This window comes from Roseovarius marisflavi (assembly GCF_900142625.1).
In the GTDB taxonomy this organism is placed as follows: Bacteria; Pseudomonadota; Alphaproteobacteria; order Rhodobacterales; family Rhodobacteraceae; genus Roseovarius; species Roseovarius marisflavi.
The window spans coordinates 1-56,819 of record NZ_FRBN01000021.1; the positions used below are offsets into that span (position 1 = coordinate 1).

Below are 56,819 nucleotides of genomic sequence, written 5' to 3' on the forward strand. Positions count from 1 at the left end.
GTCCCGATTGTCAGCCGAGCGGTGGTGCCGATCACGGGGTGGCTCTTTCCTGAAAAAGCCTGATGCGACTCCGTCTACACAAATGGACTCTGCGTTCCTCTGCTGCGTAGTTTGTTGCATAATCACTTTAATGACCTGAGACCCGGCTATCTGAGGGCTGCGCAGGTGGTCAAGCGCACCTTTGCGGATCAGAACCGGGCAGAGATCAGGGCTTTCGGCAAGGTCCTGCGCCTCAAGGCAGCGGCGCCCGGACCAGATCACCGGTTGAAAGCCGCGATCGCGCGTAAGGACGCGCATTCCGGGGCGCAGCGTCTCAACAGGACGTTTGCCTTTCAGGGTGGTGATGGCCGTGCCGGGGGTAAAGCAGGTAACCGCCGAGATTTGGTTTTGGGGGCGACTGAGATCGGACATGGACAATCCTGATAAATTTATAGGCACTGCTCACTTGTTAAGGCGCGTCTCATGCTGTCAAGTAGGTGATCTGGGCGTTGCCGCACCGTCATTAAGCGCGCCGTTTGTGGCGTGAATGTGGGCGTTGAAAGGTCAGGTTTTGACATGAGGCCCATGGTGAATGGTCTTGATTGCGGGTATTGATCTATCAATCGCGTGACGGTTGATTTTGGGGACAGGGCCGCTTTGGCGGGTAGGACAAGAAGAGGATAAGCCATGGAAATGACGTTGGGAATGCGCCCGGATATGCGGGCGCTGCTGGACCGGGTTGCGGCAATGGTGCGCGACGAGATCATGCCACTGGAGGCCGAGTATCACGCCGAGATCGGCAAAGGCGATCGCTGGGGCTACACCGCGCGTCAGGCCGAAATCCTTGAAGGCCTCAAGGCGCAGGCCAAGGCCGAAGGGCTGTGGAATTTCTGGCTTACGGATAGTGCGCGCGGCTTTGGCCTTAGCACCGTGGAATACGCGTTTTTCGCTGAGGAAATGGGCAAGACCCCGATGGGGGCCGAGGTGTTCAATTGTAACGCGCCCGATACCGGTAATATGGAGGTGTTCGAGCGGTACGGCACCGAGGCGATGAAAACCCGCTGGTTGGCACCGCTTCTCGAAGGCGAGATCAGAAGCGCCTATCTTATGACAGAGCCGGGGGTGGCGAGTTCGGATGCGACAAATATCGCGATGTCCTGTGTGCGCGATGGTGATGACTATGTGCTGAACGGCGAGAAATGGTGGGCGACGGGGGCGGGCGATCCGCGCTGCAAGGTTTATATCGTCATGGTCAAGACCGGCGGCGATGACATGCCCAAGCATCAGCGCCATTCGATGATAGTGGTGTCCGCCGATACGCCGGGCATTGAAAAGCTGCGCCCGATGGAGGTGTACGGCCACGACGACGCGCCGCATGGGCACATGCATTTCCGCTTTACCGATGTGCGGGTGCCAGCCGAGGCCATGTTGCTTGGCGAAGGGCGCGGGTTCGAGATTGCGCAGGGGCGGCTTGGGCCGGGACGGATTCACCACTGTATGCGGGCGATCGGTCAGGCCGAGGCCGCGCTTGAGATGATGTGTCGACGGTCCCTGGCGCGTGAGGCCTTTGGCAAGAAGATCGCGCAGCTTGGGGCGAATTACGACATCATCGCCGAATGCCGGATGGAGATCGAACAGGCGCGTCTGCTGTGTCTCAAGGCGGCCTGGATGATGGATCAGGGCGATCCGCGTGCGGCTGCGCCCTGGATCAGCCAGATCAAGGTGGTGGCACCGCGTGTGGCCCTCAAGGTGATCGACGAGGCGGTGCAGCTTTTCGGCGCTCAGGGGATTTCGCAGGACGTGCCGCTTGGCGCGATGTGGACCCATGTGCGCACGCTGCGGCTGGCGGATGGGCCGGATGCGGTGCATCGCCGACAGGTGGCACGGGCCGAGTTGCGCAAATACACCCAGGAAAAGATATGAACCGCCCCTCATCGGGCGGATAGAGCCGCCGCGCCACCCAAGACACTCAGATTAACAGAGGCGACGAGGACGCAGAAGAGGAGGCAGCGGCGGCTTCGGATAACGATGTATGACCTGCCAAGAGACCGCCAGAAGGCGGCGGACCCTTACTGCCGGACCATCAGCGCCAGGCTGGTCATGTGGCTAGCCCCCTTGGTTGGCCATGGCAAGGCCCCGAGCGGGATTACTTCAAGGCTCACGCCCTCTGCCAGAAGCCGTTCTATTGCGATGCAGGGGCCTGGAATGATCTTTTTGTTGTCCCACAAAAATGTCAGCCCAGCATAAAAGTCATGCAACAGAATGACACCGCCCCCGGCAAGCGCGTCAATCGCTTTGGGGACTTCCTGATAGACGACATCAGCATCGTGACTGCCATCAAGAAAAATGAAATCGAACTTGTCCTTGCAGTCAGTCAGATAGTCCAGTGAGTTCTGTGCAACAAAGGTAACCATGTCGCCATATCCACCGGCCGCAAGCATGTCGCGCGGCGCATAGGGCTGGGCGCAGCCCTTCCATGGTTGATCGGTGGGGTCGTTGACGTCCGTAATGTCGACCGTCGTGATCCGGCCATCTGCTCCATTTGCATCTAGCGCAGCGGCGATGTGCAGGGTCGAAAAACCCACATTCGTGCCCACTTCCAGAACGCTTTTGGGTTTCAGGGCACGGATCAGATGATAGATTGCCCTCTGATCCCCCGGATTAACCCCGCGATTGCCATCGCTTTGCGCTGTCGAGGGGGCCATGTTCATCAGATCTGCCAGTTTAGGCTCAAGGCTTTCCCATTCGGATATTTTTTCGGCATTGTGCAGGATGTCGTGCAGATCAATTGCGCTTGATGGCAGAAGTGGTTCTGACCTGCATGGCTGCCGCTCGATCTGACCGAGCGCCTTGCGGGCCGCGCTTATCTTGCGGTTACGCCTGAGGCCTGCGGGTACAACCTGCTTGATCGCGCGTTTTACGTTTGTTTTAAGATTGTTCATTGAGTTCACAAATTTGCGTCGTCCTGGGCGGTGCCAGAATGTCTTGTATGCGCTGAAGTTTCAATAGCCATTCCGTCATTCCGGTCCGGATGCCGAGACCCTCGAATTGTCTCAACGTCTGCCTGGCTCAGGCCGATTCCGCGCTTTTACTGCCGGATTTATCAAGTGCGGGTCGAAGCTGCCTTTGCTCAACAGGTTCGAGCCTGCGGCCTAGACCTTGCCGTCGGCGTTTGAGCAAAACAGGTCATTAACCACTTCCAGGGTTTTACGGGGGCGCTTGTCAGGCGTCCCCGCCTGTCGCGCGACATCCCGCGAGGCCGCCTTCAAGGGCGGATGAGCGCGGCCGCACAGAGATCCCTGCACAGGCGAACCGCCTTCACGTCGGTGTGATCGCCCGAACGGTTACATTACCGGATCTTTCCGCTTAGCTGGAATGAGAACGCAAACCGAAGGGAGAGTTCCATGACTGCTGAATTCCGAGTTGAGATCAAACCTGTGAGTGATGATGTGGCCGAAGGTCAGGCCAAGGATCTGTTGGAAGGCGCGCGCGCCAAGCTTGGCTTTGTGCCCAATATGTATCGTGGCATGGCCAATGATCCGGGACTTTTGTCGACCTATTTGCATGGCTATGATCAGTTTCGCCAATCGGGGCATTTCACCGCGCCCGAGCAAGAGGTCGTGTTCCTGACCGTGTCAGAGGCCAATGGTTGTGACTACTGTACGGCGGCGCATTCGATGCTTGCGATAAACGTCTCAAAGCTTGCGCCCGAGCACACCCAGGCCCTGCGCGATGGCAAGCCGCTGGCCGATGAAAAGCTTGAAGCCCTGCGCCAGTTTACCCACCACATGTGGGAGACACGCGGCCTTCCGAGCAAGGCAAATGCCGAGGCGTTCAAAGCCGCAGGCTATGGCGATGTGCATGTGCTTGAGATTATTCTGGCTCTCGCGGTCAAGACGATCTCGAATTATGCCAATCACGTCAACCACACGGAGGTTGATGATGTGTTTGCGCCCTTCGCGGTGGGCAAAGAGGTCGAGCCTGCCTGATGTTGGCAGGCCAATCCCGTTGACCTAAGGTTTTGCGCCCTCCTCGGCGGGGGCGCAAAACAGGTCATAGACCACTTCCAGGATTTTACGGGGGCGGTCGTCTGCGAGGCTATAGAAGATCGCCTTGCCGTCGCGCCGGGTCGTGACCAGCCCTTCAGTGCGCAGCCGCGACAGTTGTTGTGACACGGCCGCCTGACGCGCCGACAGCAGGGTTTCCAGCTCGGTCACCGATTTTTCGCCTGACACCAGATGGCACAGAATCAGCAACCGGCCTTCGTGGCTGATCGCCTTGAGAAAATTCGCCGCTGCGGTCGCATTTTCGAGCATGCGGTCCATTTCGACCGGATCAAGCGTATCATCAAGGACGGGCAGGGGCATTTCGGGGCTTTCGTGTTCATTGTTGCAAAGATTGTTAGAGTGTTTTGCGTACTTGTGCAAAACATGGCAACGCGATTGCGCGAAATTGTGATGATGTGTGGCGCGCAAACCGCCGGGTCAGGCATTGGCCTGCTACAAAATCGTGCGGAACCCTTGCAGCCCCTTGGGCGCAACACTAAGACTCCCTTAGGAACTGGCCGATATAGATCGGGTAAATTGACAAGGTCCGATCGCGGTTGATCGGACAATAGAGCAGGCGGGCGACGATGAAAGACCCAATGGATACCTACATGAACACCCTCGTACCGATGGTCGTTGAACAGACTAGCCGGGGCGAGCGGGCTTATGACATTTTCTCACGTCTTCTTAAGGAGCGGATCATCTTTTTGTCCGGTCCCGTTCATGACGGCATGTCAAGCCTGATCGTGGCGCAGCTGCTTCACCTTGAGGCGGAAAACCCGAGCAAAGAGATCAGCATGTACATCAACAGCCCCGGTGGCGTGGTCACCAGCGGTCTGTCGATCTATGACACGATGCAATATATCCGCCCCAAGATCAGCACGCTTGTCGTGGGCCAGGCCGCCAGCATGGGCAGCCTTTTGTTGACGGCGGGCGAGCCGGGCATGCGCTTTTCGTTGCCCAATAGCCGGATCATGGTGCATCAGCCTTCTGGCGGTTATCAGGGCCAGGCGACCGATATCATGATCCACGCGGAAGAGACCCTGAAGCTCAAGAAGCGGCTGAACGAGATCTATGTACGCCACACCGGCAAGACCCTGAAAAAGGTCGAAGAGGCGCTTGAGCGTGACAATTTCATGTCGCCGGAAGATGCCAAGGCCTGGGGTCTTATTGACGAGATCGTCGAGAATCGCGCCAAGAGCGACGAGGACGCGAAGTAACGCATAAACCCGCCCCCTTGGTGGGGCGGGCGTTTTTGCGATTGTGGAGCTTTTGCGCCTGACTTAAGCTGGCAGGCGAAACACACGAACACCCGGTCAGATATGGCCAAAAGGCAGACGGCGGCGCAGCGCCCGAAAGGTACGTTATGGCGAATAATTCAGGCGGCGACAGCAAGAATACCCTCTATTGCAGCTTTTGCGGCAAGAGCCAGCACGAGGTTCGCAAGCTCATTGCGGGGCCGACCGTGTTCATCTGTGATGAATGCGTTGAACTGTGCATGGATATCATCCGCGAAGAAACCAAGAGTGCGGGCCTGAAATCAAGCGAGGGCGTTCCGGCGCCGCGCGACATCTGCAAGGTGCTGGATGATTATGTCATCGGGCAGGCCACGGCCAAGCGCGTGTTGTCGGTTGCGGTGCACAACCACTACAAACGCCTGAACAATTCCGGCAAGAGCGATATTGAACTGTCAAAGTCCAACATCCTTCTGATCGGCCCGACGGGGTGTGGTAAAACGCTTTTGGCTCAGACACTTGCGCGCATTCTGGATGTGCCGTTTACGATGGCCGATGCGACGACGCTGACCGAAGCGGGCTATGTCGGCGAGGATGTGGAAAACATCATTCTCAAGCTGCTGCAGTCGAGCGAGTACAACGTCGAGCGCGCACAGCGCGGGATCGTCTATATCGACGAAGTCGATAAAATCACCCGCAAGTCCGAGAATCCTTCGATCACCCGTGACGTGTCGGGCGAAGGGGTTCAGCAGGCGCTCTTGAAACTGATGGAAGGGACCGTGGCCGCAGTGCCGCCGCAGGGCGGGCGCAAGCATCCGCAGCAGGAATTCCTGCAAGTGGATACCACCAACATCCTGTTCATCTGTGGCGGGGCCTTTGCCGGTCTTGAAAAGATCATCGCACAGCGCGGCAAAGGGTCGGCCATGGGCTTTGGCGCCGATGTGCGCGACAATGATCTGCGCGGCGTGGGCGAGGTTTTCACCGATCTGGAGCCGGAGGACCTTTTGAAGTTCGGTCTGATCCCGGAATTTGTCGGTCGTTTGCCGGTCATTGCGACGCTTGAAGATCTTGACGAGGATGCGCTTATCACCATTCTGACGCAGCCCAAGAACGCATTGGTGAAACAATATCAGCGGTTGTTCGAGCTGGAAGGCGCCAAGCTGACGTTTACAGATGACGCGCTGAGTGCAATCGCGAAGCGCGCAATTCTGCGCAAGACCGGCGCGCGCGGGTTGCGCTCGATCCTTGAAGATATCCTGCTGGATACGATGTTCGAATTGCCGAGCATGGAGAATGTCGAAGAGGTTGTGGTGAACGAAGAAGCCGTCAATTCCGATGCGGCGCCTTTGATCATCTATGCGGAGAGCAAAGGTAAAAAAGAAGGCGCCAGCGCAGGGTAAGCCCTTCGCGGCCCCTGCCGGGACAGACCAAGGCCTGTGGGAAACCGCAGGCCTTGTGTCTGGGCGCGGGTTAGAATTTTCGGCGGAAATTCTCGGCGCTCTGGTCACAACGGTTTCCATGGCCAAAGAAGGCAATGCAGCACTGGACCTTTGCCGCCAAATCCGCCATATCAGGACCAGCATTTGTCGGAGGTTTGGATGGGCATTTTGACGACGCTGTTGCGTACGGTCACATGGTGGAACGGGCAGACGCTCAACACTCAGCTTTACACATGGCGCAAAGGCGTCAGGGTTGGCGAGGATGCGCAGGGTAACATCTTTTACCGCACCCGGGATGACAAGCGCCGTTGGGTGATTTTCAATGGCGAGTCCGAGGCCACGCGGGTTGATCCCGATTGGCACGGATGGCTGCACCACACCTATAAAGAGCCGCCGACCGAAAAGCCGCTGGCGCACAAAGCCTGGGAAAAGCCGCATGAGGAAAACCTCACCGGCACGCCGCTGGCCTATGCGCCTGCCGGGTCGATCCGTCACGCGGCCCCGGTTGAGCGACGCGATTACGAGGCTTGGTCCCCGGAATAAGGTTGGGTAAATGTCTGAGAATAAAACCGAAGTATTGGTCGGAGGTGTCGTTCTGGCCGTGGCTCTTGGCTTTCTTGCCTATGCCGGCAAGACCACCGGCATGACACGCGGCGGCAGCGAATATCAGTTGAGTGCCAGTTTTCGCAGCGCCGATGGCGTGAGTGTTGGCACCGATGTGCGCCTTGCCGGCGTCAAGGTGGGCCGTGTCACCAGCGTCGATCTTGACCCTGCCACCTATCGCGCCAGCGCGAAATTTACCGTGCTCGATGGCATCAACGTGCCCGATGACAGCGCGGTCGCGATTTCCTCGGAAGGTTTGCTTGGCGGCAATTACGTCGAGATCATGCCCGGCGGCTCGCCGTTTTACTTTGCGGCAGGGGATGAAATCGAATTCACACAAGGCTCGGTCAGCCTGGTATCATTGTTGATGAAGTTCGTTTCCGGCTCCGAGGATGGGGCCGCGAAATGAAACGTGCCTGGCTCGGGCTGGTGTTGTTACTTTGCGCCGGAGCAGGGGCCGCCCAAGAGGTGGCCTCGGTTGGCGCAGGCGCTGTATTGCGCGGGCTTGACAAGATCAACGGACAGGCCAGAGATCTTGATATGAGCAACGGGGAGGTCACCGAATATGGCCGTCTCACCATTGATCTGGCCCAATGCCGCTATCCCGAGGGGAACCCGGCGGGTGATGCCTACGCCTTTTTGACGATTCGCGAGACTGCCAGCGGGCGCGAATTGTTTTCCGGCTGGATGCTGGCCTCTTCCCCTGCGCTCAATCCGCTTGAGCATCCGCGCTATGACATTTGGGTGTTGCGCTGTAAAATCTGACGCGGGTCGGTTTCAAGTGGCACGTCGGTGATCTTTACATCACGTTCAAGGGCTTCCTTTAGCAGAGCATGATAGGTTGCGCGGGGGATTTCCCGTGCGCCCAATCGCGCGAGGTGCGGCGTGATGAATTGCGTGTCAAACAGGGTAAACCCACAGCGTGACAGGTGGTCGGTCAAATGCGCGAGCGCCAGTTTTGACGCATCGGTGCGACGCGAAAACATGCTTTCGCCAAAGAATGCCCCGCCGAGTGTGACGCCGTAAACCCCGCCAATCAGCGCGTCATCCTGCCAGATTTCAAGGGAATGGGCGTGTTGCATGTGATGCAGGGCCATATAGGCGCGGTGGATCGGTGCGTTGATCCACGTATCTGGCCGGTCGGCACAGGCACGCAATACACCCTCGAAATCACGGTTAAGAGTGACGCGATAATCGCCGCGTCGCATCAGCCGCGCCAAAGAGCGTGAAATGTGAAATCCATCCAGCGGCAAAACCCCGCGATGCTGCGGATCAACCCAAAAGACCTCCGGGTCATCGCGGTGCTCGGACATCGGAAAAACGCCCGTCGCATAGGCCCTGAGCAAGATCGCGGGGGACAGGGCAAAGTCGCTCATGGGGATGTCTCGGGCGGGTTTGGGCGGCGATTAATCATTCGGTATCTTTTCGCATGTAAAAACGGGAAAGGCGATACAAGGATGAGGCGCTTCAATGGCAGTCATGGAAAATGGTGTGGCGGGGTTCATGGGGGATGGGCTTACGATGATGGCCAATCGCACACAGGCGCGGCATGCCCTTTTGGTTGATGCGTTCCGACACGCGATCGCAGATTCGACGGTAATGCTCGTTGGCGCCGAGGATGGTGCGTGGTGTTATGCGCTTGCGGCAGCTGGTGGATTGCAAGTGGTTGGTATTGAAAAGAATGCCGATCAGGTCGATCGGTTCATGCGGCTTCCCGATGTAGGGCTGCGCGAACGCATAGACATGCGCTGTGCTGATCCGATTGAAGAATTACGTTCCGAGGCGGAAGCTGGTCGCCAATATGATGTCATCATCCTTTTCGATGTCCTTGATGGAATCACGGACCTTTACCAATTTTTTAACTTGCTGATTCAGCTCAAGCCAAGGCTTGTGATTGCAGATGGCCTGTTTGGCAGTTCTGAAGACGCCGTTTTCATGATTGAGCGGCCACGCGAGGCGCTCGCCGGGAATGGCTATCCCTACCTTTTGCCCAGCCGTGGAGCGGTGGCGATGGTGGCCTATGACATGGGATTCGATCTGGATTGGATCGATTGGAACGTGCTTGACGAAGATGTACGTCTCGGCCTGTCAGACTACTACGCCGATGGGACCAAGTTACGGGCCAGCTTCACCCTTATTCCTGAAGACATCGATTGACAGAGGCGCGCCATTCCCTAGCTCGCCAATGGCGCGCAAAGGCTTTCGTCCGACTGGTCCAGAGAGCTGATGCAATTGGAAATATCTGCACTGTGTTGCTCTGACCGGCTGCCTCCTTCACCATTGATTTTAGGGGGCATTGCCCCTGCATCATGTCGGAACGTGTGTCAGCCGCGCGCCCAAAAACCTGAAAAAGGTTCTCAACGGGATTTGGCGCAATCCGAATCCCGCTCAATGTTCCAGTGATTTTTTAACTTTGCCCGCTAAGTCAGCCGAAGAAAAAGGCTTCTTTGCGAGGCTCGCGTCTGTCTGGCCTGTGGATAACTCGGGAATGAATCACACGGACGTGAATGGGTTGTGTGCTCTGGCGCATAGTCAAATGTTTTTTGTGTAAAAATGAGAAAATTATTCGTTGACCAACTATGGGCTCATACGTCAAGTTGTGGTCACGGGTTGCAAGGCCACAAGATATAGTGGCTAACCCTGGCAGGGAGTAAAATCCAACACATAACCGGACCGAGACACCGGGCACTTTCATCGCGGCGTGTGAGGCGCAGGCGACTGGGAAACCGTTATGCCTTTGGCGTCGTCTGGGCGGAAAAAAACTGGCTTTGGCCGAACTTAAAAATGCTGAACATGGGGCAGTCGATATGAAGATCGAAAGAAAATTCACCACCTCCGGGACCGACGCATATGCGGCGTTGAACTTTGTGACCACCAGCTCAGAGATCCGCAATCCCGATGGCACCACGGTGTTCCGCCTCGACAATGTCGAAGTGCCCGACGGCTGGAGCCAGGTGGCAAGCGACGTCATCGCCCAGAAGTATTTCCGCAAGGCGGGCGTGCCCGCACGTCTCAAGAAGGTCAAGGAAAAGGGTGTTCCCGAATTCCTGTGGCGCTCGGTGCCCGCAGAGGCCGGCGTTGAAACCGGCGGCGAGACCAGCGCCAAGCAAGTGTTTGACCGTCTTGCCGGGGCCTGGGCCTATTGGGGCTGGAAGGGTGGCTATTTCACCACCGAGGCCGACGCGAGCGCCTATTACGACGAGATGCGTTTCATGCTGGCCAATCAGATGGCCGCGCCGAACAGCCCGCAGTGGTTCAACACCGGCCTGCATTGGGCCTATGGCATCGACGGCCCCGGCCAGGGCCACTATTACGTCGATTTCGAAACCGCCAAGCTGACCAAATCCAAAAGTGCTTATGAGCACCCGCAGCCGCACGCCTGCTTTATCCAATCCGTGGCCGACGATCTTGTGGGCGATGGCGGCATCATGGATCTCTGGGTGCGCGAGGCGCGTCTGTTCAAATACGGCTCGGGCACCGGCACCAACTTTTCAAGCCTGCGCGCTGCGGGTGAAAAGCTGTCGGGTGGTGGCAAATCCTCTGGCCTGATGGGCTTTCTCAAAATCGGTGACCGCGCGGCCGGCGCGATCAAATCGGGCGGCACCACGCGTCGCGCGGCGAAAATGGTGATCTGCGATGCCGACCACCCCGATATCCAGGAATTCATCAACTGGAAGGTCAAGGAAGAGCAAAAGGTCGCCAGCATCGTTGCCGGCTCCAAGATGCACGAAGAAAAGCTCAACGAAATCTTCGCCGCGATCCGCGCCTGGGATGGCAGCAGCGAAGATTCGGTCGATCCCAAGAAGAACGAGCAGCTCAAGACCGCGATCCGCGGCGCCAAAAAGGTTGCGATCCCCGAGACTTACGTCAAGCGCGTGCTGGATTACGCCAAGCAGGGCTATGAGAGCATCGAATTCCCGACCTATGACACCGATTGGGACAGCGAAGCCTATGCAAGCGTTTCGGGCCAGAACTCGAACAACTCGATCCGGGTGACCGATGCCTTCCTCAAGGCGGTCAAGGATGATGCCGACTGGGCGCTTCTTAACCGGACCGACGGCAGCGTCGCCAAGACCATCAAGGCGCGCGACCTCTGGGAAGATGTCGGCCACGCGGCATGGGCCTGTGCCGATCCGGGCATTCAGTATCACGACACCGTCAACGCCTGGCACACCTGCCCCGAAGACGGCGAGATTCGCGGCTCGAATCCCTGCTCGGAATATATGTTCCTTGACGATACCGCCTGTAACCTGGCCTCGATGAACCTCTTGAAGTTCTTCAAGGATGCCAAGTTTGACGCCGACGCCTATGTCCACGCCTCGCGTCTCTGGACCGTGACGCTGGAAATCTCGGTGACGATGGCGCAATTCCCCTCCAAGGAAATCGCGCAGCGCTCTTATGACTTCCGCACGCTTGGTCTTGGCTATGCCAATATCGGTGGCCTGCTGATGAACATGGGCCTTGGTTACGACAGCGACGAGGGCCGCGCGCTCTGCGGTGCCCTGACCGCCGTCATGACCGGTGTCGCCTATGCCACAAGCGCCGAAATGGCCGGCGAGCTGGGCGCGTTTCCGGGCTACAAGCGCAACGAAAAGCACATGCTGCGCGTGATCCGCAACCACCGCAACGCCGCTTACGGCGCGACCGAAGGCTATGAGGGCCTTGCCGTCAAACCCGTGCCGCTCGACCTCGGCAATTGCCCCGACAACCGCCTTGTCGATCTGGCGATGGCAAGCTGGGACGAGGCGCTCAAGCTTGGTGAAAAGCACGGCTATCGCAATGCGCAGACCTCGGTGATCGCGCCGACCGGCACCATCGGCCTTGTGATGGATTGCGACACCACCGGGATCGAGCCGGACTTTGCCCTGGTGAAGTTCAAGAAGCTCGCCGGTGGCGGTTACTTCAAGATCATCAACCAATCGGTGCCCGCCGCGCTTGAAAAGCTTGGCTATGGCTCGGCGCATATCGAAGAGATCGTCAGCTATGCCGTCGGTCACGGCACCATCGGCAACGCTCCGGGGATCAACCACACCTCGCTTGTGGGACACGGCTTTGGCGTGAACGAACTGGCCAAGGTTGATGCGGCTCTTGGCTCTGCCTTTGATATCCGCTTCGTGTTCAACCAGTGGACGCTTGGGCTTGAGTTCTGCACCAATGTTCTTGGCATCCCGGCCGAACAGCTCAACAGCCCGACCTTTGATCTTCTGGCGCACCTTGGCTATTCGAAAAAGGATATCGATGCCGCCAATGATCACGTCTGTGGTTCGATGACGCTTGAGGGCGCGCCGCATCTTGACCCGGCGCATTACCACGTCTTTGATTGCGCCAATGCCTGCGGTAAGAAAGGCAAGCGTTATCTGTCGGTTAACAGCCATATCACGATGATGGCCGCGGCCCAGTCGTTCATCTCGGGCGCGATTTCCAAGACCATCAACATGGCCAATGACGCCACCATCGAGGATTGTCAGAAAGCTTACGAGCTGAGCTGGTCGCTTGGCGTCAAGGCCAACGCGCTCTATCGCGACGGCTCGAAACTGAGCCAGCCTCTGGCCGCAAGCCTTGTCGAGGATGACGAAGAGGCCGCAGAGGTTCTTGAAAGCGGATCGGCCCAGGAAAAAGCCAGCGTTCTGGCGGAAAAGATCGTCGAAAAGATCATCGTCAAGGAAATCCAGAAATCGCACCGCGAAAAACTGCCTGGCCGACGCAAGGGTTATACGCAAAAGGCGATTGTCGGCGGTCACAAGGTCTATCTGCGCACCGGCGAATATGAAGACGGCAACCTTGGTGAAATCTTCATCGACATGCACAAAGAGGGTGCGGGCTTTCGCGCTATGATGAACAATTTCGCCATTGCGGTGTCGGTTGGTCTTCAGTACGGCGTGCCGCTTGAGGAATTCGTCGATGCCTTTACCTTCACCAAGTTCGAACCGGCCGGCATGGTGCAGGGCAATGACAGTATCAAGAACGCCACCTCGATCCTCGACTATATCTTCCGCGAACTGGCTGTAAGCTATCTTGATCGCACCGATCTGGCGCATGTCAAACCCGAAGGCGCAAGCTTTGACGACCTCGGGCGCGGCGAAGAAGAGGGTGTCTCGAACGTCTCGGAAATGAGCAGCGATGCCGCCAGCCGGTCGCTTGAAGTGCTCAAGCAGATCAGCTCGACCGGCTATCTGCGCAAGCGCCTGCCGCAGGAACTTATCGTTCTGAACGGTGGCCAGCACATGGCCCGCGCCGTGAGCAATGCGATGGATCCGGTCAACGCGCTGGAAACCCTCGTGCCGGCCACCTCGTCGGGAACGATGACGGCGACCGTGGCGACGACCACCACGGCGATGGCATCGGGCACCGTGGGCATGGATGCGCGCACCAAGGCCAAACTTCAGGGCTATGAGGGCGAGGCCTGCGGCGAATGCGGCAACTACACGCTGGTGCGCAACGGCACCTGCATGAAATGCAACACCTGCGGTTCGACAAGCGGGTGCAGCTAAGAGGAGGTCAAGATGAAGCGTAGGCCAATTCTTACCACTTTACGGGCGACTGAAATTTGGACGGAAATGCTTTGGTTTCGGCGTGAGCTTTATAGCGACGACAAGTTCTTCAAGATGACCGACGTTTGGGAAACCCTTTGCAACGACTTTGAAAAATGGACGATGAGAACCTATCGATCTAATCAATTGGAAGATTTTAAACGTAAAGCTGGGGTTGTGGCGCTCGATGATCGCGTTACTCTGACAGCAGATGAAAAGCTTATAGCAAACGCAAAGCATGGCTGTAAGTTATCTAACTTCATTCTTGCTCACGAGTTGGGGCACCTCGCTCTCGATCACCATGCTAGAGGCGCAGTTGTTAAGAACTTTCAGTTGTTCTCTGGAGCCAACGGCATGTGCAACGTGCCCCCGACACTGGAAGAATTGGAAACGAACTACGCGGCAGTTTTCTTTCAGTGCGGCGCTGCGTTGGAGGATACTTGCTGGAGCCCAATCCAACTAGCGCATCGGGCGTTTTCAGATGTCGAGTATGTGAAAAAGGCGCAGGCGGTCGTTCGACTCGATGTATTTCAGCGTGAGTTGAGGCGGCCAAAGCCAAAACGAGAGAGGGTTATCTTATGATGTCTAACTCGTCAGAATGCGGCAACTACATGCTGGTGCGCAACGGCACCTGCATGAAGTGCAACACCTGCGGTTCGACAAGCGGCTGCAGCTAAGCCTTCGGGCAAACGCAACAAGTTCTGGGGCGGGTGCGCTCGCCCTGAACGCGGATCAGGATACAGGCGAAAAACAATCGGGCGGTAAATAAATCCACCTGATCCGTGACACTGGGGGGCCTCGTGCCCCCCTTTTTCTTGGGTGCACAGGGTGGCCTGTCTCAAAGAATATTTGAAAACAGCGACTTGCGGCGCAAACTTAAGGTGAATGGTAGGCCCGGAGGGACTCGAACCCCCAACCAAAGCGTTATGAGCGCTCTGCTCTAACCAATTGAGCTACAGGCCCGACCTGAGTGCCGTGGTAAAAGCTGGCGCGCGGGGCGTCAAGGCTTTCACATTGCGAAGCCGTGGCCGATGGTCTAACCGGGGCAAAGCGAAAGACGGAGCACAGTCATGACCGATAAGAAGACGGGTATAACCTACGCCGATGCCGGTGTTGATATTGATGCGGGCAACGCGCTTGTCGAGCGGATCAAACCCGCCGCCAAACGCACGGTGCGCCCGGGCGTGATGTCGGGCCTTGGCGGGTTCGGCGGTTTGTTCGACCTCAAGGCGGCCGGGTACGATGACCCGATCCTCGTGGCGGCCACCGATGGTGTCGGCACCAAGCTTCGGATTGCGATTGATACCGGACACGTGGACGGTGTCGGCGTCGATCTTGTGGCGATGTGCGTCAATGACCTGATCTGTCAGGGGGCCGAGCCGCTGTTCTTTCTCGACTATTTTGCCACCGGCAAGCTTGAGCTTGATCAGGCCGCGCGCATCATCGAAGGGATCGCGCGGGGCTGCGAAGGCTCGGGCTGTGCCCTGATCGGCGGCGAGACGGCGGAAATGCCGGGCATGTACGCATCGGGCGATTTCGATCTTGCCGGTTTTGCCGTCGGCGCGATGGAGCGTGGTCAGGACCTGCCGCGCGATATTGCCGAGGGCGACGTTCTTTTGGGGCTGGCCAGCGACGGCGTGCATTCCAACGGCTATAGCCTTGTGCGCCGCATCGTCGAGATGTCTGGCCTTGGCTGGGGCGATGACTGCCCCTGGGGTGAGGGCAGCCTTGGCGCGGCCCTGCTGACGCCGACACGGCTTTATGTGCGCTCGGTTCTGGGCGCGATGAAGCAGGGAGGGGTCAAGGGCATGGCCCATATCACCGGCGGTGGCGTGACCGAGAACCTGCCGCGCGTTCTGCCCGAAGGGCTTGCGGCGACGGTTGATCTTGGATCGTGGGATTTGCCGCCTGTGTTTCGCTGGCTCGCCGAGACCGGCGGCATGGCCGAGGGCGAATTGCTCAAGACTTTCAACTCGGGCCTTGGCATGATCGTGGTCGCCGACCCGGCGCGCGCGTCCGAGGTCAAGGCGGCGCTTGAAGCCGCGGGCGAAACCGTGTCCGAGATCGGCACTGTCACGCGCGGCGATGGAACGGTGAGCTATACAGGCGCCCTGCTGTGAGCAAACGCGTCGCGATTTTTCTATCCGGTGGCGGCTCGAACATGCGCAGCCTTGTCGCCGACATGGTGGGCGATCACCCGGCGCGCCCGGCGCTTGTGCTGTCGAATCGCGCCGATGCAGGCGGGATTGACTGGGCCAAGGGGCAGGGGATCGCGACCGAAGTGGTCGATCACCGCCCGTTTAAAGGGGATCGCGCCGCATTCGAGGCCGAGATCGCCGCGCGGCTTGTGCCCTACGCGATCGACCTGATTTGCCTTGCGGGGTTCATGCGGGTTCTGACGGCGGGATTTGTCGGGCCATGGCAGGGCCGAATGCTGAATATCCACCCCTCGCTTTTGCCGAAATATCGTGGCCTTCATACCCATGCCCGCGCGCTTGACGCAGGCGAGACCGAGGCCGGTTGTACCGTGCATGAGGTCACCGCAGAGCTGGACGAGGGCCCCATCCTTGGACAGGCGCGCGTGCCGGTGCGCGTCGATGACACGCCCGAAACCCTTGCCGCACGGGTTCTGGAGCAGGAGCATATTCTTTATCCGGCCGTGTTACGGCGGTTTGCGGCGGGGGATCGCACGCCGCTTTTCCTGCCCTGATTGTAGCGCTGCGGTGCGGGGCATTCCATTTCGCCACGATCTGACCTATACCGCGCCCGGACCACAGCAGGGCACATATAAAAGAGCAAGAGCACCCGGTATGAAAACCATCACCACGACCGAAGAGCTGGCCACCTATTGCGCCATGGCCGCCGAGCACGATTATGTCACCGTCGACACAGAGTTTTTACGCGAGCGCACTTATTATTCCAAGCTTTGCCTTGTGCAGCTTGCGGTGCAGAGCAACGAGGCGGACAGCGCCGTTCTGGTTGATCCGCTGGTCGAGGGCCTGTCGCTTGAGCCGCTTTATGACCTGTTTCGCGATACCTCGGTGGTCAAGGTGTTTCACGCCGCGCGTCAGGACCTTGAGATTTTCTTTGTCGATGCCGGGGTGATTCCCGATCCGCTGTTTGACAGTCAGGTCGCGGCGATGGTCTGTGGCTTTGGCGAACAGGCGGGATACGAGACGCTGGTGCGCAAAATCTGCAAGCTGCCGGTCGATAAGACCTCGCGCTTTACCGATTGGTCGCGCCGTCCGCTGAGCGACGCGCAAAAAACTTATGCCTTGGCCGATGTGACCCATCTGCGCGATGTTTACGAATATCTGGCCAAAAAGCTTCAGACCTCGGGGCGTGACAAATGGGTTGCAGAAGAGCTGCGGGTGCTGACCAATCCGGGCACCTATCGGGTTGATCCCGAAGAGGCTTGGAAGCGGATCAAGACGCGCAATTCTTCGGGCAAATTTCTGTCGGTGGTGCGCGAGTTGGCGCGATTCCGCGAAGAGTATGCCCAATCGCGCGATGTGCCGCGCAGCCGGGTTTATAAGGATGATGCCCTGGTCGAGCTGGCCTCGACCAAACCCGCAACGCTTCAGGATCTTGGCCGCTCGCGTCTTTTGATGCGCGAGGGTCGCAAGGGTGAGATTGCCGATGGTATTCTGGCCGCGGTCAAGGCCGGGTTGGAGTGCCCGCCCGAAAAGGCCCCGGAAGTGGATACCAGCAACGACAAGTTGCAGGTGAATCCGGCGCTGGCCGATCTGTTGCGGGTGTTGCTCAAGGCCAAGACCGAAGATTACGGGGTGGCTTCAAAGCTGATTGCTTCGGCCTCTGATCTTGACCTGATGGCGGCGGGCAAGCGCGATGTGGCGGCCTTGCAGGGCTGGCGGCTTGATGTGTTTGGCCGCGATGCCATGCGCCTCTGCGATGGTGAAATCGCGCTGGCCGTCAAAGGGCAGGCGATCGAGGTTGTCGATCTTTAAGCCGCTCAGGTAGACGAGGTTCAGCCCGCTTTAGCGGGTGCTGCGGCGTTCGTTGCGCCCACCGGTCACGATGATGGTGCGCGCCTCTGCCAGGGTCTGCGTCGAGATGAATTCGGCGGCATGGACCGTGCGCGCCACTGCCGAGCCTTGGGGCGTATTGTCGGGTTGCAGCGCCAGAAGCTTATAGCTCAGCACGCCATTCACCGGGCGGCTATCCTTGTTGTTAGGCACAAGGCGCACATCGAACGCGCCCTCACGGGTGCTGAGGCCGGTCACGCGGACAATGGCGCCATCGCTTGTGCGCTCGATCCGCATGTCGGTGATCTGATCGACCGGCGTGCCCTCATAAACCTCTGCCTTGTTGCGACGGAAGATGCTGTCTTCCCGCTCAGGGATCAGCGGGTTCACGGTTTCGGACGAGGCTGTAGCCACCGGGCGGGATTTGCTTTTGCCGAACCAGTTGGCCGGGTTGGCCCGCGAGTCGCGCATACCGCCACAGCCCGCAAGAACCAACGTAGAAACCAGTGTGAGTGCTAGAAGGATGCGCATCAGTACCGCCTTTGACATCTTTTCCCTCGGTTACCCTATCCGGGCAGGCTTGAAAAGGTGCAAGCTGGGGCTGGACGTTGATCAATGTGGCACTTAGGTCATGGGGCAAGCAAGAAGGAGCATGCGATGGCCACGGAAACCTTTGAAGAGATTGTCGCCGATTTCGAGTTTCTCGAAGATTGGGAAGACCGCTATCGCTATGTCATCGACTATGGCAAGGCGATGCCGGGGCTTGACGATGCGCTAAAGGTGCCCGCCACCAAGGTCGATGGCTGCGCCAGTCAGGTCTGGCTTCATCCGCGCATCGAGGCGGGGGAGTTCAGCTTTGAGGGCGATAGTGACGCGATGATCGTGCGTGGCCTGATCGCGGTGCTGCGCGCGCTTTATAATGGGGTGCCGGTGGCTGAGGTCATGAAGGTGGATGCCCCGGCCGAGCTTGGGCGGCTTGGGTTGAATGACCACCTGTCTGCGCAGCGTTCCAACGGGCTTCGTGCGATGATCGAGCGCATTCGTCTAGTGGCGAGCGAGGCGGCCTGACGGGGCGTGATCCAACGGAGCGCCGCTGGCGCACAGGGTTGGTGGAATGAGGGGTTTTCACCCCTCAAGCTCCCCGGAGTATTTATGGAAAGGTGAATTATATCAGTATTTTACTGCTTGTTCTTCAAGTGATTTCTCAAGGTCGCCATAGCCGGTAAAGCGGTATTCAAACGTGAGGCCAAGGCGATCTGCGCAGGCTCGTGCCTTGCGGACAAGGGCCGGATTCTCGGTTTGCGCCTGATAGATCAGCGTCGTGTAGTTGCCGAAAATCATGTCACGCAATTCGGGGTGGCGATCAAGGCCCATGGGTTTCCAGACGAAGGCGTCGAATTGACGGACCAGAAAATCGGTCAGAAAAAACGCCCGCATGTCATCATCGCCGCGGGCCGCGAAGGCATCATTGCCCTCGAAGAAAGAGTAGCAGTGCGGCCCCTCGATCATCTCGACGCCGAGGGCGTCACATTTGGCCTGAAGTTGGCCCCCGGTGCCACAGTCGGCATAGACCACGAATATATGATCGTAGGCGGCGCGACTTTTTTCGACCGCTTCTGCAACCGCCTCGGTGATTTTATCGGGGTAGAGGTGCAATTTGGCGGGCAGGCAGGTCAGATCCATATGATTCCAGCCATTGAGCCGTTTCAGCGTCAGGATTTCATGAGCCAGGGCCCCGCAGGCAATCAGCAGGACACGCCCGCCATCGCGCGCCTCAAGGCCGCTATGGGTCAGGGTATCATCGTTTGGCAGATCGGTCATCGGCTCTCCGTTACGAAAAACGGCCCGCGAGGGACGCGGGCCGTGAAGCTTGAAATCAGACGTTCAGCTTAGCCTGCGGCCAGTTTGTTGTGCTTGCGCGCCATGAAATCCTTGGCGGTTTCGACGGCCACGGCGGCATCGCGGCAATAGGCATCGGCGCCAATGGCCTTGCCGAATTCTTCGTTCAGCGGCGCGCCGCCGACCAGAACCACGTAATCGTCGCGCTTGCCTTGTTCAATCATCGTGTCGATAACGACTTTCATGTAGGGCATCGTGGTGGTCAGAAGCGCCGACATGCCCAGGATATCGGGGGCTTCGGTTTCCAGCGCCTCGAGGTATTTTTCAACCGGGTTGTTGATTCCCAGATCGACGACCTCGAATCCGGCGCCTTCCATCATCATCGACACCAGGTTCTTGCCGATGTCGTGAATGTCGCCCTTGACGGTGCCGATGACCATCGTGCCGACGCGCGGCGCGCCGGTTTCGGCCAGAAGCGGCTTGAGGATGGCCATGCCACCCTTCATTGCATTTGCGGCCAAAAGTACCTCGGGGACGAACAGGATGCCGTCGCGGAAGTCTTTGCCGACGATGGTCATGCCGCCGACAAGTGCCTCGGTCAGCACCTGGTAGGGCTGCCAGCCACGTTCAAGAAGGATGTTCACGCCTTCCTCGATCTCTTCTTTGAGACCATCATAAAGGTCGTCAAACATCTGCTGAACAAGCTCTTCGTTGTCCAGTTCCGACAGGATGATGTCGTCTTCTTGATCAGACATTTCGGGAATCCTTGATTGCTGTGCGCGAAGGGCACGGAGTGTTTGTATCTTATGCAGCTTTCGACAATTTGTCGCGGGACCACTTTCCGGAATGCGACACTGGCCGCACTGCAACCGACTTATAACGACGAATTGCGGCTCAACCCACTGCAAAATTGTCATGATCTATATAAGTCTGTTGCATGTGTTCCCTTTATGTTCCATTAATTTCCTTATGGCAGGGTATGACTCGATATCGCCTGACCTGCGGGTCACGGCACGCGGCGCGCGCAGCAATGCCGCCGGACGTTATGAGGCGACCGAAATCCGGTATGAAGCGGATGGTTGGGCGCAAGAGGCGGACGAGAAGCCGCTGCGCACCCATGTCACAGATGAGGTTGCGCGCCGGATCATAAGCTACAATCGCTCGCCTGATCTTCCGTTTGACCGGTCGATCAATCCCTACCGCGGGTGCGAGCATGGCTGTATCTATTGCTTTGCCCGTCCCACGCATGCCTGGCTTGGGATGTCGCCGGGGCTGGATTTCGAGACCCGGCTTATTGCGCGGCCCAACGCGGCCGCCCTGCTGGATGCAGAGTTGCGCAATCCGCGCTATGTGCCGCAGCCCATCGCGATCGGCACCAATACCGATCCCTATCAGCCGATTGAGCGAAGCCATGAAATCACCCGCGCCTGTCTTGAGGTATTGCGCCGGTTCCGGCATCCGGTGGCGATTATAACCAAGGGCACGCTCATCGAGCGTGATCTTGATATTTTGTCGGATATGGCGGCGCAGGGGCTGGTGAGGGTTGGTATTTCGGTGACCTCGCTTGATGCGGGTCTGGCGCGCAAGCTTGAGCCGCGCGCGCCGTCGCCTGCGCGCCGATTGGCCACGATCCGGGCGCTGAGTGGTGCGGGGGTGCCGGTGCGCATCATGGCATCGCCGGTTATTCCGGGGTTGACGGATCACGAGATCGAGGCATTGCTTGCCGCCGCTCGCGAGGCGGGGGCAGACGCGGCGAGCTGGATCATGCTAAGGCTGCCGCTTGAGGTGGCGCCGCTTTTTCAGGACTGGTTGCAGGAGCATTACCCCGACCGCGTGAACCGGGTGATGAACCGGGTGCGCGAAATGCATGGCGGCAAGGAATACGCCGCCGATTGGGGCAGGCGGATGCGTGGCAGCGGTGTTTACGCGCGCCTCATTGCACGCCGGTTCGAGGCGGCGGCGGCGCGGCTTGGGCTGGAGAAGGGGCAGACGAGGCTTCGCTTGGACCTGTTTGACCGCCCGTTTGAGAAGGGCGATCAATTGGCGCTTTTCGGGTAAGGCTCGCCAGGCCTGACAGCCAGCCTCGCGAGACGCGCACGCAAGGGCGCGAAGAGCCTGATATCTAGGCGCGGCGGCGGCGATTGCGGCGCGGTTCTGGCGTGTCGTCGCCGGTGCCATCGGCCGCCGAGGAAAACGCCCCAAGCGCACCGGTGATCTGATCCAGCGTCGGGCGTTCGCCACGCGGGCGGGTTTCCAGCGCCTCGCGCATTTTCGACAGATGCTCGGGCATGGTACCACAGCAGCCGCCAATGATCGTCGCTCCTGCGTCACGCGCAAGAATCGCATATTCGGCCATCAGGTCGGGCGTGCCGTCATAATGGATATGCCCGTCGTGGTATTTCGGGATGCCGGCGTTGCCTTTCGCAATGATCGGGCGCTCGCTGCCCTGGGCGACAAAGCCAAGCACGGTGCGCAGCAGGTCCGACGCGCCAACCCCGCAATTTGCACCATAGGCCAGCGGCGGATTGCCAAGCTTGTCGACCATCGTGGCCATATCGGCCGAGGTCAGGCCCATCATCGTGCGCCCGGCGGTGTCAAAGCTCATGGTGCCACACCAGGGCATATCGGCCAGTTTGAATGCCTCTGCGGCGGCCTTGTATTCCTCGGGGGCGGAAATGGTTTCCAGCCAGAGCACATCGGCGCCGCCTTCTTTCAGGCCCTCGGCCTGCTCGTGAAAGATTTCCACCGCCAGTTCATGGGTCAGAGCGCCCATCGGAGCCATGATTTCACCGGTGGGGCCAACAGAGCCGGCCACAACCACCGGGCGGTCATAGCGATCGGCAACCTCGCGGCCAATCTCGGCGGAAATGCGCGACAACTCGCGCGCGCGCTTCTCTGCACCGTGCAATTTCAGGCGCGCAGCGTTGCCCCCAAATGAATTGGTCAGGAAAAGATCGCTCCCGGCATCGACCGCCTGTTTGTACAAAAGCTCAATCCGGTCGGGATGCTGGTCGTTCCACATCTCGGGCGCATCGCCGGATTCCAGCCCCATATTGAAAAGATTGGTCCCGGTGGCACCATCGGCGAGGATCCAGTCGCGCGCGGCCAGCATCTTGGAGAAGGCATTTGTCATGGAATTATCCTGAATAGAGTCTAGCGCGTTTCCTTTCATAAATGCCCACTTGAAGCAAACTCATTTTCTTCATGACTATTGTGAGGTTGGTTCCGATTGGGGCGGGTGATCCTGCGGCTGAGATCCGCAAGCCCAAGCGCCAGGGCGGGCCAACTTGTGGCATGGGCGTAAAGCGGTTGATATTGCGGGGCGAAGCTGGCCTTGAACTGGGCAAGGCCGGTGGCGCCCGAGTGCTGCGCGATCCTGCGCGCGATCAAGCGAGACAGGGCGGAGCGCGCCGTCGTCAGACACGGCTGAGCCGCCAAAGACAACCGCGAAAGCCCATCGGTGCGGGCCTCGGACAGGGCCGTGGCAACCAGCAAATGCATGGTCCCCGAGGGGGCCCGTGCCCCGGATCGCATCAGGTCAAGACAGCGTTCCCTGTCCGCGGTGTGAAAACTTGCAAAGCCCACAAGGGTGCCGTTTTGCCACGCAAGATAAACATGGTGTCGACGCAGGTAGTCAGGACAGAACCGCCCCATCGACAGGCCGCGCGCGTCACCTTGACGCCTGCCTCGCTCGCCTGGCGTAGTTTGCGGCGCACCTGGCGAAACCTGCGGCCTTCAAGATGAAACTGTTGCGGATCAATCACGGCCTCATCGGCGATGTGAAGCGTGGTCAGGCCTGCCCGGCGCAGGGCCGCCGCCACGCGCGGCGTGGTCTTGTAGATCAGCGCCACCTTGTTGCGCCGATGCGCAAGATCAAGCAGGCTGGGAAGGCCCGCCAAAGCCGCCCCGCGAATGGGGTCGAACATCGCGGTTTCGGTTTGCGCCGTCGAGACGATGGCAAACTGGCTCTGCCCGACGCTCAACAGGCGCGCGCCGTTTTGCAGGCAAACCCCAAGCTCGGCGCGGCTGATGTCCTGCGGCAGGTCGCGAATTGGCTCTAGCCCGGATAAAACCGGCGGTGTGGTATTCGCCTCCCTCCAATAGAGAAACCATGCGGCGACCAGGGCCGGCAGGGCATAATAGATCAGCCGAAAGGCGAGAATGCCTGCCATAAACTCTGGCGCGGCCCCCTGAGGCAAAAGCCCCAGTGCCGTAAGCTCGAACGGCCCGACGCCGCCGGGCGTTCCGGTGACAAGCGCCCCCGTCAGCGCGGCCAGATAGACCGGAAAGAGCGTGGTGAAGCACCACGTCATAGCGCACGAGCGCCCAGAAACTAAGCGCGGTGGCCAGCATCGCCATAATCCATTGCGCGGAGTCCAGGCCAAGCAGGGCATGGACGATCTGAGGCAGGCTTGCGGCGTCAAACCGTTGTGCGGTTGCCCAAAAACATGCGCCGCCAATCAACAGCGGCATCAATTGCCGCGATGCGGGCCAGACCCGCTGCCTGATCACCGAAAGGCCCTTGTGCACAATACATCCCCTTGAACCACCAATCGTCAGGTTAGGCGGCGGGGCTTAGCGGCGGCTTAACGTTTAAATCTGTAATGAAAAAAGGCGCACCCGTTAAGGCGCGCCTTGCAAATCCCCAAGAGGAAAACCCTCTTAGATTTCTTTCATCAGCTGATCTTTGGCGATCTTGAGCAATTCGTTCATCTTGCTCCGGATCGTGTCGGCATCGGCGATATCGCCCAGATCACCGGCGACCTTGCGCACCACGTCTTCGTGGCCGGCCTCTTCAAAGTCGGCCTTGACGACCTCTTTGGCATAGGCATCGGCGTCATCGCCGGTTTTGCCCAGAAGCTCAGCCGCCCAAAGGCCCAAAAGTTTGTTGCGGCGGGCCTCGGCGCGGAATTTCATTTCCTCGTCATGGGCAAATTTGTTTTCAAACGCGTTTTCGCGATCATCGAATGTGGTCATAGGTCCATTCCCCATCAGCCAAGGATTAATGTCTACCAAGATATGCAATTCTGTGCGTCAAAGGGCAAGGGGCCAACGTGATCTTGCGACAATGCTGCCCATGCACTATGAGGACGCAACGGTACGGGGGACTCGGCCCCTGACCCAACCGGCGGAGTTGGCATGGCGCGGCGCAAGAAAATTTACGAAGGCAAGGCAAAGACCCTCTATGAAGGGCCCGAACCCGGCACGATCATTCAGTATTTCAAGGATGACGCCACCGCTTTCAACGCGGAGAAAAAGGCGGTTATCGAAGGCAAGGGCGTGCTCAACAACATGCTCTCGGAATATTTCATGACCGGTCTGAACACGATCGGCGTGCCGACGCATTTCATCAAGCGCATCAACATGCGCGAACAGTTGGTGCGTGCCTGCGAAATCGTGCCGCTTGAAATCATCGTGCGCAACTATGCCGCAGGCTCGATGGCCAAACGCCTTGGCATCGAAGAGGGCACGCAATTGCCGCGCCCGATTGTTGAATATTGCCTAAAGGATGACGCGCTTGGCGATCCTCTGGTGACCGAAGAACATATCGCCGCCTTTGGCTGGGCAAGCCAGCAGGACATGGATGATATCCTGAGCCTTGCGCTACGGGTCAATGATTTCATGGCCGGTGTGATGTTCGGTATCGGCATCAAGCTGGTGGATTTCAAGATCGAGGTCGGCCGCGTCTATGACGGTGATTTCCAGCGTCTGATCGTCGCCGACGAGATCAGCCCCGACAGCTGTCGTTTGTGGGATATCGAAACCGGCCGCAAGCTTGACAAGGACGTGTTCCGCCGTGATCTCGGCAGCCTTACGGATGCCTATACCGAGGTGGCGAACCGCCTGGGCATCATGCCCAAAGGCGCCACGCCGATGGCACGGCCGACGCTGATCAACTGAGTGCGCGCCTGCGCCCAATGACCACCCGGCGCGCTGCGCGCCGCCAGACTACATAGGAAAGACGCCATGAAAGCACGCGTGCATGTCATGTTGAAAAACGGGGTTCTCGATCCGCAGGGCGAGGCCGTGCGCCACGCACTTGGGTCGATGGGCTTTGACGGGGTGAACGGCGTTCGTCAGGGCAAGGTGATCGAGCTTGACCTTGCCGAAACCGACGAGGCCGAGGCCCGCAAGACCGTCACCGATATGTGTGAAAAGCTTCTGGCCAATACCGTGATCGAAAGCTACTCGGTGGAGCTGGGCTGATGCGGGCTGCCCGGCTGACGGCCTGGCGGGAACCGCTTGAAATCGTTGACTTACCTGATCCTGAGGCGCCCAAGGGTGGTGTCGTTCTAAAGGTTCTGGCCTGTGGCGTTTGCCGTTCGGACTGGCATGCCTGGGTCGGGGCCGATCCTGATGTGTCCTTGCCGCATACGCCTGGCCATGAATTTTGCGGCGAGGTGATTGGCGTCGGTCAGGGCACTTCCCGCTGGCAAATCGGAGACCGGGTCATTGCGCCCTTTATTCTGGCCTGCGGGGCCTGCTGTGATTGCCGCGCCGGGAATCAGACGATCTGTCTTGATCAGGCGGTGCCGGGGTTCACCATTCCGGGCGCCTTTGCCGAACAGATTGCCGTGCCCTTTGCCGATGCCAACCTGACTGCGTTGCCGACAGGGATCAGCCCCGAGCTGGCCGCCGGGCTGGGGTGTCGGGTGACAACCGCCTGGCACGCACTGACCGGGCGCGCGGCGCTGCGCCCCGGCGAATGGCTGGCGGTTTTTGGCGGGGGCGGTGTCGGGATTTCGGCGCTGTTGCTGGGGCGTGCGCTTGGCGCGCGCGTCGTGGTGGTTGATATCGTTCCCGAAAAACTCGCCTTTGCCACGGCTCTTGGGGCCGATGCGGTGGTCAATGCGGCGCAGGTCGATGCCGCGACTGTTGTGAAAGAGATCACCGGCGGCGGGGCCGATCTTGCGATCGAGGCCCTGGGCATTGCGGCCACAACCATCGGCGCGCTCAAATCCCTGCGCAAGCTTGGGCGGCTGGTTCAGGTGGGCATGCCTGCGGGCGATCACGCGACCATGCCGATTCCGATGGATGTGGTCTATTCCGGGCAGCTGGCGATTTACGGCACGCGCGGCATGCCGAGCTGGCGCTATCCCAGTCTGCTCAGCCTGATTGAGGGCGGTCATGTCGATCTTAACCCGCTGGTGACCCGCCGTATCGCGCTCAGCGGCGTGACGTCAGAGCTTGCGGCGTTTGACAAGGCGGCCCCGCCCGGCGTAGCAGTCATCACAGATTTCTCAAGCTAAGGAGCGCGCTATGAAAGCGGCTGTCATCGTCTTCCCTGGATCCAACTGCGACCGCGATCTGGCCGTTGCTCTGGAAAGAGCCGGGGCCGATGTGACCATGGTCTGGCACAAGGATACAGAACTGCCTGGCGGTATGGACCTGATTGGCGTTCCCGGCGGGTTTTCGTTCGGCGATTACCTGCGTTGCGGGGCAATTGCGGCCAATTCGCCGATTTGTCGGTCGGTGATCAGCCACGCCGAAAAGGGCGGATACGTGCTTGGTGTCTGCAACGGCTTTCAGGTGCTGACCGAAACCGGCCTTCTGCCGGGCGTTCTGCTGCGCAATTCCGGGCTCAAGTATATCTGCAAGCCGGTCTCGCTTACGGTCAAAACCGCCGATAGCGCCTTTACCCAAGGGTATGCTGCGGGCAGCCATATCACCATTCCGATTGCCCACCACGATGGCAATTACTTTGCCGATGAGGCGACGCTTGACAGGCTGGAAGGCGAGGATCGGGTTGCCTTTACCTATGACGACAATCCCAACGGTTCGGCCCGCGACATTGCCGGCATCCTGTCGGAAAACCGTCGGGTTCTTGGCATGATGCCGCATCCCGAGCGGATGGCAGAGCCAACTCATGGCGGCACCGACGGGGCGGCGATGTTCACCTCGCTTGTGGGCCAGCTTGCCGACGCCTGATACCAGTGATGCGCGCGCCTTGAGATGGGCGCCCTCGCGGCCTAAGGTCTAGGCCATGAGCGGCTCATTTATCAAATCCCCGGTTCCGCGCATGCGCACCATAAGCTGGCGGGCACGCCTTGTGCTCGTAGTGCTTGTGGTGCTGGCGGTTTCGGTGGTGGTGGTGACCAACCGCCTTTTGACCGACCGGTTTACCGAAAACACCCGCAACCGCGCTGAACTGCGGCTTGTGCTCTATAGCGGCAACCTGCTGAGCGAGCTGCGCCAGAACGCGATCGTGCCACAGCTTCTGGCGCGCGACCCCGCGCTTATCCGCGCGCTCAGCACCGATGATTATGCCCAGTCGACGCAACGCCTCATTTCCTTCCTGAGCGAGATTGGCGCCGCCTCTTTGACGCTGCTGGACAAGGACGGGCGCACGGTGGCCGCGACCGAGCGAAGCTCGCTTGGCAAATCGCTCAAGCAAGAGCCGTATTTCGTCGATGCCCTGCGCTCAAGAGATACTGTTTTCAAGGTGTTGCGCCAGGAAACCGGGCAGTACAACTTTTACTATTCGCGCCGGATTGATACCCAGAACGAAGTGCTTGGCGTGATCCTTGTCGAGGTCGATTTGCGCAAATACGAGCGGGCCTGGGCGGGCATTTCCGACGCGGTGATGGTCACCGACAGCGAGGGCCAGATCATCCTTGCGACCGAACCGCGATGGCGCGGTGTGAGTGAGGCCGACGCCCTGCGCCGCGAGCCTGCCAACAGCGCCATTCAGCGCGCGATTCAGGCCACCGCCGACTGGACCGCGCTGCCGCCCGACGCCTATGTGCGCGGCGAGGCGGTGATGCGGGTCGAGGGGCGGGTGGCGTTCCGTGGCTGGCGGATCGCCAGTTTCACCACCTACGCCACCGTGCGCGACAAGGTGAACGGCTATCTCGCGCTCGAGATCATGGCCTTTGCGATTCTCCTGGCGCTTGCATTCTATTTCCTGAACCGGCGCACTGTGGTGCGGATGGCCCTGTTTCAGCGGGAATCGGCAGAGCTTCGCGCATTGAATGCCCGCCTCCAGCGGGAAATCGCCGAGCGTCAGAGAGTGCAGGAGAACCTTGCCGTGGCCGAACAGACACTTCAGCAAAGCTCGAAACTGGCCGTTCTGGGCGAGATGTCGGCGGCGGTCAGCCACGAGTTGAATCAACCGCTGGCGGCGATGAAAACCTACCTGGCCGGGGCGCGGCTTTTGCTGACCCGCAACCGCCCCGACGAGGCGCTGTCCTCGTTCCAGAGGATCGACGATCTGATCGAGCGGATGGGCGCGATTACCAAGCAGCTCAAGTCCTATGCGCGCCAGAATGGTGACACGTTCGAGCCTGTAAACATGGGCGATGCGCTTGCTTCGGCGCTTGCGATGATGGAACCGCAGCTGCGCCTGCGCAAGGTCAAGATCGACCGCACCCTGCCTAGTGAACCGGTGATGATCATGGGTGATCGGGTGCGGGTGGAACAGGTCATGATCAACCTTCTGCGCAACGCCATGGATGCCACCGAAAACGTCGAGGATGCCACCATCGACATCCTGCTGGCGGCAGGCGAAACCGCGATCCTGACGGTGCGCGACAATGGCAGCGGCATCATCAACTTCGAGAACCTGTTCGAGCCGTTCTACACCACCAAGCTGCCCGGCGACGGGGTTGGCTTGGGGCTTGCCATTTCATCGGGTATCGTGAACGACCTGGGCGGACGCCTCACCGCGCGCAACGCGAGCGGTGGGGGGGCTGTATTTGAGATGCAACTGCCTATCTTGCAACAAGAGCCGGAAGAGACCCGTGCAGCGGAGTGATGCAAAATGCCAAGTGCGATGAAGATTGCGATTGTTGACGACGAAAAAGACATGCGACAGTCGATCAGCCAGTGGCTGGCCCTTTCGGGCTATGACACAGAGGCCTTTCCAAGCGCCGAAGAGGCGCTGAAATCGCTTGGGGCCGATTACCCCGGTATTGTGGTGACCGATATCAAGATGCCAGGCATGGATGGCATGCAGTTTCTCAAAAAGCTGATGGGCGCGGATTCAAGCCTGCCGGTGATCATGATCACCGGGCATGGCGATGTGCCAATGGCGGTCGAGGCGATGCGCATCGGTGCCTTTGATTTTCTGGAAAAGCCGTTCAATCCCGACCGCATGACCGAGTTGGCCAAAAAGGCCACCAATGCGCGCCGTATGACCCTTGATAGCCGCGCCTTGCGCAAGGAACTGTCGGATGGCGGTCAGCTCATGAAAAAGCTGATCGGCACCAGCCAGGCGATGGAGCGTCTCAAGGAGGATATCCTTGATCTGGGGCAGGCCGATGGCCACGTTCTGATCGAGGGCGAAACCGGCACCGGCAAGACGCTTGTGGCGCATGCCCTGCATGCGGTTGGCGCACGGGCGGGCAAAAAGTTTGTTTCCGTGTCCTGCGCCGCGTTTGAGGATGAGGCGCTTATCAAGCGGCTGTTCGGCCCGATGCACCCCGAAGACACCCAGTTACCGGCTGTTGAAGAGGCGCGCGGCGGCACGCTTGTGCTTGAGGATATCGAATCTCTGTCCGAGGCCGCGCAGGCCCGGCTTTTGACCCATATCAACGAGGACGGCACGCCGCCCGAGATCCGCATTGTCGCGATCTCCAACATGCAGGACGAGGGGCGCACCTGCGAAGACGCGCTGCGCTCGGATCTGTTTTACCGTCTGGCGTCGCTGCGCATCACCCTGCCGCCGCTGCGCCAGCGGGGCGAGGATATCCTGACGCTGTTTACCCGGTTCAGCGATCAGTTTGCCGATGATTACGGCTGCGAGGCGCCGCAGGTCTCGGCCCAGGAGGCAACCCAGTTGTTGCAGGCACCCTGGCCGGGCAATGTGCGCCAATTGTTCAACGTCGCCGAGCGCGCGGTGCTTCAATCGCGCCGGGGCAGTGGCACCATCGCCTCGCTGCTGATCTCGGATCATCAGGACATGCAGCCGGTGATGACCACCGAAGGCAAGCCGCTCAAGGAGTATGTCGAGGCGTTCGAGAGGATGCTGATCGACAACACCATGCGCCGCCATAAGGGCTCAATCGCGGCGGTGATGGATGAATTATGCCTGCCGCGCCGCACGCTGAACGAGAAAATGGCGAAATACGGTTTGCAGCGCTCGGATTATCTCTGAGCGCTCAATCGGCCGCAATCGCATTTTCTCCATTGTAATTCCTCCATGTGACGCTTTAGTGTAATTGGATGGAGACATGCATTGCGATGCAACCTCCGAGAGAGTTTCGCTATTGGGTGCAGGCTTGGGTTTATATCCCGCAGTTCCCGATAGGCCGATTGGGCCCCTTAACAGGGGCCAAATACACGCCTGATCCCTGATAGCAGGGTGGTCAGGCCCTGAATTGGCGCCTTGACGGGTGCCGGAGTAAAAGAACCGCGATGAAGCGCGCGACACATCAAAACGTCATAGCCGGGGCCGCCACAGGCGCCCTGTGCTGCGCGCGCGCTATCGCCCTTATCAGACATCTCCCGCGACACGCCGCCCCACCGGGGCAGGTGTGTGCGCCGCGATGCAAACGGAAAACATGGCTAAGAAAATGCTCATTGATGCCACCCACGCGGAAGAAACCCGCGTTGTGGTGGTCGACGGAAACAAGGTCGAGGAATTTGATTTTGAGTCCGAAAACAAACGCCAACTTGCAGGCAATATCTATCTAGCAAAGGTTACCCGGGTCGAACCGTCGCTTCAGGCGGCGTTCATTGACTATGGCGGCAATCGCCACGGGTTCCTTGCCTTCTCGGAAATTCATCCCGACTACTATCAGATCCCGGTCGCTGACCGCGAAGCCCTGATGGAAGAAGAGCGCGCCTATGCCGAGGCGCAAAAGGAAGAAGACGAAAAGCCCAAGCGGCGCACCCGGTCGCGGTCGCGCTCAAAGGCCAAGGCAGAAACCACCAAATCCGATGATGCGGTCGTCAATGCCGAGATTTCGGGCATGGAAACCATCGACCTTGAGGGCGAGAGCGAAGAAGGCTCTTCGCCGATGGAGCGGGTGGCCGAAACCCCCGTGGAAGAGCCCGAATCCGAGCTCAACGAGGCCGCAACCGACACCGCCGATGCCGAAGGTCTTGGCCAGGACGCGGCTGACGATCATGGCGACGACGAGGGTGACGACAGCGACACCAAGCGCGACCATGCCTCGCGTGATGATGACATCGAATCTGTCGCCGATGAAGATGACAGCGAAGATATCCGCCCGGTGCGCAAACCGCGCCCGCGTCGCTATAAAATCCAGGAAGTGGTCAAGGTTCGCCAGATCCTTCTTGTACAGGTCGTCAAGGAAGAGCGCGGCAACAAAGGCGCGGCGCTGACCACATACCTGAGCCTTGCAGGCCGCTATTGCGTCCTCATGCCCAACACCGCGCGTGGCGGCGGCATCAGCCGCAAGATCACCAACGCGGTCGATCGCAAGAAGCTCAAGGAAATCGCCAATGAGATCGACGTGCCGTCCGGCGCGGGTCTTATCGTGCGCACCGCCGGGGCCAAGCGCACCAAGGCCGAGATCAAGCGCGATTACGAATATCTTCAGCGCCTCTGGGAGCAAATCCGCGAGCTGACGCTGAAATCCATTGCGCCTGCGAAGATTTATGAAGAAGGCGACCTGATCAAACGCTCGATCCGCGACCTGTACAATCGTGACATCGACGAGGTTCTGGTCGAGGGCGAGCGCGGCTATCGCATCGCCAAGGACTTCATGAAGATGATCATGCCGTCCCACGCCAAGAACGTGAAACATTACGTCGATCAACAGCCGCTTTTCGCGCGCCATCAGGTCGAATCCTACCTGTCGGGCATGTTCAATCCCACGGTTCAGCTCAAATCCGGCGGCTATATCGTGATCGGTGTGACCGAGGCGCTTGTCGCCATCGACGTCAACTCTGGTCGCGCGACCAAGGAAGGCTCGATTGAGGAAACCGCGACCAAGACCAACCTTGAGGCCGCCGATGAGGTGGCCCGCCAATTGCGCCTGCGCGATCTGGCCGGTCTTATTGTCATCGACTTTATCGACATGGACGAGCGTCGCAACAACTCGGCCGTCGAAAAGCGCATGAAGGACAAGCTCAAGACCGACCGCGCGCGCATTCAGGTTGGCCGGATTTCCGGCTTTGGCCTGATGGAAATGTCGCGCCAGCGTCTGCGCCCCGGCATGATTGAGGCCACGACACAACCGTGCCCGACCTGTCATGGCACCGGTCTTATCCGCTCGGACGACAGTCTTGCGCTGTCGATCCTGCGTCAGATCGAAGAAGAGGGCGTGCGCCGCCGCTCGCGCGAGGTTTTGGTGAAATGTCCGGTGGAGATTGCCAATTACCTGATGAACCAAAAGCGCGAGCATGTGGCCGGGATCGAAACCCGCTATGGCCTTTCGGTGCGTATCGAGGGCGACCCGAGGCTTGTCAGCCCCGATTTCACGCTTGAAAAGTTCAAGACAGCGACTCGCGCCGTGCCCGAAATGGTCATTCCGCAGTTCGTGTCGGCCCACAGCTCTTTGATGGACGACCTCGAGGATGAGATCGAAGAGGATGTCGCCGAAGACGCGGCGGAGGCCGAAACCGAAGTCGCGACCCCGAAAACCAATGGCGAGGCCGATGCCGAGGATGGCGACAAGCCGAAAAAGCGACGTCGGCGTCGGCGTCGGCGGTCGAAATCCAATGGCAATGGTCAGGATGACAACGGCGAGAATGGTGAAAACGGCGACAATGGCGCTGTAAGCGAAGAGGCCGCGCCCGCGACCGACGCGCAGCCCGCAGAGCAAGCAGCCGAGACCGCAGCCGAGCCTGAGGCCGAAGAAAAGCCCAAGCCCAAGCGCACACGCCGCCCCCGCAAAAAGCCCGAGCCCAAGGCGGTTGAGGCTGAGGCCGAGACCGGCGCCGGTGCCGCAGAGGCCGACGCGCCTGCCGCTGAGGCAGAGCCCAAGCCGAAGCCAAAGCGCACCCGTGCGCCGCGCAAGAAGAAAGAGCCGGAAGTAGCCGCAGAGGCGACCCCCGAGACCCCAGCCGAAGCGCCTGTCGCAGACGCGCCGGTTGAGGTGGCCCCCGAACCGACTCCGGAACCGATTGCCGAGGTGGTCGAACCCGTGGCCGCGCCGGACCCTGCGCCAGAGCCAGAGCCCGCTCCGGTTGCCGCCGCAGCAGAGCCTGCGCCGATGGTGGAAGAGGTCGCAAAGGAAGACGCCAAGCCCAAACGCCGAGGCTGGTGGTCGCTTGGCGGCTAAGGTATCGCCTTGATTTCAAACATGCAAACGCCGCGCCCTGAAAAGCGCGGCGTTTCGCGTTGGCGGGGCTCAGGATTTGCGGATGATATAGGTCTGAACGCCGTCCGCCTCTTTGGCCTCGACAAGGTCATGCCCGGCCTCGGCGCAAAAATGCGGCACGTCGATCACCGCCGCCGGATCATCGGCCTGCATCGCGATGAGATCGCCAACGTCAAGCGATTTCAACCGCTTGCGCAGCTTGAGAACAGGCAGGGGGCATAAAAGCCCGGTGGCATCCAGGGTATCTTTCGGTGTCATACCCGCCAGATAGCGGCCTTGTTACAGCCTGTCCACAAGGTTGTGACGCAATGCCGGGTGACGCGCGGCCATGAACGGGCTATGTCAAAAGGCATGTTTGGAATCGAAATCATAGACGCCGGCCTTTTGCCCGCGATGATCGTGGCCCTGATGGCCGGGATCATCTCATTTCTCAGCCCCTGTGTGCTGCCGATCGTGCCGCCATATCTCGCCTATATGAGCGGTATCAGCCTGAGTGAGCTTTCCGATGGCTCTGGCAAACGCGCCCGCGCGGTGGTGCCGGCGCTGTTCTTTGTTCTGGGCCTTTCGACGGTGTTCTTGTTCCTTGGCTTCACCGCCTCGGCGATTGGCACGGTGTTCTTGCAATATCAGAGCTATTTCAACACTGTAGCGGGCGTTCTTGTGATGGCCTTCGGGGCGCATTTCATCGGCATCTACCGGATTTCCTTTCTGGATCGCGAGGCGCGGATTGATGCCGGGGATCAGGGCGGGTCGTCCTTTGGCGCCTATGTTCTGGGGCTGGCCTTTGCCTTTGGCTGGACGCCGTGCATCGGGCCACAGCTTGGCGCGATCCTGTCTCTTGCCGCCTCCGAGGGCAACGTCGCGCGCGGCACCACGCTTTTGGCGGTCTATGCCTTTGGCCTTGGCGTGCCGTTCCTGCTTGTGGCGGCCTTCCTGCCGCGCCTGACCGGGCTTATGGGCTGGATGAAGCGGCATATGGAACAGATCGAGCGGGTGATGGGCCTGTTGCTCTGGACGATTGGCCTTTTGATGCTCACCGGCGGCTTTTCGGCGTTTTCATTCTGGCTGCTCGAAACCTTTCCGGCGCTGGCGGTGCTTGGATAAGTCCTTACTCTTGGCAAAATCCTGCGCTAGGCTTGCCCGCGCAAGAGGTAAGGTATGAGCAGCCCCCAACCCCCCGAAGTCCGCCGCAGGCGGGTGTTTTACATTCCGGGATATGATCCCATTCCGCCGCGCCGCTACCGCGAGCTTTACCGCAAGGAAAGCGCCGCGCAGGCGGGGGTGTCTGGCTATGCCATCTCGCTTGACGCCGGCGCAGCGGGGGCCCCGGGCGCGCGCTTTGGCTGGAGCGTGGCGGCAAAGATCGACGGCGCAGAGGTGCAAAGCGAGGTCTCGGTGCTGGTCTGGTCCGATATCGTCAAATCCAGCATGAATAACGGGATCATCGCCACCTATCTGCAACTGATCCGCACGGCGGCCACCTATATCGGCACGGGCGCTCTGTTCCGGCTGATGCGGCTGCGCAAGGGGCCGGTAATCGCAGCGCTTTACCCGGTCGGCTTTCTGATCGCTCAACTGGGGCTGGCTCTGCTGCTGGCCTGGGGACTTGGCCGTGTTCTCGCCCTCTGGCATCCTTTGGCGGCCTGGGGCGGGCTTTTGGTGGTGCCTGTGGTGCTGGCATGGTTCCGGCGCATGGACGGCCGGTTTTTCGCCTATTACCTGATGCATGATTACGCCTATTCGGCGCTCCACCTTGGCGCCAACCCGCCCGAGCTCGAGGCGCGCCTGGCCGCGTTCGCCACCGAAATTGCCGAGGCGTTGACGCAGGACAGTGATGAGGTGCTGGTTGTCGGGCACTCGTCCGGCGCGCATCTCGGGGTGTCGATCCTGGCCGATCTGATCCGCGCGGGGCGGGTGCCCAAGGACGGCCCGGCGCTGTCGTTCCTGTCGCTGGGACAGGTGGTGCCGATGGTGTCGTTCCTGCCGCGGGCGTATCGCCTGCGGGCCGATCTGGCGTATCTCTCGGCGCGCAAGGAACTGACGTGGGTCGATGTCACCGCCCCCGGCGATGGCTGCGCCTTTGCGCTCTGCGATCCGGTTTGCGTTACCGGCGTCGCGCCGGAAAACAAACGCTGGCCGCTGGTACTCTCTGCGGCCTTTTCCCAAACGCTTAGCCCGGAACGCTGGAAGGCGTTGCGGTGGCGGTTTTTCCGGCTGCATTTTCAATATCTCTGCGCCTTTGATCGCCCCGGTGATTACGATTATTTCCAGATCACCGCCGGGCCCAAGACCCTTGGCAGCCGTTACGCCGGTCGCGCCCCTTCCAAAAGCCGGATCGAGCGTCCGACCTCGGGCTATCGGAGCATCGCGCCTTGAGCCCGCCGCCGAAACCAACGCCGCGCCCCGGCCGGGTCTCGCTCTGGCGCTATCTGTGGCTGTTTCGCGAGGATATCCTCTCGGCCCAACCGGCGCGGCTTTATCGCGCCTGGATGGCCGAATTTCGCACCCCGTTCTTTCGCTCTTACCTTTGCAATCAGCCCGAGCTGATTGACCTTATCCTCAAGACGCGCCCCGATGATTTTCCCAAATCCGACCGCGTCGGCGAGGGGCTGCGCCCGCTTTTGGGGCAATCGGTTTTTGTCACCAATGGCGATCTGTGGAAGCATCAGCGCCGCATCATCGACCCGGCGTTCGAAGGCGGGCGCCTGCGCGACACATTCGCCGCCATGCGCAAGGCGGGCGAGGGCGCGGTTGCGCGCCTTGCGCCGCTCGCAACCGGCCACCCCGTCGAAATCGAGGCAGAGGCCAGCCACGCCGCAGCCGACGTGATTTTCCGTACGCTGTTTTCAATCCCGATTGAAAACGCGGTCGCTACGCGGGTGTTTGACGAATTTCGTAACCATCAGCGCACCCAGCCGGTGTTGAACCTTGCCGCTTTTGTGCCTTTGCCGCGCTGGTTTCCGCGCTTTCATCGTCGTCGTACCCGCGAGACGGCCCGCGCCATTCGCGCGTTGATAACCGAACTGACGACGACCCGGATGCAGCAGATCACGGCCGACACCGCGCCTGACGATCTGGCCACCAAGATCATGACCACCATCGATCCGGTCACCGGTGAGCGGTTTGAGACCGAAGAGATGGTTGATCAGGTGGCGATTTTCTTTCTGGCGGGTCATGAAACAAGCGCCTCTGCCCTCGCCTGGTCGCTTTACCTCTTGGCGATGCATCCCGATTGGCAGGACAAGACCGCCGCCGAGGCCGAGGCCGTGATCAGTGAGGCAGGCCCGGAATTTGGCGATATGGCGCGGCTTCGCGTGACGCGCGATGTCTTCCGCGAGGCGCTGCGGCTTTATCCGCCGGTGCCGATGATGGTGCGCGAAACCACCTGTCCCGAGCGTTTTCGCGACCGTGACATCCCGACCGGCGCGCAGATCGTGCTCAGCCCCTGGCATCTGCATCGTCACGAGCGGCTCTGGGATAATCCGGACGGGTTTGATCCGGGCCGCTTTCAGACCGAGAACGGCAAGACCTGTCTGCGCAATGCCTATATGCCGTTTTCGGCTGGTCAACGGGTCTGTCCCGGTGCCGGCTTTGCGATGATCGAGGGGCCGCTTTTGCTGGCCATGCTGGTGCGGACCTATCGGTTTGACCTTGTGGCCGAGCGCCCGGCCATGCCGGTGGCGCATCTCACGGTGCGCGGGCGCGACGGGATATGGCTTGCCATCACCCGGCGCGAGAAAGTGCGCCCCGCCCCCTAGGCAAGCCCCGCCATAGCCCCTATATGTGGCTTGTCTCTTCGGGGACTATGGACATAAACGCGCTCGTAATACGCGGATCGGACCCGGGGGCGGTACCCGGCGACTCCACCAATAATCCCTTCATTTGGGGGATCCTGGGGTCGAAACAGGATCGACGAACGTCTAAAGGGGTATTGCTTTGTCTCGGTGAGGTACCACCGTTATCGGTCCGAAAAGTACAATTGCAAATGACAATCGTGCTCCGGTAGCTCTCGCAGCGTAAGCTGTTAGAAAAACCGAAAACTAAGCCCTTGCGCCTAGCAGCGTAAGGCGGGGTTCGCAGGCACCTGGCAACAGAAGCCTGCACTTTCCTGAATTTTCGAGATATTTCCTTCTATTTGCCAACTTTGACGTGGGAAAATCACCTGTAGGTTGATTGTCCGTTTGGATATTCACCTTGCAATGCTGTTCCGTCGGTGGGACCATCCACGAATAATTGATGATTTATTCAGGATTGGAAAAATGAAAAAATTAATGTTTGCGGCAGTGTCCGCGTTATGCATAACATCCGTTTCGACGCATGCGGCGACGCTCGCTGATCTTGCGGCAGGGGCGTCACTGGTAGAGGGCGACGTGACATTTTCAGGGTTTGTCTTCACCGATAATACGCCGTTACCGGCCTTTCCCGGTGATTTCATTCTCGATCCGGCAAATCTCGAGGTTACTGCGTCCTCTACGGCATCAACGACAACGCTGTCCTTCAGTTTAGATCCCGGGGCGAGTATCGCGGGGTTTGACACATCATCCGGTCTTCCGCATGTTTTCGATTTTTTCGTCGATTTCAACGTGGCCGTGACCGGCGGATCCACCCGCACACTGACGGACGTAACGCTTGGCGGTGGCGATCTGTTCGCAACAGTGGATGCTTTCTCTGAAGTTGTCTTTGCGGATGCCATAAACACGCCCTCAATCGTGCTTGAGATTTTCGAAGATGCACAGCCTGACAGCCAAACCAGCGATTCCGCGATGCTGGGCGGTGTAAGTACATTGGGGTTGTTCGGTCAGGTCGAGGGCAAGACGTTTGTCGAAACCGCCACGGCCGGGCTCAGCACCTTTTCGCTGACCTTTGATCTTTCGGGGACCGCCCCGCCGCCTGCCACCATTCCGCTGCCCGCGGGCCTGCCGCTACTGTTGGCCGGTCTGGGAAGTCTGGCTCTCTTGCGGCGTCGCAAGACACTCTAGGCCCAGGTTGACGCTCGGCGCGTCATCTATTGTAACCTTGCACATCGATCGGCGGCTATTTCGCCGATTGGGTAAGGCGTTGTCGGTGCTGCATTTTTCGCAATCCATTTTACTGAAAAGGAATAGGAGACTCCAATGCCCAATGTGTTCAACACCCTCGCCGCAGCCGTGGCTTTGTCAACCGCTGCTCTGATTGCTCCGAAACCCGCCGAAGCGCAAGCAGACCCGTTCATCGGTCAAATCATGATGGTGGGATATACGTTCTGTCCCCGCGGTTGGGCCAATGCGGACGGCCAGCTTCTGCCGATCGCGCAGTATTCCGCCCTCTTCTCGCTGTACGGCACGACTTACGGCGGAGACGGGCGCTCGACCTTTGGTTTGCCCGATCTGAGGGGCCGCGTGCCGATGCATGTTGGCAATGGTCCGGGGCTGTCTTCCTATAGGATGGGGCAAAGGGGCGGAACGGAAACCAACTCTCTGACGGTCAACCAGATGCCGAATCATTCGCACTCTCTTAATGCCTCTCGGTCGAGTGGAAACACGACAACACCAGAGAGTACCTTTATTGCGGGCACCGGGCGCGACCGGGATTACACAACCAATAGCCCGGATACGACAATGAACGGCAATGCGATAGGCCGCGCAGGCGGCGGTCAATCGGTCAACAACATACAGCCTTTCCTCGTCATGCGATATTGCGTTGCGCTTCAGGGCATTTTCCCGTCGCGCAGTTAAATCGCTGATCGATATAGAGCGGGCGTCGGCCCGTCACTCGGGCCGCCGCTTTTATTGGCATCAGGAATAGCACCGAATCAGGTTGATCGGCCCCGCGCACCAATGAACGCGGCGCGGTCGGTATACCAGGACGTTTGTGCTGCAGCGCAGTCTTGGCCGCGACTTGGCAATCGGCGCTTGCGCGGCGTGGGCATGACGCTATCACTTGCGCCATGACCCCTGCGTTTATCGAAATTTTTGGCGTTTTCCTGCGCATTGGCCTGTTGTCGTTTGGCGGGCCGGCGGCGCAGATTTCGATGATGCATGACGACTTGGTCGTGCGTCACAAGTGGCTGAGCGAGCAGCAGTTTCTTGGCGCGCTGTCATTCTGCATGCTGTTGCCGGGGCCTGAGGCGATGCAATTGGCAACCTATGCGGGCTGGCGGCTGCGCGGCGTGCCCGGCGGGCTTTTGGCGGGGCTGTTGTTCGTGCTGCCGGGGGCCGTTGTCATTCTGACCCTGGCAATGGGATACGCCTATTTCGGTCAACTGCCGCTGGTGCAGGCGTTGTTTCTTGGGGTCAAGGCGGCGGTGGTGGTGATCGTGCTTCAGGCGCTTTTGAACCTGTCGCGCCGCGCCCTTGCGGGCGCGCAAAGCTGGGTCTTGGCCGGACTTGGCTTTGCGGCGATGTTTTTCCTGTCGCTGCCCTTTCCGCTGATCATCGCGGCGGCGGCGCTCTGGGGTTATCTGGCAAGTCGGGGAGAGGCGAGCGTACCCTCTGTGACCACTCCGGTACCGCTTGGCTCTACCCTGCGCACGGCCGCATTCTGGGGCGCTCTCTGGGCCGCGCCGATCGGGGGGTCATGGGGGCTTGGGGCGACGTTTCTGACCGATCTGGCGCTGTTCTTCAGCAAACTGGCCCTGGTGACCTTTGGCGGCGCCTATGCGGTGCTGGCCTATATGACCGAAACCGTGGTCGCGACCAAGGGATGGCTGAGCACGGCGCAGATGATCGACGCGCTTGGGCTTGCCGAAACCACGCCGGGGCCGCTCATCCTTGTGACCGAGTTTGTCGGGCTTTTGGCGGGTTTTGCCAAAGGCGGGCCGGGGCTGGCCATTCTGGCCGGGGCGATGACCCTTTGGGTGACGTTTATACCTTGTTTTCTTTGGATATTCACCGGCGCTCCCTATATCGAGAGCCTGCTGGAGCGGCCCCGCCTCAAGGGCGCTTTGGCGGGAATATCGGCGGCGGTGGTCGGGGTGATTGCGAATCTCTCGGTGTGGTTTGCGCTTCACGTGCTGTTTGGCACGGTGAGCGAAACCCGCTTTGGCCCGGTGCCCGAGATCGCAAGCTTTGCCCCCCTCAGTTTCGCCATGGTACTGCTTGCCGGCGCTTTATTGCTCTGGCTGCGCCTGTCGATGCTGCGTGTTTTGGGGCTTATGGTGCTGTTTGCGGGCGCTCTGCATGGTTTGAGCTGAGACCGCGCATTGCGGGTCTTTTGTTTTGCTTCGAATCCCCTATGCTGAATCGCAGCAATTCCCCGGGGTGAAGCATGTCTCGTTCAATCGACTATGGAAATCTGATGCACCGGGCCATGCGTGGCCTGATCCAAGAGGTGTTGACCGGGGTGCGCGACAACGGCTTGCCCGGTTCGCATCACTTTTTCATCACCTTCGATACGACTCACCCTAACGCCAAACTGGCCGATTGGTTGAAAGAGCGGTATCCGGCGGAAATGACCGTGGTGATGCAGCATTGGTATGACAACCTGGAGGTCACCGATGACGGGTTTTCGATCACGCTGAATTTCGGCGATGCGCCTGAAACGCTCTACGTGCCCTATGATTCCATTCAGACATTTGTCGATCCGTCGGTCGAATTCGGTCTGCGGTTTGAAACCCAGGACAGTGATGACGATGGCGATGACGATGATGACGCCTCTGATCCCGCAAGCCTTGAAGTTGAGTCGGAAAAGACCAAGGCCGATGTGGTCAGCCTTGACAGTTTTCGCAAATAATCCGCGTCACAGGGGGATCTTGCGCCCTGCGCGACACTGTATCCCATAGTATACAGTATTGATCTTTCCGGTGCGTGCGGTATGAACAGCACAAACCGCCAGAGAGAGGCTTTGCCATGACCGCGACCCGCACCGAAACCGATAGTTTTGGCCCCCTAGACGTTCCCGCAGATAAATATTGGGGCGCGCAAACGCAGCGCTCGATCCAGAACTTCCCGATTGGTTGGGAAAAACAGCCCATCGCCATCGTGCGCGGGCTTGGCGTGATCAAAAAGGCCTGTGCCCAGGCGAATATGGCCTCTGGCAAGCTTGATCAGACCCTTGGCAATGCGATTGTAGAGGCCGCAGGCGAGGTGATCGAGGGCAAGTTCGACGACAACTTTCCGCTTGTCGTCTGGCAGACCGGATCGGGCACGCAATCGAACATGAACGCCAACGAAGTGATCGCCAACCGCGCGATTGAAATCCTCGGTGGCGTGATCGGCTCCAAGGACCCGGTCCACCCCAACGACCATTGCAACATGGGCCAGTCGTCAAACGACACTTTCCCGACCGCCATGCATATCGCCGCCGCGATGAGCGCGCGCGACGTGCTTCTGCCGGGGCTGGAAAAGCTGTTGGCGGGGCTTGATGCCAAGGCCGAAGAGTTCAAGGACATCATCAAGATCGGCCGCACCCACACCCAGGATGCGACGCCGCTGACCCTTGGTCAGGAATTCTCGGGCTATGCCCATCAGATCCGCCAGGGGATCGCGCGCGTCAACGCCACGCTGCCCGGCATTTACGAGCTGGCGCAGGGCGGCACCGCCGTCGGCACCGGGCTCAACACCGCGCCCGGCTGGGGCGAAACCGTGGCGGCCAACATGGCCGAGATCACCGGCCTGCCATTCATCACCGCGCCCAACAAGTTCGAGGCGCTTGCCGCCCATGACGCGATGGTGTTCATGTCCGGCGCTTTGGCGACAGTGGCGGGCTCGTGCTACAAGATCGCCAACGACATCCGCTTTCTGGGCTCCGGCCCGCGCTCTGGTCTGGGCGAGTTGATCCTGCCCGAGAACGAACCCGGCTCCTCGATCATGCCCGGCAAGGTCAACCCGACGCAGGCCGAGGCGCTGACGCAGGTTGCGGCGCATGTGATGGGCAATGATGCGGCGATCAAGTTCGCCGGCAGCCAGGGGCATTTCGAGCTCAACGTCTATAACCCGATGATGGCCTATAACCTGCTGCAATCCATTCAGCTTTTGGGCGACGCCGCCGATAGCTTTACCGAGCGGATGCTGAACGGCATCAAGGCCAATGAGCCGCGTATTGACAAGCTGATGAAGGAAAGCCTCATGCTGGTCACCGCACTGGCGCCGACCATCGGCTATGACAACGCCACCAAGGTCGCCAAGACCGCGCATAAGAACGGCACCACCCTCAAGGAAGAGGCGATTGCCCTTGGCCTTGTCGATGCCGAAACCTTTGATCGCGTCGTGCGCCCGGAAGACATGATCGGCCCGAAATGACATCGGGGCCGGTCAATCTGAACCGGTTCAGAAAAGACAAGGCGCGGGCCAAGGACAAGGCCCGCGCGGATGAAAACGCCGTCAAGTTCGGACGCAGCAAGGCGCAAAAAGAGCTTGAAAAGGCGCGCGCCGCCAAAGCCACGCGCGATCTCGATCAGCTCAAGGGCGAAGAATGAGCGCGCGCCCGGTCAAGCATTCCCTGACCCTCAAGGGCCATCGCACCAGCGTGTCGCTTGAGGCGGAGTTCTGGCAGGCGTTTCGCGAGATTGCCGCGCAAAAAGGCATGCCTGTCAATGCCCTGGCCGCCGAAATCGATGCCGAACGCGGGGTTGATATCGGGCTGGCCTCGGCGATCCGGCTTTACGTTCTGCGCCATTACCGCGCTCTTTCCTGAAAAGAAAAATGGCGCCGCAGGGATGCGACGCCATTTTCGGGTTTTTGCGAGCGGTTGATTACTCGGCCGGCACAGGCTCTGCGATGCCGTGCTTGTCGCGCAGGCTGTCGCGGTAAAGCGCCTTGGTCAGCGCGATTACCATCAGCATCATCACCATGGCAAAGGGCAGGGCCCCGATGATCATGGCATTTTTCAGCGCCTCGAACGGATCGGCCGCCGCGCCCGAGTTGCCCGCGATGATCAGCGCGCCGATCACCAGCGTCAGGATAAGACCCCAGATGATGCGGTGCTTGACCCCGGTTTCGGCCTGACCGCCCGACATGATCGTGTTCATCACAAGGATGCCCGAATCCGCCGAGGTGACCAGGAAGGTCATGATCAGCACCACGCACATGATGGTGATGCTGGTCAGAAGACCGCCGTCGATCATGAAGCTCAGCGTCGCGAACAGCTTGTTGGTGTTGGAGGCGCCGATGATCGCGCCTTGGGCCGCGCCGCTTAGCTCCAGGTCAATCGCGGTGGCGCCAAGGATGGTCATCCATGCGAAACACACAAGCGCCGGAGCGATGACACAGCCAAGGATGAATTCGCGCACGGTGCGCCCCTTGGAAATGCGTGCCAGGAACAGACCGACAAAGGGCGAGAACGCAATCCACCAGGCCCAGTAGAAGGTGGTCCAGCCGGCCTGCCAGCCGAACAGACGCCCTTCGGTACCGGCCTCATAGGCGGCGATCTTGGTGGCCTCGGGCAATTCGGCGGCGGCGCCGGTCAACCCACTGGCAAAGCCGGAATAGCTGCCCCAGGCATTGGTGGCCCCACCAAAGAGATCCCCGGCAAGCGGTGCGGCCTCGGCGGGCAGGGCGGCGGCAAAGGCATCCGACGAGAGCGGCCCGTAGGCGTTGAACGACAGCGACACGAAGTGCAGGATGTAATCGACGAAAGCGGTCGCGTATTTGGTCATCGCAAAGGCGAAAGACCCAAAGATCACGAACACCAGAAGCAGGATGAAAGACAGCACCAGGTTGAGGTTCGACAGGTACTTGATCCCGCGCCCGACGCCCGAGACCGCCGACATGATCGACATGCCCATGATCGCCAGAAGCGCCGCGATCAGGCCCACGGTCGAGGGCTTGGGCGTTTCACCGCTCGAATTCATCAGCCATTCCATGCCGGTGACCGCATAAACGCCATCGACGAATTGCGACACGCCAAAGCCGATGGTCACAGAGACCCCCAGAATGGTGGCCACAACGCCAAGGATATCGACCAGATCACCAATGATGCCATTGGCCGCGCGCCCAAGGATCGGCGTCAGCGCCGAGCGGATCGTCAGCGGCATGTCGCGGGTATAGGCGTAATAGGCAAGGCTAAGCCCGGTCACCACATAGATCGCCCAGGCATGAAAGCCGTAATGCGCGAAGGTGTAGCGATAGGCCGAGGTCACCGCCTCGACTGTATTGCCTTCAACGTCGCCGGCTACAACAACTGGGTTCGACCCCCAGAGGCCAAGCGGCTCTGCGGTGGCAAAGACCATAAGGCCCACACCGAGACCCGCGCCGAACATCATCGAGAACCATGAAAAGTTGGAAAACTCGGGTTTTTCGCCCTCGCGCCCCATCAGGCGGCGGCCGGTGGCCGGAATGAGCGCCACGATAAACAGGAAAAAGGCGAAGATGCCGGTCGCGATGATGTAGAAGGTGTTGAAGCCTTCCAGAAGCTTCCAGTTCAGGCTGGACAGCGTCGCATTGGCATTGAGCGGAAAGATCAGCGCCCAGATCACCAAAAGCACCATGGCCGTTTTGGATATAAGCGCGATCGGAAGGCTATAGCCTTCGTAAAAACCCGATGGAGCGGTCTTGATCTCCAGATCGGTAAAGGGGGGTTTGATACTCATCTGTGATTTTCCCGGTTCCGTTTCTATTTGGTTGGGGGCGGATCATTTTGGGTCGTGCCTTGGTCAAGGTCGCGCAGGATGCGGCCTTTCGCCCCATCGCAGGAGTGTCTCACAAGCCAGAGTTTCGCGGTGGACGGAAATGCGGCGCTCGACCGCCATTTTGCGACGCTTTTTGCCCCCGAGGGGTGACCGCTTGCCCGATATTTCAGCAATTCTTTAGTGCGAAAAAGGAAACGTGAAGTTTCTGAATCGTCACCCGACCGGGGGCGGCCTGGCCCGTCACGTGCGATTCTGCAGGGCCTTAAGTACGCATTTGCGACGTTAAAAACGTCGCTTTTGGGCGGTTATCACGGTGCCCGCGGTTGCGCGAACCGGCGCGGGCTTGTTAGGGTGGCACATCAAACGGGCCCTTTTGGGAGCAGGCGACAGGACGCAGGCACCGGTCGCCTGGTGCCTCATCGGACCCAGAACGCAACACTAGCCGACGCATCTTGCGTGGCCGCGTTTCGCCAAAGCCCGCCCCAAGGCGGGCGTTTTTGCGCGCAAGTTCTACAGAACGGCTAATATAAAAAGGGGGCCTCAATGGCCGAGGAAACAGTAAATCAGGGCATTCCCACGCCCGATGGTCAATCCGACCTGATCGACACCGAATACGAGGTCGGTCAGGACAACGTGCAACCGCAAGTCGGGCCATTCGGGCTTGATATTCACAACCCGGTCTTTTTCATCTCGGGCATGTCGATCGTCTTGTTCGTGTTTTACGCATTGGCCTTGCCCGAACAGGCCGCAAGCGCCTTTAGCTGGCTGTTCTCGGCCGTGACCAAGGGCTTTGACTGGTTTTTCCTGGGGGCGGCGAATATCTTTGTGGTATTTTGCCTGTTCCTGATCGTCAGCCCCTATGGCAGCGTTCGCCTTGGCGGGGCCGAAGCGACGCCAGATTATAGCTATGTCGGCTGGTTCTCTATGCTGTTCGCGGCGGGCATGGGCATCGGCCTGATGTTCTTTGGCGTCTCTGAGCCGATGAGCCATTTCGCAAGCTCGATGGGCGGCACGTCCATGGGCGAGAACGGCCTGCGCTCTGACTGGGCGCCGCTTGGCGCGGCGGGTGGCGACGCGGGTGAGGCCACGCGCCTTGGCATGGCGGCGACGATCTTTCACTGGGGGCTTCACCCCTGGGCGATCTACGCGGTCGTGGCGCTTGCCTTGGCCTTGTTCAGCTATAACAAAGGTTTGCCGCTTACCCTGCGCTCTGCCTTTTACCCGATCTTTGGCGAGCGGGTCTGGGGCTGGACCGGCCACCTGATCGACATTCTGGCGGTTTTTGCCACGCTGTTCGGTCTGGCCACTTCGCTTGGCTTTGGCGCCGAACAGGCGGCCTCGGGGCTGACCTTTCTTTACGGGTCGGGCGACGCGGCAGAGGGCACACGAAGCTTCATCGGCATCCCCTACGGCAATACCGAGGAAAGCGGCGCCGAAAATTCGAGCCTGCTTCTGGTGCTGCTGATTTCCGGGATCACCGCCATCGCGCTTATCTCGGTCGTGCGCGGCCTTGATGGCGGGGTCAAGGTATTGTCCGAGATCAACATGGGGCTGGCGGCGCTCTTACTGGGGTTCACGCTGATCGTCGGCGGGCCGATCTTTCTGCTGACGTTCTTCGCGGACAGCCTCTGGGCCTATCTGCAAAACGTCATTCCGCTCAGCAATCCGTTCGGACGCGAGGACACCAACTTCATGCAGGGCTGGACGGCGTTCTACTGGGCGTGGTGGATCAGCTGGTCGCCCTTCGTCGGCATGTTCATCGCCCGCGTCAGCCGGGGCCGTTCGGTGCGCGAATTCCTGATTTGCGTGCTGCTGATCCCAAGCCTTGTCTGCGTGCTGTGGATGAGCGTTTTCGGCGGCACCGCCATCAGCCAGGTCGTCAATGACGGCTATACCCTGGCCAAGGATGCCTCGCTTGAGCTCAAGCTGTTTTACATGCTGGATCAGTTGCCGCTGGCGACGATCACCTCGACCATCGGGATTATCCTTGTGGTGGTGTTCTTTGTCACCTCATCGGATTCCGGCAGCCTTGTGATCGACACGATCACCGCCGGCGGCAAGGTTGATGCGCCGGTCACGCAACGGGTGTTCTGGTGTATCTTCGAGGGCGCGGTTGCCATCGTGCTGTTGGTCGGCGGCGGGCTTGCCGCTCTGCAATCGGCGGTGATCTCGACCGGCCTGCCATTCACGCTTGTGCTTTTGGTGATGTGCTGGGCGATTTTCCGCGGGCTGCAAAGCGAAAAGCGAAGCCTCTGACAGCGCAAGGTAAATGACAGATCATGGCCCCCCGGTGCTTGCGTGCCGGGGGGCTTTGCTGTTTTGTGCCTGCACTCACAGATTTCAGGGGGATATCGCGGTGACATTGGATGTTGAATTTGTACGGTCCCAGTTTCCGGCCTTTGCAGAGCCCTCCCTTCAGGGGCAGGCGTTTTTCGAGAATGCCGGCGGGTCCTATACCTGCGCGCCGGTGATTGCCCGGCTTGAGCGCTATTACCGTCAGCGCAAGGTTCAGCCCTATGCCCCCTACGAGGCCAGCCGCCTTGCAGGCGAGGAAATGGACGAGGCGCGCGCGCGCCTTGCCGCGATGCTTGGCGTGGCCAATGACGAGGTAAGCTTTGGCCCCTCGACCACGGCCAATACCTATGTTCTGGCCCAGGCGGTGCGCAAATGGATGGAGCCGGGCGATGCCATCATCGTCACCAATCAGGACCACGAGGCCAATTCAGGCCCCTGGCGGCGTCTGGCCGACGAGGGCTTTGAGGTGCGCGAATGGAAGGTCGATCCCGACACCGGCATGCTTGACCCCGAAGACCTTGAGGCCCTGCTGGACGAGCGCGTGCGCCTCGTGTGTTTTCCCCATTGCTCCAACGTTGTGGGGGCGATCAACCCGGTGGTTGCCATCACCGCGCTGGCCCATGCGGCGGGGGCGTTTGTCTGTGTCGACGGCGTTAGCTATGCGCCGCATGGCCTGCCGGATGTGGGCGGAATGGGGCCGGATATCTATCTGTTTTCGGCCTATAAAACCTATGGGCCGCATCAGGGCATCATGGTGATCCGCCGCGAGTTGGGCAATCTGCTGCCCAATCAGGCGCATTATTTCAACGCCGATACGCTCTACAAACGTTTTACCCCGGCTGGCCCCGATCATGCGCAGGTGGCGGCAAGTGCGGGCATGGCGGATTATTTCGACGATCTGGCGACGCATCACGGCATCACCGGCGAGGCCTCGGCGCGGGCGGTTGGCGTGCATGACCTGATGCGCGCGCATGAGGTAACGCTGCTACAGCCGCTTCTGGATTACCTCAAGGATCGCAATTCGGTCCGGCTTTTGGGCCCTGACCGCGCCGAAGATCGCGCACCCACGGTGGCGGTTGCCCTGAACAGACCCGGCGAAGAGGCGGCCACGGAGCTTGCCAAACACGGCATCATGGCAGGGGGCGGAGACTTTTACGCGGTGCGCCCGCTGACGGCGATGGGGATCGATCCCGCGCAGGGCGTTTTGCGCCTGAGTTTCGTGCATTACACAAGCCGCGACGAGATTGATGAACTATTGACGGCCCTCGACGATATTCTTTGATCCGCGCCCCGAGTCGCGACGTATGACTATAAAACACCGGGGCAGGACATGAGTGACGATAAACCGACAATCCTATGGCTGCGGCGCGATTTGCGTCTCGCGGATCATCCCGCACTTGTTGCGGCCTGCAAGAATGGTGGGCCGGTTATTCCGGTTTTCATCCATGACGAGAGCGTTGCCACCCTTGGCGCCGCGCCGAAATGGCGGCTTGGCCTGTCGCTGGCGGAAATGGCCCGCGCGCTTGAGGGCAAGGGTAGCCGACTTATCCTGCGCATGGGCGATCCGCTTGACGTGCTGCGCGCGCTTGTGGCGGAAACCGGGGCAGGGGCCGTGCATTGGTCGCGGCTCTATGATCCGCAGTCGATCGAGCGCGACAAGAGGGTCAAATCCGCCCTGCGCGACGAGGGTGTCGATGCCCAGAGCCACGCCGGCCACCTGATGTTCGAGCCCTGGACAGTCGAAACCAAGACCGGCGGCTATTACAAGGTCTACAGCCCGATGTGGCGCGCCGTGAAGGACCGCGAGGTTGCAGCCCCGCTCGCGGCGCCCGCGACGATCCCAACCCCTGATAATTGGCCCGAAAGCGATGCGCTTGAGGATTGGAAGATGTCGGCGGCAATGCGGCGCGGCGCGGCGATTTGCGCGCCCTATCAACGGGTTGGCGAGGCAGCGGCGATGGAGCGGCTGCACGACTTCACCGGCGATGTGATTGCGGATTACAAGGATGACCGCAACCTTCCGGGCGTGGATGGCACGTCGGGCTTGTCCGAAAACCTTACTTTGGGCGAGATTTCGCCGCGCCAGTGCTGGCATGCCGGACAGCGCGCGCTGCACGAGGGGGCGAAGGGCGCGGAAACCTGGATCAAGGAACTGGTCTGGCGCGAGTTTGCCTATCATCTGATGTATCACACGCCCCATATCCTGACCGATAACTGGCGGCGCGAATGGTCGGCTTTCCCCTGGAACGAGAATGGCGACACGCCAGAGGTTCTGGCCTGGAAACAGGGGCGCACCGGCGTGCCCTTTGTCGATGCCGCCATGCGCGAGATGTATGTCACCGGGCGCATGCACAATCGCGCGCGGATGATCGTGGCGAGTTATCTCACCAAGCACCTGATGACCCATTGGCGCGTCGGGCTTGAGTGGTTCGCCGACTGCCTGACCGATTGGGACATGGCCTCGAATGCCATGGGCTGGCAATGGGCGGCGGGCTGTGGCCCGGATGCGGCGCCCTATTTCCGGGTGTTCAACCCCGAAACCCAGCTTGACAAGTTCGACGCCAAGCGGGTCTATACCGACCGCTGGATCGCCGAAGGCCAGGCTGAGCCGTCCGACACGGCGCTGTCTTATTTCGCGGCTGTCCCGAAACGCTGGAGCCTTGATCCGCAGGATAAATACCCCGAACCGCTGCTGGATCTGGCCGAGGGGCGCAAACGCGCCCTGGCGGCCTATGGCGACCGGGGGTTCTGAAAATAATGAAAAATATTGATCAGACGGGGCATCTCGCCCTAGCCTATGCACAAGAGATACTGGGGACGCAGCGCATGATTCTGACCGACACCACCGGCCAGAAAGACCTGCCGCGCTATTTTGCGCAGGTCTTCGAGCTGACCAAAAAGATCAACGCCGGGCGGCTTGACTATGTTCTGCCCGATGGCCGGGTGTTTCGCGCCGAGGGGCCAAAGCCCGGCCCGGTGGCCGAGGTGGTGGTGAAAAACCCCGACTGCTTTGCGCGCCTCATTCGCGAGGGCGACCTTGGGTTTTCGGACGCCTATCTTGATGGCTGGTGGGACACGCCCGATCTTCAGGCGCTGATGGATTTCGTGCATACCGACAACGACGTGATCTATGACGGATTTCCCGGCATGTCGCTTGTGCGCGCCTATGAGCGGTTGCGCCATTTTCTCAAGGGCAATTCCAAGCGGCAGGCGAAAAAGAACATCAGCCATCACTATGACCTTGGCAATGATTTCTATCGCCTCTGGCTTGATAAAACCATGACCTATTCCAGTGCGCTGTTTGAAACCGGCCAGGAAAGCCTTGAGCGCGCCCAAACCGCGAAATACGCCAGCATGGTCGATCAGATGGGGGTGAAGCCCGGCGATCACGTGCTTGAAATCGGCTGTGGCTGGGGTGGCTTTGCCGAATATGCGGCGCGCGAACGTGGTCTGCGGGTGACCGGCCTGACCATCAGCCGCGAACAGCTTGCCTATGCCAGGGATCGGATCGCCAAGGCCAACCTGTCGGATATGGTTGACCTGAAGCTACAGGATTACCGCGACGAGCGCGGCACCTATGACGGTATCGCCAGCATCGAGATGTTCGAGGCGGTGGGCGAAAAATACTGGCCGTCCTATTTCGAGACCGTGCGCGAGCGCCTGCGCCCCGGCGCCATGGCCACGCTTCAGGTCATCACCGTCGAGGATCGCCGCTGGGAGGCCTATCGAAAGGGCGTCGATTTCATCCAGAAATACATCTTTCCCGGCGGCATGCTGCCAAGCCCGACTGTGCTGCGCGCCGAGGCCGAAAAGGCGGGGCTTGTCGTGGCGCGCTCGATCGAATTTGGCCAGGGCTATGATCAGACGCTGCGCCGCTGGCATGAAACCTTCAACGCGAAATGGGATCAGATCGCGGCCATGGGCTTTGATGACCGGTTCCGGCGGATGTGGAATTTTTATCTCACCTCTTGTGCCTCGACCTTTCACGTGGGTAACTGTGACGTGACACAAATCACGATCACAAGGCCAAGGTGAATGCCCGTAACAGATAAAATGCCCACGTCCGCCAAGATGGTTGCCGCCATCGGGTTGGGGGCCCTGGGGTGGATCGCCTCAGAGGTGTTCCGCCCGCTGATGCCGCCAGACACGAATTTCGGTATCTTCAACGAGGTCAATGTCGTGCTTGGCCTGCTCTGCGGCTGGTTCGTGGCCGGAACGCGCCTGGGCCGGGGCTATGCCGAAGGCTTTAGCGCCGGGTTGACTGGAGGCGGCGCGATGGTGTTCTGGGCCTTGTTCCTGCAAAGCTTCAACGAGATGCTGCGGCGCGCGCTGGACAATCGCTATGATGGCGTGGTCGAGGGGCTTACGGCGGTGGTGGAGCTTGGCGTTGAATATGGCACCTATATGCTGAACGGGCCGCTTATCGGGCTGTTGCTGGCGGGGAGTGTCATTGTCGGCGTGGTCGGGGAGTGGGTGTCGCACCGCTGGTCATGAGCGGACCATTATTTATCTACGGCCCGCTTGGGTGTCAGCCGCTTTTGAGCGCAAGCCTTGGGCAAGATGGTGTTGATCTCGCCCGCATCGCCACTCTGCCAGAGTATGAGGTGACGGCCCAAAGTGGTGGGCCTTTGATGGCCGGGCTTTGCCCCGGCAGGAGCCGGGTCGAGGGTTGGCTTGTCACCGATAGTGACGCGGTGGCGCGGCTTGCCTATCTGGCCGAGGTATTTGATCTGGGCGCGCCGGTGCCGGTAGCTCTTGAGCTTGCGGGCAAGACCATCGAGGCGCTGACCTTTCCCGGCCACCCCGGTTCAGAGCCCTGGCAGCAAGAGGCGTGGGCCAGCCGCTGGGGTGATCTGATAGAGGTGGCGGCGGCGGAAATAACCGCACTCATGGCGCGCGTGCCTGCCGGTGATCTTGCCGGGCGCTTGCAGATCGTCCTGTCGCGCGCCGCAGCGCGCGTGGCCGCAAGAACGGCCGTTCCCGCCGATCTGCGCAGTGCCGCAGACGCGGGGCAAGCCGATGAAATCGCCTGTGATATTTCTCACGCCGGGTATTTTCTGAGCCGCAATTATACCCTGCGCCACCCCCGCTTTGACGGCACCATGAGCGCGCCGATGCGCCGCGAGGTCTTTGTCGCCACCGACGCCGCGCTTGTGCTGCCCTATGACCCGGTCACCGACAGGGTCTTGCTTGTCGAACAGTTCCGTATGGGGCCTTATGGGCGCGGTGACCCGCGCCCCTGGATGCTGGAGCCGGTCGCGGGGCGGATGGATGCGGGCGAAACCCCCGAACAGACCGCGCGGCGCGAATGCCTTGAAGAAGCCGGGCTTGAGCTGCGCGTGCTTGAGAAGATTTCAAGCCATTACTGCACACCCGGCTATTCGACCGAATATTTCCACCTGTTTCTCGGGTTGTGCGATCTGCCCGAGGAAACCGTGGGGCAGGGCGGACTGGCCAGCGAGCAAGAGGATATTCGCACCCATATCATCGGATATGACCGGGCAATGACCCTTTTGACCAGCGGCGAGGCCAACAACGGCCCCCTGATCCTGAGCCTGATGTGGCTGGAGCGGGAACGCGCGCGCCTGCGTGCATCTGCTTGAGTTTCCGGGGCTGAGGCCCTAAGTGTGGACAGCAATTTTACAACAGGAGCACGGGCAATGCGCATTGCAAAGGATCTGGCCTCGGCGGTAGGGAATACCCCGCTCATTCGGCTTCGGCGTGCCAGCGAAGAGACAGGCTGTGAAATCCTCGGCAAATGCGAATTTCTCAATCCTGGTCAGTCGGTCAAGGATCGCGCGGCGCTGTTCATTATCCGCGACGCCATCGCGCGCGGCGACCTCAAGCCCGGCGGCACGATCGTCGAAGGCACGGCCGGCAACACCGGCATTGGCCTGGCCCTTGTCGGGGCCTCGCTTGGGTTCAAGACGGTGATCGTGATCCCCGAAACCCAGAGCCAGGAAAAGAAGGATATGCTGCGCCTTGCCGGGGCGGATTTGGTGCAAGTGCCAGCGGCGCCCTATTCAAATCCGAACAATTTCGTCCGGTATTCCGAGAGATTGGCGGAGGAACTTTCCAAAAGCGAACCTAATGGCGCGATCTGGGCCAACCAGTTCGACAACGTGGCCAACCGTCAGGCCCATATCGAAACCACCGGCCCCGAGATCTGGGAACAGACCGGCGGCAAGGTCGATGGCTTTATCTGCGCGGTCGGGTCGGGCGGCACATTGGCCGGCGTCGGCATGGCGCTTCAGCCTAAGGGCGTGAAAATCGGCATCGCCGATCCGATGGGGGCCAAGCTTTATTCCTACTACACCACCGGCGAGCTGGCCTCGGAGGGTGGCTCGATTGCCGAGGGCATCGGTCAGGTCCGCATCACCAAGAACCTCGAAGGCTTTACCCCCGATTTCGCCTGTCAGGTGCCCGATCCCGAGGCGCTTCCGATTGTGTTTGACCTGCTTGAACATGAAGGCCTGTGCATGGGCGCCTCGACCGGCGTGAACGTGGCCGGCGCGAAGCGCATGGCGCGCGAAATGGGGCCGGGCCACACCATCGTGACCATCCTGTGCGATTATGGCACGCGCTATCAGTCCAAGCTGTTCAACCCCGAATTCCTGCATGCCAACAACCTGCCGGCACCTGCCTGGCTTGATCATGCACCACGCTCGATCCCCGGAGTATTCGCCGAGTGAGACATCTTTTACGATCGCTTTGCCTGATCCTTGCGCTGTGCTTTGTCACCCTGCCCATCACCGGGACCGGGCAGATGGCCTATGCCCAGCAAACCATCGAAGGGCCGGATTACGCCGCCTGGGAAGACACCGCGACGCGGGTTGAAACCGCGATTGAAAGCGGCGGGGTCAGCACTGAGATCCTTGAGGATCTGCGCCGCGAGCTGACCCAATGGCGCGAGCAGTTCGTCAATGCACTGGGTGCGAATTCGACCACGATCAAAACCGTTCAGGATCAGCTTGAGGCGATTGGCCCGCCGCCCGAAAACGGCACCGAGGCCGAGGATATCAGCGCACAGCGCGACGAGTTGAACCGTCGCCTTGCGCGGCTTCAGGCGCCGGTGCGCACCGCCGAATTGGCCCGCAGCCGTGCCGACGGCCTGATCCAGGGCATCGACGAGATCATTCGCAACCGCCAGACCGCAGAGCTTTTGCGCCTTGGCCCGTCCCCGATCAACCCGCTGCACTGGCCCGAAGGCGCGCGCGTGCTCTATCAACTTGCCGAAACCGTTCAGCGCGAGGTGACGGGCGATTGGGAAACCCCGGTCGGGCGCACCGTGTTCAACGACAATCTGCCGGTCATCATTGCCTGGCTTTTGGGCGGGCTGGTCCTGTTGGCGCGGGGGCGGCACTGGTCGAACCGGCTGATGCGGCATATCACCAAGGAAGACGTCAGTGCCGGGCGCTGGATGGTGACCTTCCTGATCTCGCTTGGTGAATGGCTCTTGCCCTATGCCGGGGTCTATGCCCTGGTGAGGTCGCTCTCGGCGACGGCGCTGTTTGGCGCCCGAGGCGAGCTTGTTTTGGCCACCGTCCTGCCGGCGGCGTTCATTTTCCTGCTGGCGCGGTGGCTTGCCCTGCAGATTTTCCCGCGCACTGAAAAGCGCGATCCCCTGCTTAATCTGGATGCCAGGTGTCGCTATTCGGGGCGCCTTTACGGCGCCTTGATGGGGCTTGTGATCGCGGCCTTCTATTTCTTGCGCAATATAGCCGAGCAAATCAACTGGAGCGAGGAAGCCACGAACGTGGTGCTTTTCCCGGTTCTGGTGCTGGCGGGGTTGTTGCTGTTCCGGCTGGCCAAGCTGTTGCTGATGCACAGCCGCGCCGCCAGAGGCGACAGCGATGCCGAGGAAACTTTCCGCGACCAACTGGCGCGTCTGTTGGCGCGCGCGCTCATGCTGCTTGCTGTTCTTGCGCCGGTGCTGGCGGCTGTTGGCTATCTCGAGGCGGCGCAGGCGATGATGTTGCCGGCCTTGCTTTCACTGATGCTGTTGGGGGCGCTCTTGGTGCTGCAACGGGTGGTGACCGAGGTTTACGTCATGCTGAGCGGCAACCGCGAAGGTGCCGACGATGCCCTGATGCCGGTCTTGGCAGGCTTTGCTCTTGTGGTTCTGTCGCTGCCCTTGTTCGCGCTGATCTGGGGCGCGCGCCCGGCGCAACTGACCGAGATCTGGGTGCGCTTTACCGAGGGTGTAACCGTCGGCGGCACCCAGATATCGCCGTCGATCTTCCTGACACTGGCGGTCGTCTTCGTGCTTGGCTACCTGCTGACGCGGCTGGTGCAGGGCGCGCTCAAGAACACCGTTCTGCCCAAGACCAAGCTTGATGCGGGCGGGCGCAATGCCATCGTGTCGGGCGTCGGCTATGTCGGGATTTTCCTCGCGGCGCTTGTGGCGATCACCAGTGCGGGCATCGACCTTAGCTCGCTTGCCATTGTCGCCGGTGCCCTGTCGGTCGGGATCGGTTTCGGCCTTCAGAACATCGTGTCCAACTTTGTCAGCGGTATCATCCTTCTGATCGAGCGCCCGATTTCCGAAGGCGACTGGATCGAGGTTGGCGGCAAGCATGGCTATGTGCGCAGCATCAGCGTGCGCTCGACCCGGATCGAGACCTTTGACCGCACGGATGTGATCGTGCCGAACGCGGATTTCGTCAGCGGTACGGTGACCAACTATACCCGTGGCAATACCGTGGGCCGGGTGATCGTGCCGGTCGGCGTCGCCTATGGCAGCGATACCCGCAAGATCGAGACCATCCTGCGCGAGATTGCCGAGGCGCACCCGATGGTGCTTGCCGTGCCGTCGCCGAACGTCGTTTTCAGGGGATTTGGGGCAAGCTCGCTTGATTTTGAGATTCGCGCCATCCTGCGGGACGTCAATTTCGTGATGTCGGTCCACTCTGATATGAACCATGAAATTGCGCGCCGTTTTGTTGAAGAAGGTATCGAAATTCCTTTCCCGCAACAGGATGTCTGGTTCCGCAATGGCGAGGCGCTGTCGGGCAAACCGGCCATCGCGCAGGAAGCCCCGCCAAGCGATGCGAAAACCCCGCCACCAAGCGAACCGGCGCAAAAGACCGAG

The 56,819-nt window shown here is 60.1% G+C and carries 52 protein-coding genes, 1 tRNA gene, 1 other RNA gene and 1 pseudogene (1 of these 55 running past the window's edge); 41 read left to right on the forward strand and 14 right to left on the reverse strand.

From position 1 onward, the window contains the following. Positions 1–411: Hint domain-containing protein (locus BUB78_RS15325; RefSeq protein WP_170865087.1), on the reverse strand; the 411-nt coding region annotated here is incomplete at its 3' end. 255 nt (positions 412–666) lie between these two features. Here BUB78_RS15325 and BUB78_RS15330 point away from each other — a divergent pair. Next, entirely contained in the window at positions 667–1,902 is a 1,236-nt protein-coding gene (locus BUB78_RS15330) for an acyl-CoA dehydrogenase family protein (RefSeq protein ID WP_073199506.1), read from the forward strand. Between the two features lie 146 nt (positions 1,903–2,048). Here the strand turns inward: BUB78_RS15330 and BUB78_RS15335 are convergent, their stop codons facing one another. Continuing rightward, positions 2,049–2,921, reverse strand: coding sequence for an O-methyltransferase (locus BUB78_RS15335; RefSeq protein ID WP_073199508.1), 873 nt, complete (start codon positions 2,919–2,921; stop codon positions 2,049–2,051). A 462-nt stretch (positions 2,922–3,383) separates the two neighbouring features. Here BUB78_RS15335 and BUB78_RS15340 point away from each other — a divergent pair, with 462 nt between their 5' ends. Next, positions 3,384–3,968 carry a carboxymuconolactone decarboxylase family protein gene (locus tag BUB78_RS15340; protein ID WP_073199510.1) on the forward strand — a complete coding sequence of 195 codons (585 nt, stop codon included), beginning with the start codon at positions 3,384–3,386 and terminating at the stop codon, positions 3,966–3,968. Positions 3,969–3,992: 24 nt separating this feature from the next. Here BUB78_RS15340 and BUB78_RS15345 read toward each other — a convergent pair whose 3' ends face one another. Further along, complete coding sequence (locus BUB78_RS15345) at positions 3,993–4,346, reverse strand: ArsR/SmtB family transcription factor (protein WP_073199511.1); 354 nt, start codon at positions 4,344–4,346, stop codon at positions 3,993–3,995. Between the two features lie 266 nt (positions 4,347–4,612). Here BUB78_RS15345 and BUB78_RS15350 point away from each other — a divergent pair, with 266 nt between their 5' ends. From BUB78_RS15350 to BUB78_RS15370, 5 genes are all read left to right on the forward strand, one after another. Further along, a complete protein-coding gene (locus tag BUB78_RS15350; protein WP_073199513.1) occupies positions 4,613–5,245 on the forward strand; it encodes an ATP-dependent Clp protease proteolytic subunit in 633 nt (210 codons plus the stop codon). A gap of 146 nt (positions 5,246–5,391) precedes the next feature. After that, positions 5,392–6,660: an ATP-dependent Clp protease ATP-binding subunit ClpX gene (gene clpX, locus BUB78_RS15355; RefSeq protein WP_073199515.1), complete on the forward strand. Its 1,269-nt coding sequence runs from the start codon at positions 5,392–5,394 to the stop codon at positions 6,658–6,660. 198 nt (positions 6,661–6,858) lie between these two features. Further along, positions 6,859–7,242, forward strand: a complete 384-nt coding sequence (locus tag BUB78_RS15360; RefSeq protein WP_073199517.1) for an NADH:ubiquinone oxidoreductase subunit NDUFA12 — start codon at positions 6,859–6,861, stop codon at positions 7,240–7,242. 10 nt (positions 7,243–7,252) lie between these two features. Continuing rightward, positions 7,253–7,711, forward strand: coding sequence for an outer membrane lipid asymmetry maintenance protein MlaD (gene mlaD / locus BUB78_RS15365; RefSeq protein WP_073199518.1), 459 nt, complete (start codon positions 7,253–7,255; stop codon positions 7,709–7,711). Next, positions 7,708–8,067: a DUF2155 domain-containing protein gene (locus tag BUB78_RS15370; RefSeq protein WP_073199520.1), complete on the forward strand. Its 360-nt coding sequence runs from the start codon at positions 7,708–7,710 to the stop codon at positions 8,065–8,067. The genes mlaD and BUB78_RS15370 overlap by 4 nt, the downstream gene beginning before the upstream one ends. Here BUB78_RS15370 and aat read toward each other — a convergent pair. Further along, the gene (gene aat, locus BUB78_RS15375; protein WP_073199522.1) at positions 8,034–8,678 is read right to left on the reverse strand and encodes a leucyl/phenylalanyl-tRNA--protein transferase; all 645 of its coding nucleotides are present in this window, start codon (positions 8,676–8,678) and stop codon (positions 8,034–8,036) included. The genes BUB78_RS15370 and aat overlap by 34 nt on opposite strands. Positions 8,679–8,772: 94 nt before the next feature. Here aat and BUB78_RS15380 point away from each other — a divergent pair, with 94 nt between their 5' ends. The 3 genes from BUB78_RS15380 (at position 8,773) to BUB78_RS15390 (ending at position 14,414) form a co-directional block, all read left to right on the forward strand. Beyond that, positions 8,773–9,459, forward strand: a complete 687-nt coding sequence (locus BUB78_RS15380; RefSeq protein ID WP_073199524.1) for a class I SAM-dependent methyltransferase — start codon at positions 8,773–8,775, stop codon at positions 9,457–9,459. A 650-nt stretch (positions 9,460–10,109) separates the two neighbouring features. Beyond that, positions 10,110–13,793 carry a vitamin B12-dependent ribonucleotide reductase gene (locus BUB78_RS15385; RefSeq protein ID WP_084732904.1) on the forward strand — a complete coding sequence of 1,228 codons (3,684 nt, stop codon included), beginning with the start codon at positions 10,110–10,112 and terminating at the stop codon, positions 13,791–13,793. A 12-nt stretch (positions 13,794–13,805) separates the two neighbouring features. After that, entirely contained in the window at positions 13,806–14,414 is a 609-nt protein-coding gene (locus BUB78_RS15390) for a hypothetical protein (protein ID WP_139279369.1), read from the forward strand. A gap of 304 nt (positions 14,415–14,718) precedes the next feature. On the opposite strand, the gene BUB78_RS15395 is transcribed toward BUB78_RS15390, so the two are convergent. After that, positions 14,719–14,795: transfer RNA gene (locus tag BUB78_RS15395), tRNA-Ile, on the reverse strand. A 107-nt stretch (positions 14,796–14,902) separates the two neighbouring features. Between BUB78_RS15395 and purM the strand changes: the two genes are divergently transcribed. The 3 genes from purM to rnd all read left to right on the forward strand — a co-directional run bounded on the left by purM (position 14,903) and on the right by rnd (position 17,800). Further along, a complete protein-coding gene (purM, locus tag BUB78_RS15400; protein ID WP_073199530.1) occupies positions 14,903–15,952 on the forward strand; it encodes a phosphoribosylformylglycinamidine cyclo-ligase in 1,050 nt (349 codons plus the stop codon). Continuing rightward, positions 15,949–16,542, forward strand: a complete 594-nt coding sequence (gene purN / locus BUB78_RS15405) for a phosphoribosylglycinamide formyltransferase (protein WP_073199531.1) — start codon at positions 15,949–15,951, stop codon at positions 16,540–16,542. Before purM ends, purN begins: the two co-directional genes overlap by 4 nt. Positions 16,543–16,642: 100 nt before the next feature. Then, positions 16,643–17,800: a ribonuclease D gene (rnd, locus tag BUB78_RS15410; protein WP_073199533.1), complete on the forward strand. Its 1,158-nt coding sequence runs from the start codon at positions 16,643–16,645 to the stop codon at positions 17,798–17,800. Between the two features lie 30 nt (positions 17,801–17,830). Here rnd and BUB78_RS15415 read toward each other — a convergent pair whose 3' ends face one another. Next, a complete protein-coding gene (locus tag BUB78_RS15415) occupies positions 17,831–18,349 on the reverse strand; it encodes a hypothetical protein (protein ID WP_073199605.1) in 519 nt (172 codons plus the stop codon). 126 nt (positions 18,350–18,475) lie between these two features. Here BUB78_RS15415 and BUB78_RS15420 point away from each other — a divergent pair, with 126 nt between their 5' ends. Continuing rightward, positions 18,476–18,886 (forward strand): SufE family protein, encoded by a 411-nt coding sequence (locus tag BUB78_RS15420; RefSeq protein ID WP_073199535.1) that lies wholly within the window; start codon positions 18,476–18,478, stop codon positions 18,884–18,886. A 102-nt stretch (positions 18,887–18,988) separates the two neighbouring features. On the opposite strand, the gene BUB78_RS15425 is transcribed toward BUB78_RS15420, so the two are convergent. After that, entirely contained in the window at positions 18,989–19,639 is a 651-nt protein-coding gene (locus tag BUB78_RS15425) for a DUF1638 domain-containing protein (RefSeq protein ID WP_073199537.1), read from the reverse strand. 68 nt (positions 19,640–19,707) lie between these two features. Then, positions 19,708–20,412: a corrinoid protein gene (locus BUB78_RS15430; protein WP_073199539.1), complete on the reverse strand. Its 705-nt coding sequence runs from the start codon at positions 20,410–20,412 to the stop codon at positions 19,708–19,710. A gap of 214 nt (positions 20,413–20,626) precedes the next feature. Here BUB78_RS15430 and BUB78_RS15435 point away from each other — a divergent pair, with 214 nt between their 5' ends. Then, positions 20,627–21,715, forward strand: a complete 1,089-nt coding sequence (locus BUB78_RS15435) for a PA0069 family radical SAM protein (RefSeq protein ID WP_073199541.1) — start codon at positions 20,627–20,629, stop codon at positions 21,713–21,715. 64 nt (positions 21,716–21,779) lie between these two features. Here the strand turns inward: BUB78_RS15435 and bmt are convergent, their stop codons facing one another. The 3 genes and pseudogenes from bmt to BUB78_RS15455 all read right to left on the reverse strand — a co-directional run bounded on the left by bmt (position 21,780) and on the right by BUB78_RS15455 (position 24,634). After that, on the reverse strand, positions 21,780–22,790 hold the full coding sequence (gene bmt / locus BUB78_RS15440; RefSeq protein ID WP_073199543.1) for a betaine--homocysteine S-methyltransferase: 1,011 nt from the start codon (positions 22,788–22,790) through the stop codon (positions 21,780–21,782). Between the two features lie 35 nt (positions 22,791–22,825). Next, positions 22,826–24,051 (reverse strand): annotated as a pseudogene (locus BUB78_RS21455) (phosphatidylglycerol lysyltransferase domain-containing protein). A gap of 268 nt (positions 24,052–24,319) precedes the next feature. Beyond that, positions 24,320–24,634 carry a DUF1476 domain-containing protein gene (locus BUB78_RS15455; RefSeq protein WP_073199548.1) on the reverse strand — a complete coding sequence of 105 codons (315 nt, stop codon included), beginning with the start codon at positions 24,632–24,634 and terminating at the stop codon, positions 24,320–24,322. A 162-nt stretch (positions 24,635–24,796) separates the two neighbouring features. Here BUB78_RS15455 and purC point away from each other — a divergent pair, with 162 nt between their 5' ends. The 6 genes from purC to BUB78_RS15485 all read left to right on the forward strand — a co-directional run bounded on the left by purC (position 24,797) and on the right by BUB78_RS15485 (position 30,752). Further along, complete coding sequence (gene purC, locus BUB78_RS15460; RefSeq protein WP_073199550.1) at positions 24,797–25,558, forward strand: phosphoribosylaminoimidazolesuccinocarboxamide synthase; 762 nt, start codon at positions 24,797–24,799, stop codon at positions 25,556–25,558. Positions 25,559–25,624: 66 nt separating this feature from the next. Then, positions 25,625–25,864 (forward strand): phosphoribosylformylglycinamidine synthase subunit PurS, encoded by a 240-nt coding sequence (purS, locus tag BUB78_RS15465; RefSeq protein WP_073199552.1) that lies wholly within the window; start codon positions 25,625–25,627, stop codon positions 25,862–25,864. Beyond that, on the forward strand, positions 25,864–26,907 hold the full coding sequence (locus tag BUB78_RS15470) for a zinc-dependent alcohol dehydrogenase family protein (protein WP_073199553.1): 1,044 nt from the start codon (positions 25,864–25,866) through the stop codon (positions 26,905–26,907). Before purS ends, BUB78_RS15470 begins: the two co-directional genes overlap by 1 nt. Positions 26,908–26,917: 10 nt before the next feature. Next, positions 26,918–27,586: a phosphoribosylformylglycinamidine synthase subunit PurQ gene (purQ, locus tag BUB78_RS15475; RefSeq protein WP_073199555.1), complete on the forward strand. Its 669-nt coding sequence runs from the start codon at positions 26,918–26,920 to the stop codon at positions 27,584–27,586. A 55-nt stretch (positions 27,587–27,641) separates the two neighbouring features. Then, positions 27,642–29,411 carry a sensor histidine kinase gene (locus BUB78_RS15480; RefSeq protein ID WP_073199557.1) on the forward strand — a complete coding sequence of 590 codons (1,770 nt, stop codon included), beginning with the start codon at positions 27,642–27,644 and terminating at the stop codon, positions 29,409–29,411. A gap of 6 nt (positions 29,412–29,417) precedes the next feature. Continuing rightward, positions 29,418–30,752, forward strand: a complete 1,335-nt coding sequence (locus BUB78_RS15485; RefSeq protein WP_073199559.1) for a sigma-54-dependent transcriptional regulator — start codon at positions 29,418–29,420, stop codon at positions 30,750–30,752. Between the two features lie 167 nt (positions 30,753–30,919). On the opposite strand, the gene BUB78_RS20955 is transcribed toward BUB78_RS15485, so the two are convergent. Then, positions 30,920–31,099 (reverse strand): hypothetical protein, encoded by a 180-nt coding sequence (locus BUB78_RS20955; protein WP_220084017.1) that lies wholly within the window; start codon positions 31,097–31,099, stop codon positions 30,920–30,922. A 59-nt stretch (positions 31,100–31,158) separates the two neighbouring features. On the opposite strand from BUB78_RS20955, the gene BUB78_RS15490 reads away from it, so the two are divergent. Further along, positions 31,159–33,849, forward strand: coding sequence for an Rne/Rng family ribonuclease (locus tag BUB78_RS15490; protein WP_073199607.1), 2,691 nt, complete (start codon positions 31,159–31,161; stop codon positions 33,847–33,849). A gap of 69 nt (positions 33,850–33,918) precedes the next feature. On the opposite strand, the gene BUB78_RS15495 is transcribed toward BUB78_RS15490, so the two are convergent. Next, positions 33,919–34,146 (reverse strand): sulfurtransferase TusA family protein, encoded by a 228-nt coding sequence (locus tag BUB78_RS15495; protein ID WP_073199561.1) that lies wholly within the window; start codon positions 34,144–34,146, stop codon positions 33,919–33,921. Between the two features lie 93 nt (positions 34,147–34,239). On the opposite strand from BUB78_RS15495, the gene BUB78_RS15500 reads away from it, so the two are divergent. From BUB78_RS15500 to BUB78_RS15550, 11 genes are all read left to right on the forward strand, one after another. After that, the gene (locus BUB78_RS15500; RefSeq protein ID WP_073199609.1) at positions 34,240–34,992 is read left to right on the forward strand and encodes a cytochrome c biogenesis CcdA family protein; all 753 of its coding nucleotides are present in this window, start codon (positions 34,240–34,242) and stop codon (positions 34,990–34,992) included. 54 nt (positions 34,993–35,046) lie between these two features. Further along, positions 35,047–36,264, forward strand: a complete 1,218-nt coding sequence (locus BUB78_RS15505) for a hypothetical protein (RefSeq protein WP_073199563.1) — start codon at positions 35,047–35,049, stop codon at positions 36,262–36,264. Then, positions 36,261–37,646 carry a cytochrome P450 gene (locus BUB78_RS15510; RefSeq protein ID WP_170865088.1) on the forward strand — a complete coding sequence of 462 codons (1,386 nt, stop codon included), beginning with the start codon at positions 36,261–36,263 and terminating at the stop codon, positions 37,644–37,646. Before BUB78_RS15505 ends, BUB78_RS15510 begins: the two co-directional genes overlap by 4 nt. Further along, positions 37,640–37,993: a transfer-messenger RNA gene (ssrA, locus tag BUB78_RS15515) on the forward strand. Before BUB78_RS15510 ends, ssrA begins: the two co-directional genes overlap by 7 nt. 64 nt (positions 37,994–38,057) lie before the next feature. Continuing rightward, a complete protein-coding gene (locus tag BUB78_RS21245; RefSeq protein WP_245813530.1) occupies positions 38,058–38,867 on the forward strand; it encodes a VPLPA-CTERM sorting domain-containing protein in 810 nt (269 codons plus the stop codon). Between the two features lie 135 nt (positions 38,868–39,002). Continuing rightward, positions 39,003–39,602: a phage tail protein gene (locus tag BUB78_RS15525; RefSeq protein WP_084732909.1), complete on the forward strand. Its 600-nt coding sequence runs from the start codon at positions 39,003–39,005 to the stop codon at positions 39,600–39,602. Positions 39,603–39,814: 212 nt separating this feature from the next. Next, positions 39,815–41,059 (forward strand): chromate efflux transporter, encoded by a 1,245-nt coding sequence (chrA, locus tag BUB78_RS15530; RefSeq protein ID WP_073199567.1) that lies wholly within the window; start codon positions 39,815–39,817, stop codon positions 41,057–41,059. Positions 41,060–41,133: 74 nt separating this feature from the next. Beyond that, a complete protein-coding gene (locus BUB78_RS15535; RefSeq protein WP_073199569.1) occupies positions 41,134–41,598 on the forward strand; it encodes an SspB family protein in 465 nt (154 codons plus the stop codon). Positions 41,599–41,714: 116 nt separating this feature from the next. Next, the gene (gene fumC, locus BUB78_RS15540) at positions 41,715–43,106 is read left to right on the forward strand and encodes a class II fumarate hydratase (protein ID WP_073199571.1); all 1,392 of its coding nucleotides are present in this window, start codon (positions 41,715–41,717) and stop codon (positions 43,104–43,106) included. Further along, positions 43,103–43,282 (forward strand): DUF4169 family protein, encoded by a 180-nt coding sequence (locus tag BUB78_RS15545; protein WP_073199573.1) that lies wholly within the window; start codon positions 43,103–43,105, stop codon positions 43,280–43,282. The genes fumC and BUB78_RS15545 overlap by 4 nt, the downstream gene beginning before the upstream one ends. Beyond that, on the forward strand, positions 43,279–43,500 hold the full coding sequence (locus BUB78_RS15550; RefSeq protein WP_073199575.1) for a ribbon-helix-helix domain-containing protein: 222 nt from the start codon (positions 43,279–43,281) through the stop codon (positions 43,498–43,500). The genes BUB78_RS15545 and BUB78_RS15550 overlap by 4 nt, the downstream gene beginning before the upstream one ends. A gap of 58 nt (positions 43,501–43,558) precedes the next feature. On the opposite strand, the gene BUB78_RS15555 is transcribed toward BUB78_RS15550, so the two are convergent. Beyond that, the gene (locus tag BUB78_RS15555) at positions 43,559–45,394 is read right to left on the reverse strand and encodes a BCCT family transporter (RefSeq protein WP_073199577.1); all 1,836 of its coding nucleotides are present in this window, start codon (positions 45,392–45,394) and stop codon (positions 43,559–43,561) included. A gap of 582 nt (positions 45,395–45,976) precedes the next feature. Here BUB78_RS15555 and BUB78_RS15560 point away from each other — a divergent pair. The 8 genes from BUB78_RS15560 to BUB78_RS15595 all read left to right on the forward strand — a co-directional run. Continuing rightward, positions 45,977–47,689: a BCCT family transporter gene (locus tag BUB78_RS15560; protein ID WP_073199579.1), complete on the forward strand. Its 1,713-nt coding sequence runs from the start codon at positions 45,977–45,979 to the stop codon at positions 47,687–47,689. 100 nt (positions 47,690–47,789) lie between these two features. Beyond that, positions 47,790–49,010 carry an aminotransferase class V-fold PLP-dependent enzyme gene (locus tag BUB78_RS15565; protein WP_073199581.1) on the forward strand — a complete coding sequence of 407 codons (1,221 nt, stop codon included), beginning with the start codon at positions 47,790–47,792 and terminating at the stop codon, positions 49,008–49,010. Positions 49,011–49,058: 48 nt separating this feature from the next. After that, the gene (locus BUB78_RS15570) at positions 49,059–50,480 is read left to right on the forward strand and encodes a cryptochrome/photolyase family protein (RefSeq protein ID WP_073199583.1); all 1,422 of its coding nucleotides are present in this window, start codon (positions 49,059–49,061) and stop codon (positions 50,478–50,480) included. A 74-nt stretch (positions 50,481–50,554) separates the two neighbouring features. After that, on the forward strand, positions 50,555–51,763 hold the full coding sequence (locus BUB78_RS15575) for an SAM-dependent methyltransferase (RefSeq protein WP_073199613.1): 1,209 nt from the start codon (positions 50,555–50,557) through the stop codon (positions 51,761–51,763). Between the two features lie 18 nt (positions 51,764–51,781). Next, on the forward strand, positions 51,782–52,222 hold the full coding sequence (locus BUB78_RS15580; protein ID WP_245813532.1) for a TrgA family protein: 441 nt from the start codon (positions 51,782–51,784) through the stop codon (positions 52,220–52,222). Next, positions 52,219–53,331, forward strand: coding sequence for an NUDIX domain-containing protein (locus tag BUB78_RS15585; protein ID WP_073199615.1), 1,113 nt, complete (start codon positions 52,219–52,221; stop codon positions 53,329–53,331). Before BUB78_RS15580 ends, BUB78_RS15585 begins: the two co-directional genes overlap by 4 nt. A gap of 57 nt (positions 53,332–53,388) precedes the next feature. After that, positions 53,389–54,420, forward strand: coding sequence for a cysteine synthase A (locus BUB78_RS15590; RefSeq protein WP_073199586.1), 1,032 nt, complete (start codon positions 53,389–53,391; stop codon positions 54,418–54,420). Next, a protein-coding gene (locus BUB78_RS15595; RefSeq protein ID WP_073199589.1) for a DUF3772 domain-containing protein crosses the window boundary here: on the forward strand, positions 54,417–56,819 show its 5' portion. The gene runs 42 nt beyond the window's last position; 2,403 of the gene's 2,445 nt are visible here — the first part of the coding sequence; it begins with the start codon at positions 54,417–54,419; its stop codon lies off the right edge, out of view. Before BUB78_RS15590 ends, BUB78_RS15595 begins: the two co-directional genes overlap by 4 nt.

Coding starts and splice junctions, on each gene's coding strand:
- BUB78_RS15330 (WP_073199506.1), top strand. CDS start 667: ATGGAAATGACGTTGGGAATGCGCCCGGATATGCGGGCGCTGCTGGAC.
- BUB78_RS15335 (WP_073199508.1), bottom strand. CDS start 2,921: ATGAACAATCTTAAAACAAACGTAAAACGCGCGATCAAGCAGGTTGTA.
- BUB78_RS15340 (WP_073199510.1), top strand. CDS start 3,384: ATGACTGCTGAATTCCGAGTTGAGATCAAACCTGTGAGTGATGATGTG.
- BUB78_RS15345 (WP_073199511.1), bottom strand. CDS start 4,346: ATGCCCCTGCCCGTCCTTGATGATACGCTTGATCCGGTCGAAATGGAC.
- BUB78_RS15350 (WP_073199513.1), top strand. CDS start 4,613: ATGAAAGACCCAATGGATACCTACATGAACACCCTCGTACCGATGGTC.
- clpX (WP_073199515.1), top strand. CDS start 5,392: ATGGCGAATAATTCAGGCGGCGACAGCAAGAATACCCTCTATTGCAGC.
- BUB78_RS15360 (WP_073199517.1), top strand. CDS start 6,859: ATGGGCATTTTGACGACGCTGTTGCGTACGGTCACATGGTGGAACGGG.
- mlaD (WP_073199518.1), top strand. CDS start 7,253: ATGTCTGAGAATAAAACCGAAGTATTGGTCGGAGGTGTCGTTCTGGCC.
- BUB78_RS15370 (WP_073199520.1), top strand. CDS start 7,708: ATGAAACGTGCCTGGCTCGGGCTGGTGTTGTTACTTTGCGCCGGAGCA.
- aat (WP_073199522.1), bottom strand. CDS start 8,678: ATGAGCGACTTTGCCCTGTCCCCCGCGATCTTGCTCAGGGCCTATGCG.
- BUB78_RS15380 (WP_073199524.1), top strand. CDS start 8,773: ATGGCAGTCATGGAAAATGGTGTGGCGGGGTTCATGGGGGATGGGCTT.
- BUB78_RS15385 (WP_084732904.1), top strand. CDS start 10,110: ATGAAGATCGAAAGAAAATTCACCACCTCCGGGACCGACGCATATGCG.
- BUB78_RS15390 (WP_139279369.1), top strand. CDS start 13,806: ATGAAGCGTAGGCCAATTCTTACCACTTTACGGGCGACTGAAATTTGG.
- purM (WP_073199530.1), top strand. CDS start 14,903: ATGACCGATAAGAAGACGGGTATAACCTACGCCGATGCCGGTGTTGAT.
- rnd (WP_073199533.1), top strand. CDS start 16,643: ATGAAAACCATCACCACGACCGAAGAGCTGGCCACCTATTGCGCCATG.
- BUB78_RS15415 (WP_073199605.1), bottom strand. CDS start 18,349: ATGCGCATCCTTCTAGCACTCACACTGGTTTCTACGTTGGTTCTTGCG.
- BUB78_RS15420 (WP_073199535.1), top strand. CDS start 18,476: ATGGCCACGGAAACCTTTGAAGAGATTGTCGCCGATTTCGAGTTTCTC.
- BUB78_RS15425 (WP_073199537.1), bottom strand. CDS start 19,639: ATGACCGATCTGCCAAACGATGATACCCTGACCCATAGCGGCCTTGAG.
- BUB78_RS15430 (WP_073199539.1), bottom strand. CDS start 20,412: ATGTCTGATCAAGAAGACGACATCATCCTGTCGGAACTGGACAACGAA.
- BUB78_RS15435 (WP_073199541.1), top strand. CDS start 20,627: ATGGCAGGGTATGACTCGATATCGCCTGACCTGCGGGTCACGGCACGC.
- bmt (WP_073199543.1), bottom strand. CDS start 22,790: ATGACAAATGCCTTCTCCAAGATGCTGGCCGCGCGCGACTGGATCCTC.
- BUB78_RS15455 (WP_073199548.1), bottom strand. CDS start 24,634: ATGACCACATTCGATGATCGCGAAAACGCGTTTGAAAACAAATTTGCC.
- purC (WP_073199550.1), top strand. CDS start 24,797: ATGGCGCGGCGCAAGAAAATTTACGAAGGCAAGGCAAAGACCCTCTAT.
- purS (WP_073199552.1), top strand. CDS start 25,625: ATGAAAGCACGCGTGCATGTCATGTTGAAAAACGGGGTTCTCGATCCG.
- BUB78_RS15470 (WP_073199553.1), top strand. CDS start 25,864: ATGCGGGCTGCCCGGCTGACGGCCTGGCGGGAACCGCTTGAAATCGTT.
- purQ (WP_073199555.1), top strand. CDS start 26,918: ATGAAAGCGGCTGTCATCGTCTTCCCTGGATCCAACTGCGACCGCGAT.
- BUB78_RS15480 (WP_073199557.1), top strand. CDS start 27,642: ATGAGCGGCTCATTTATCAAATCCCCGGTTCCGCGCATGCGCACCATA.
- BUB78_RS15485 (WP_073199559.1), top strand. CDS start 29,418: ATGCCAAGTGCGATGAAGATTGCGATTGTTGACGACGAAAAAGACATG.
- BUB78_RS20955 (WP_220084017.1), bottom strand. CDS start 31,099: ATGTCTGATAAGGGCGATAGCGCGCGCGCAGCACAGGGCGCCTGTGGC.
- BUB78_RS15490 (WP_073199607.1), top strand. CDS start 31,159: ATGGCTAAGAAAATGCTCATTGATGCCACCCACGCGGAAGAAACCCGC.
- BUB78_RS15495 (WP_073199561.1), bottom strand. CDS start 34,146: ATGACACCGAAAGATACCCTGGATGCCACCGGGCTTTTATGCCCCCTG.
- BUB78_RS15500 (WP_073199609.1), top strand. CDS start 34,240: ATGTTTGGAATCGAAATCATAGACGCCGGCCTTTTGCCCGCGATGATC.
- BUB78_RS15505 (WP_073199563.1), top strand. CDS start 35,047: ATGAGCAGCCCCCAACCCCCCGAAGTCCGCCGCAGGCGGGTGTTTTAC.
- BUB78_RS15525 (WP_084732909.1), top strand. CDS start 39,003: ATGCCCAATGTGTTCAACACCCTCGCCGCAGCCGTGGCTTTGTCAACC.
- chrA (WP_073199567.1), top strand. CDS start 39,815: ATGACCCCTGCGTTTATCGAAATTTTTGGCGTTTTCCTGCGCATTGGC.
- BUB78_RS15535 (WP_073199569.1), top strand. CDS start 41,134: ATGTCTCGTTCAATCGACTATGGAAATCTGATGCACCGGGCCATGCGT.
- fumC (WP_073199571.1), top strand. CDS start 41,715: ATGACCGCGACCCGCACCGAAACCGATAGTTTTGGCCCCCTAGACGTT.
- BUB78_RS15545 (WP_073199573.1), top strand. CDS start 43,103: ATGACATCGGGGCCGGTCAATCTGAACCGGTTCAGAAAAGACAAGGCG.
- BUB78_RS15550 (WP_073199575.1), top strand. CDS start 43,279: ATGAGCGCGCGCCCGGTCAAGCATTCCCTGACCCTCAAGGGCCATCGC.
- BUB78_RS15555 (WP_073199577.1), bottom strand. CDS start 45,394: ATGAGTATCAAACCCCCCTTTACCGATCTGGAGATCAAGACCGCTCCA.
- BUB78_RS15560 (WP_073199579.1), top strand. CDS start 45,977: ATGGCCGAGGAAACAGTAAATCAGGGCATTCCCACGCCCGATGGTCAA.
- BUB78_RS15570 (WP_073199583.1), top strand. CDS start 49,059: ATGAGTGACGATAAACCGACAATCCTATGGCTGCGGCGCGATTTGCGT.
- BUB78_RS15575 (WP_073199613.1), top strand. CDS start 50,555: ATGATTCTGACCGACACCACCGGCCAGAAAGACCTGCCGCGCTATTTT.
- BUB78_RS15580 (WP_245813532.1), top strand. CDS start 51,782: ATGCCCACGTCCGCCAAGATGGTTGCCGCCATCGGGTTGGGGGCCCTG.
- BUB78_RS15585 (WP_073199615.1), top strand. CDS start 52,219: ATGAGCGGACCATTATTTATCTACGGCCCGCTTGGGTGTCAGCCGCTT.
- BUB78_RS15590 (WP_073199586.1), top strand. CDS start 53,389: ATGCGCATTGCAAAGGATCTGGCCTCGGCGGTAGGGAATACCCCGCTC.